Below are 54809 nucleotides of genomic sequence, written 5' to 3' on the forward strand. Positions count from 1 at the left end.
TGGCATCGCCGCCCTGCATGCAGCGGCGCAATACCTCGGCGGATTTGGGGCCGCGATTGACAAGGTCGCCGAGCACGTAAAGTGTGTCCCGACTTGCGGAAAAATCCACGGTTTGCAATAAGCGCTCGAAAGCGTCATCGCAGCCCTGGATGTCCCCGATACAGTAAAGTGCCATGGTCTTCTTTCTGGTGGACGAGTCAGGGATTTTCTGCTGTTTGCATTGCTGACACTGCTTAACGGGGTGTTTGTAATGTCGAAACTGGCATTGGCCTTCCGATTGCAGGGCAGGATTGCCAGCTTTGGCAAAGTTCGTGAGCAGGGACGCCCAAGCTGTGCTGGAGTTGCTTGAGAGTCCACGCAGTTTCTGTCTTTCGTGCAGCTTGGAATTACCTCCATCGGACGCTCAACGGTATTGGGGTGGGGTTGCGATCAGCGATGGATTGGCCGTTTGGCTGATATCTCCGGGAATATCGGAAAAGAGAGCAACCATTTCGGCAACGACTATCGTCGTAACTGCTATTACATTTATAACGATTATCTTTGGAGAGCTGGCTCAAAAGCGTATCGGGCAGCCCTATTCAGAGCTGGTTTCGGCATGGCAAGGCGCTCCATGGCCTGGGTTGCATCTATCGCAAAGTCCTTTGTGCGTTTGTTGTCATTTTCAACGCATGTCATATTGACTTTGCTGCGGATTAGTGAGTTCGCCTGTGCAGCAATGACCGAGGAAGAAATCGCAACTGGTTTGGAGCAGGGGCGTCAGCCAGGTTTGATGGAGGTGCATGAACATCAGGCGGCGTAAGCGTATTTCATTTAGACGATATTTATTTGACGTATTCAATGTTATTTACGCCGATATGTGTTGTCTTGGTGGCGAAATGGCGATGCGTCAGGTTCTGCAGGCCTGTGCCTGGCTGTTGCCCGGATGGAGAGCTGGGAAGACATCCTGGTTACTGCATGCCGAAGCCAGCTGGATGAGATGCAAGGCATCATCGGCGTGCCCAATAGGTCGGTAGTCGCTGAGAAATCACAAGACTTGCAAGGAGAGCAGGCGCTGGCTTTGAAATTTTTGCCTGAGACTTGATGTGAGATGAGGCTGCTGGATCAACTGCGTGCCAATGCAGGGAGCGGGGTGTTTGTCGTCGAGGAATATGGGGCGGAGCAGGGCATCACGACACCGCATGGTTGGCTCTAAGTCAGTGCCAGAGAGCTTTGCTCCTTGGAGGAGGCTGAGGTCTGGGCAACTCGCAGAGAAGACGGATTCTGACTGCTCAAGGTGCTGGTGCCTATTCAGAATTGAAGGCCAGGCTGACTATTTGAGTATTGCCAGGCGAAGGCTGGGGGCGCCATAAAACGCCGGCCGGGTTATTCCCTGCCACAGCAGCCATTTGCCCGGTCTGGAGTGGTTTGGATGAAAGCGTATCGACAAGATATTGGCAGCTCCGGAGGCTGAATAGCTATTTATTAACACGTAGTTGCATTTTATAAATATTCTGAATTGTGGTTTTTGCTTACTCGGAAAATTATGAATTTGAAATTCCGGCATTTATAATGAATCCACTTTAATCAACCAAGAAGCGCAAATCATGAGCACTTACAAGGAACTCCTGAAGCAGAGAGAAGAGCTGGAACAGCAAATCAACGAAGCCCGTTCGCGTGAACTGGCCGAAGCCGTGAGCAAGGTTCGCGGCCTGATTGCCGAGTACGGCTTGACTGCTGAAGATGTTTTCCCTCCCGCTCGCGCGCGCTCTTCCGCCAATGCTGGCGCCAAGGTGGCTCCCAAGTATCGTGATCCTGCAACGGGTCAGACCTGGACCGGCCGCGGCAAGCCACCAAAGTGGATTGCAGACCAGGATCGCGAAAAGTTCGCCATTTGATCTGCTTTTGCGCACGTTGAAAGAGCCCGCCTTGGCGGGCTTTTTTCATGGCTGCAAGGTTTGCGGCAGCGCAAACAAGAGTTCTCTTCGATGCTGGTGACTAAGCGGCACAATAAGAGTCCATGAACAAGCAGGTGTTGATTGCGGGGGGCGGTATTGGCGGTCTGGCAGCAGCCATTGCGGCGGTGCGGGCTGACTGGGATGTGCGCCTGTTCGAGCGCGCAGCGCAGTTTTCCGAAGTCGGAGCCGGTATTCAGCTGGGACCCAATGTGGTGCGCTGTCTTCAGGCATGGGGGCTGCAGCGATCGTTGCAGCAGGTCGTGGCCTGTCCTTTGTCCTTGCGAGCCTGCAGTGCCGTGACGGGGCAAGAGCTGGGGCGATTGCCCCTGGGCGCAGATATGGTGCAGCGCTATGGAGCCAGCTACCTCACCATTCATCGCGCCGACCTGCACCAGATTCTGCTGGAGGCCTTGCAGGCTCTGCCAGAGGCTCACCTCAACCTCGACCAGTTCGTCAGCAGCTATAGCCAGCAGGACGGCGTGGTCACCATTCGCACCAGTACCGGCAAGCTCATCGAGGGCGATGCCCTGATCGGCGCTGATGGCGTGCGCAGTGCAGTGCGTGCACAGATGCTGGGTGATGGCCCGCCGCGTGTGACCGGGCACCTGGCTTACCGTGCCCTGGTGCATCAGGCCAATCTGCCCAAGCGCTTGCGCACCAGCGAGGTCACGGCCTGGCTGGGGCCGCAATTGCACGCCATTCAGTATCCCGTGCGCCGGGGCGAGCTGCAGAATCTGGTGGTCATTGTGCAGGGGCCGGCCCCCGAGGATCTGGACAGCTGGGATCACTCGGCCAATCTGCCCGATCTGCTCCAGCATCTTCAGGGCGCATGCGCTTACCTGCAGGATCTGGTTCAACATGTTCCCGATGTGGGCGGCGAATGGCGTTTGTGGCCGGTGGCCGACCGGCAGCCGGTGTCCTCAGAGACCCAGATGGCGCAAGGCCTTGTGGCCCTGCTGGGCGATGCGGCCCATCCCATGCGCCCCTATCTGGCTCAGGGTGCGGGCATGGCCATCGAAGATGCGGCCGAGCTGCAAAGTGCTTTGTCCATGCATGATCTGGATGTCAGTCTGCGGCTGCGCCGCTATGCGCTGAATCGCTGGCAGCGCAATGCCAGGGTGCAGGAGCGCTCGCTGCGAAATGGCCGGATCTTCCATGCGACAGGGCCTATGCGCTGGGGGCGCGATCTGTCGTTGCGCGCCCTGGGCGGGCGCATCATGGATGTGCCCTGGCTCTATGAGGGCGCGCTCTAGCAACAGGTTGTCATAACCAGAATGGTTTTCGCGCCGCTGCCTGCCTGGCAGATAGACAGCTTCAATTGCTGGCCTTGTGCAGCAGCGGCGAAGGTTTGATGAGCTGGTAAGCCAGCACACCGCTGCCCAGCATGGCGGCAATCATCAGCATCACAGCCTGATAGATGTCGGCATTCTGGCGTTCCGCAATGCCTGCGACCAGCCCGGACAGCCACTGCATGAGCGCGGCTCCGAGAAACATGGCCATGGTGAAGATGGACAGTGCGCGTCCAGTCGTGGCCGGTGGGTAGGAGGAGCGCACATCTGCATAGATCAGCGTGCCGTAGCCCGACAGCACGCTCATGACCAGCAGCAGCAGCACGCTGCCGACAGATTGGTGGAGCAGGGCCAGTGCTACAAAAACGGTTGCCATGAGCAGCGCAAAGCGTGCAATGCGCTGGCGACGCCTGGCCGGACCGGGGTCCAGCCGTCCGAACATGGAAGGCACAAACAGCGAAATGACGGAGCAGGCCAGGGCCACATTGCCGGTCGTGACCAATGAAAACTGGTAGCGATCCATCAGCATGGGACTGAGCCAGAGGCCGCGCACGGTGAGAAACGAGGCATAGCTGACCATGCCCAGCAGCACAATGCCCCAGGTATGGGGCAGCAGCAGCAGGCTGCCAAAACCCTGCAGCGCCTGCATGAAGCCGGGCTTGGGCTGGGAGTCCCCAGGAAGCGCGGGCTCGTGCACCTTGAAGAAAATCAGCAGCCAGGACAGCGCACTCAGCATCGCCAGCAGCGCAAAGCCGGCGCGCCAACCCATGTGCTGCACCAGCCAGGCCATGGGCGTGCCGGTAAACAGCAGGCCCAGCCCGCCCAGGCCAAGGCCTATGCCCGAGAGGTAGGCAAATTTATCGGCCGGAAAGTGGCGCGCGATGAACATGGTGCTGGCCAGAAAGGCGGGCGAGCAGCCCACGCCGATCAGCAGCTGACCCAGCATCAGCCAGGAATAGCTGGGTGCGAGTGCGGACAGCGCGGCGCCTGCAATCGACAGCGGAAAGGCCAGCAGCACGGTGCGGCGCAGCCCATAGATATCCATGCCTATGCCCATGAGCAGCTGGGCCACGCCGAAGGACAGCGCAAACAGCCCGGCAAACGATCCCAGCGACTGCGCGGACAGGCCGAAGTCCGTGCGCAGACCGTCGGCGATGATGGAGGTGACGGTTCTGAAGGCCTGGCTCAGAGCAAAGCCAGTGAGCAGGCAGACCAGCATGGCCCAGGCGGAAGAGTCGGGCTTGGGGCTGGCGTTCGGCGCAGCCTCGGCGGCGCTGTGATCGGAGGGCATGGGCAGTTTGTTGCGATGTTAGGTTTTGCACGGAGCCTAAAGAATTCAGGCTGCCCGCGCTGTCACGAAAGAGCAGCAGGGGCAGCCTGAATGGCGATGGCCTTGATGACCGGCCTACAGCTCGGTGCGCAGGCTCCAGATCTCGGGGAACAGCACCACGTCCAGCATCTTCTTGAGGTAGCTCACGCCGCCGGTGCCGCCCGTGCCGCGCTTGAAGCCGATGACGCGCTCCACCGTGGTCAGGTGGCGGAAGCGCCATAGGCGGAAGGCATCCTCGATATCGGCCAGCTTTTCTCCCAGCTGGTAAAGATCCCAATACTTGTGCGGATCGCGGTAGACGGTGATCCAGGCCTGTTTCACGCCCTCGCTGGCTTCATAGGGCTGGGTCCAGTCGCGCTGCAGGCGGTCGGCAGGCACGGCGATGCCTTCGCGGGCCAGCAGCTGCAGGGCCACGTCGTACAACGATGGCGATTCGTAGGCGGCCTGCACCTGGGCCAGCAGATCGCTGCGGTGGGCGTGGGGCTGGAGCATGGCCGCGTTCTTGTTGCCCAGTGCGAACTCGATGCAGCGGTACTGGTAGCTCTGGAAGCCGCTGGAGTTGGCCAGATAGGGGCGCATGGCCGAGTACTCAGGCGGTGTCATGGTGGACAGCACGGTCCAGGCGCTGACCAGCTGCTCCATGATGCGCGAGACGCGCGCCAGCATCTTGAAGGCATCGGGCTTGGTCTCGCCCGATGCATTGGCAATGGCTGCCGTAGCCGCGCGCACCTCGTGCAGCATCAGCTTCATCCACAGCTCGCTGGTCTGGTGCTGCACGATGAACAGCATCTCGTCATGGGCGGGCGACAGCGGATGCTGGGCCGTGAGAATCTGGTCCAGATGCAGATAGTCGCCATAGCTCATGTCACGGCTGAAGTCGAGCTGTGCTTTCTCGTCGCGGACGATGGCTGCGCCGCCATGCAGGGGGCAACCGGAGGATTCATTCGTCATGGTCAAATCATCTTTGATAGGTCAGTGCGCGCAGCGTAACCGAATCCGGGCACACAAAGCCTGCAAGAACGTGGATGCATGCTGCCATGGCTTTGCGTAAAGTCGGGACAGTCACAGACCGATGACAGAAAACGCACTCAGCCGAGATCAAGCCATGCCCAGTCCTCTGCCTTTCGCCGCCACTGCAAATTCGCAAACAGATGAGCGCATGATCCAGTGCTGCCGCTGGCTGGAGAGCGAAGAGCCCATGCCCGCGCTGGATGAGCTGGCTCAGCGCCTCGGGCTCAGTCCCTGGCAGTTGCACCGCAACTTCAAGCGCGCCACGGGGCTCACGCCCAAGGCCTATGCCAAGGCCCATCGCGGCAGGCATGTGCGTGCCGCGCTGGCGCAGGAGGCCAGCGAGTCGGTCACCGATGCGGCCTATCTGAGCGGCTATGAAGCCAGCAGCAGCTTCTACAAGGACGCACCGGCCATGCTGGGCATGGCGCCGCAGTCCTATCGCAGGCGCGGCCAGGACCAGCGTATCCGCTTTGCCCTGGCCGAATGCTCGCTGGGCAGCCTGCTGGTGGCCAGCACCGACAAGGGCGTGTGCTGCGTGCTGCTGGGCGATGACCCGCATGCGCTGGTGGACGATCTGCAGCAGCGTTTTGCGGCGGCGCAACTGATCGGGGCCGACGCCCAGTATGAACAGACCGTGGCCCAGGTGGTGGCCCTGATGGAGCAGCCCCGTCTGGGGCTGGCCCTGCCGCTGGATATTCAGGGCACGGCGTTTCAGCAGCGCGTCTGGCAGGCGCTGCAGAGCATTCCGGCCGGCCAGACCGTCAGCTACAGCGAACTGGCCCGGCAACTGGGCCAGCCCAGCGCCACGCGGGCCGTGGCCAGCGCGGTGGCGGCCAACCCGATTGCAGTGGCAGTGCCCTGTCACCGTGTGCTGCGCAACGATGGCAGCATCTCGGGCTATCGCTGGGGTGTGGAGCGCAAGCGTGCGCTGCTGTTGCGCGAGGCCCAGCAGGCCCAACTCAAGCTCTCTTAAAGAGAGCTGCTATCGCATGCTAATCAGCGTTTTTGGATGGGTATTTATCTGAAATCTTTGATTTATGGGCGATAGCAGCTATGAATTTAATGAATGAAGTGCAGGTGCGCTCCGGCGCTGCCCCTGTGATAGAAAACCGCATGCTGCTTGAAATCTCCATTGCCCTGCCCGCGCGTTACCGCTTCGATGAATTCGTGCATTTCCATGATCGCGACGAGCAGCAACTGGCTGAGCGGGTCGATGCCGGTGCGCACAGCCTGCACAAGGCCATCATGTGGAAGCGCAGTCCCGCCTTGCTGCAGCTGCAATGGCAGACCGGACAGGTGCAGGCCAGCCTGCATGCGCCGCAGGCAGAGCCGGCAGAGGCAGACCGGGCCGCGCTGCAGGCCATGGTGAAACGCATGCTGGGGCTGATCTACGCGCCCGACCAGCTGGAGTTGGCGCATGGCGACCACTCCGAGCTGGGCGCGCTGCTGTCGCGCCAGGCCGGCCTGCATGTGCCGGGCTCGCCCACGCCCTTCGAGGCACTGACCTGGGCCATCACCGGCCAGCAGATCACGGTGGCCGTGGCCGTTTCGCTACGGCGCAAGCTGATCGCGCTGGCGGGCGAGCTGCTGGCGCAAGGCGGTGACATGCCGGCCCTGCACGCTTATCCCGATGCACAGCGCGTGGCGGCCTTGGGGCTGGACGCGCTGCGCGGCGCGGGCTTTTCCCAGGCCAAGGCCCAGACCCTGCTGGCCGTGGCCCAGGCCGTTGCCGAAGGCCGGCTGCCGCTGGACGACTGGGCCGCCCGCAGCGCCGCCGGGCGCTGGAGCGAGGAGGATGTGGCCGCTGCCTCGGCGCAATTGCTGGCGGTCAAGGGTATAGGGCCGTGGACGGTGAACTACACCTTGCTGCGCGGCTATGGCTGGCCTGACGGCAGCCTGCACGGAGATGTGGCGGTGCGCCGGGCCATAGGCCTGCTCACGGGTGGCGACAAACCCGATGCGCGTGCCGCCAGCGACTGGCTGGAACAGTTCAAGCCCTGGCGCGCGCTGGTGGCCGCGCACCTCTGGGCCTCGCTGGCCGACAGCGCCTATTGAGAGGCGACAGGCGGCAGCGCTTCAGAGCGGCGGCGACAGCACCAGCAGCAGCAGGCGTGCGGGCTGGCCCGAGGCGTTGGCCAGCCGGTGCTCGCTGTCCACCACCAGCGTGGCCGTGTCGCCCGCATGCAGCAGCACCTGCTCCTGGGCGGTGAAGACTTCGATGCTGCCTTCGAGCACGTGAAAGACCTCGCGTGTGCCTGCGCGATGGGCCGCGAAATGGCTGGAGACCGCATGTGGCGGAAAGCGGTAATGCACGAGGTTCACACCCGCGCTGGGGCTGGCCAGGGCCAGGCGCTCCACGCCGCTGGCCTCGTCGACAAAGCGCAGATTCTCGCCGGCGCGCGTGATTTGAGCGCTGGGCGCGCTTTGCACCAGCTCGCCCAGCTCGCAGCCCAGGCCCTGCGCAATCGCCATGGCATTGCGCAGGCTGGTGGCCAGCAGGCCGCGCTCCACGCGCGACAGCGCACCCGGCGAAACACCGCTGGCCTGGGCCAGCTGATCCAGTGTGATGCCCAGCTGGGCGCGGCGCGCGCGGACGGCGGCGCCGAAAAGCGCATCCTGCTCCGATGCCTGCGATGCGGTGGTGGAGTTCAAGTCTGGCTCCTTGTCATGGCGTCTGTTCTTGTGTTGAAAATTTTCCTATGAGAAAATAATTTTGCGTATAGGAAATTATTTTTCGAGGATAAATGCAATGTACATGTTTATCAGTGCCTTGCCCGTGGCCACCGTCATCGCCGTCCTGCTGGCGGGCTGGCGCTCGCTGCATGCCGCAGCGCTGGGCGTGGCGGTGGCGCTGCTGGTGATTGCCCTGGCGTTTGCGCAGCCCGCTTCAACATGGCTGGCCGCCGGCATGCACTGGGCGCCGGTGCTGCTGGAAGTGCTGCTGATCGTGGCAGGCGGGCTGCTGCTGTCCGAGGTGCTGCGCGCGTCGGGAGCGCAGAAGGCCCTGGCCGACTGGCTGCTGGCCAGGGCCGGCAGCGGCACGGGCGCCGTGCTGCTGGTGGTGCATGGCATCACGCCGTTTGCCGAGTCGGTCACCGGTTTCGGCGTGGGCGTGACCATCGGCATACCGCTGCTCGCGCACTTCGGCTTGCCGCCGCGCAAGGTGGTGCTCATCGGCCTGCTGGGCCTTTGCGCCGTGCCCTGGGGCTCCATGGGGCCGGGGACGCTGGTGGCGGCCACCATGGCGGGTCTGCCGTTCAAGGAGCTGGGTCAGGCTTCAGCCCTGGTCAGCGTGATTCCGTTTGTCATCACCGGCATGGCGGCGGCGGCTCTGGCGAGTGTGCCGGGCCGTCGCTGGCCGGCTCTGCTGCAGGGCCTGCTGTCGGGTCTGTTGCTGACGGCGGCCGTGGCTCTGATGAATACCCTGGCCGGCACGGCACCCGCGGGGGCGCTGGGGGCGTTGCTGGTGGTGGGCTGGCATCTGCTGCGCCTGCGCGTGTCGCAAGCGGACGCGGACAAGCCGCAGTTGAGCGCGCCAGGGCGGCGTGCGCTAGCGGCCTATGCGCTGCTGCTGGGTGGCGTGCTGGTGGCGGCAGCGCTGCTGCACACCCTGGATCTGCCCGCTGCCTGGCATGGGCTGGCTTCGCCGGGACTGTGGCTGCTGGTGGCTGCGGTTTTTTTCACGCGAGGCCGGCCGGCGCGCCCATCGTTGGCAAAGGTCTGGCGCTCCTGGCTGCAGGTGGCGCCGGTCACGGCGCTGTTCATTGTGCTGGGCGTGCTGATGGCGGTTTCGGGCATGGCCGCGCAACTGGCCCAGGCGCTGGCCCGCAGCGGGCCGCTGTATCTGCTGGCCGCACCATTTGTGGGCGCGCTGGGCGGCTTCGTGACCGGCTCCAATACCGGCGCCAATGCCATGTTCGCGGCCACGCAGGCCGAGATCGCCCATGCGCTGGGCGCGCCGCTGCTGCCATTCATGGCGGTGCACAACGTCAGTGCCTCGCTGCTGCTCATGGCTTCGCCCGGCAAGGTGGAGATGGCCGTGCAGTTGCTGGCGCAGGGCGCTGACCAGCGGCGCTGGGTGCAGCAAAGCGTGTTGATGCTGGACCTGGCCGCCGTGGCGCTGATGGGCGTGCTCAATTGGAGCTGGGCGCGGGCCTGATCGGAGGTCGCCCGGCCCGCCCCCGGTGCCTGCTTCAGGTCACGGCATGCACGGTATTGAACTCGGGTCGTTGCCACTCGCCCGATTCCAGCACCTGGCGCAGATGCTCGACGGCATTCCAGACATCGGCAAAGCCCACATACAGCGGCGTGAAGCCGAAGCGCAGAATGTCCTTGTGCCTGCCCGTGCCGCCGTCGCCCTTGCGGAAATCACCGATCACGCCGCGTGCAATCAGCGCCTGGACAATGGCGTAGGCGCCGCTGCCCTGGCCATTCACGCCCAGGCCTTCTTCCCGGGTCAGGCAGACCTGGGAGCCGCGTGCCGCATGTTCGCGCGGTGTCGCCAGACCCAGGCCGTGGCCCTGGCAGCGCTCTTCCACGAGCTGGATGAACAGATCGGTCAGCGCCAGCGATTTCTTGCGCAGCGCGGCCATGCCGCCGAAAGCCTCGGCTTCGGTGTAGATGTCGATACCGCACTGCAGCACGCTCATGCTGATCATGGGCTGGGTGCCGCAGAGATAGCGCTGTATGCCCTGGGCCGGGTGGTAGTCGGGCACGAACTTGAAGGGCTCGGCGTGGCCGAACCAGCCCGACAGCGGTTGCCAGAAACGGTTGATCAGGCGCGGATGCGCCCAGACAAAGGCTGGCGCGCCGGGGCCGCCGTTGAGGTATTTGTAGCTGCAGCCCACGGCAAAGTCGGCATCGGCGCCCTTGAGGTCCACGGGCACGGCACCTGCGCTGTGGCACAGATCCCAGACGCAGAGAATGCCTTTGGCATGGGCGGCGGCCGTGACGGCTGCCATATCGTGCATGGCGCCCGTGCGGTAGTTGACATGGGTGAGCATGGAGATCGCCACATCGGTCTGCAGCGCGCCGGCGATTTCCTCGGGCTCGAGCAGCACCAGCTCCAGGCCGTATTCCTGGCAGACGGACTGGGCGATATAGAGATCGGTCGGGAAGTTGCTGCGCTCGCTGATCAGCTTTTTGCGGCCGGGCGCATCTTCGCGGGCGATGCGCGCGGCAGCGCTCAGCACCTTGTAGAGATTGATGGAGGTGGTGTCGGTGAACACCAGCTCGCCCTGGCCCACGCCCAGCCAGGGGGCGAACTGGTTGCCCAGGCGCTCGGGCAGCGTGATCCAGCCGGCCTTGTTCCAGGAGGTGATGAGGTCCTGGCCCCATTCCTGCGTCACCACTTCGGCCGCGCGTGCGGCGGCGGCCTTGGGCTGGGCGCCCAGGGAATTGCCGTCCAGGTAGATCACGCCCTGGGGCAGGGCAAAGCGCTCGCGCAGCGCGCGCAGCGGGTCCTGGGTGTCCAGAGCCTGGCAGTCTTGCAAAGTGGTCATTGTCTTCCTTCTCTCATTTTGATAGCTACTGACGATGATTGTGTCTACGCCAGAGCCGGTTCTGATTCAAATATGGCTGGACTCGAATTCGCCCATTGTGTCCGAGACCGGGTCGGCCCGGCCGCCTTGCAGCGAGGACATCGGTTTCTTTGCGCCAAGCGCTTCAGAGCAGGCTGCGCAGCACGGCGCGCACTGGCGAGGCATCGGCTTCCGTGAGCTTGAGCGGCAAGGCGATCAGCTCATAGTCGCCTTCGCTCACTTCATCGAGCACCAGGTTCTCGAGCACGCGCAGGCCGCGCTGGCGGATCACCATATGGCTGTCCAGGCTCTTGCTGCTGGCAGGGTCTATGCTGGCAGTGTCTATGCCGATCAGCTTGACACCCAGGTCGGCCAGCTTTTGCACGGTCTCGGGGGCATAGGCGGCCAACTCGGCATCCCAGCCGGTGGGTGCTTTCTCGTAGGTGCGCACCAGCACGCGCGCGGGCAGGCCGGCATCGATGGCGTGCGCTATGTGACGCCATTCGATCAGCGGCCCGCAGCCCATGGCGTGGATCACGCGGCAGGGGCCCAGAAAGGCATCCAGATCGACGGCGCCGATGGCCGCGCCCTGCGCATCGTAGTGCAGCGGCGCATCGGCATGCGCGCCCACATGGGGCGAGAGATGAATGGCGCTGACATTGACCGGGCAGCCCGGGCCAATGCTGGCCACCCATTCCTGGCTATAGGGCGTGTCGCCCGGAAACACCGGTGCGGCAGGATGAATGGCAGGAGAAATATCCCAGATCTGGCGTGTCATGGTGTGTATGAATGGGTTCGGTCGCTCTTGATCGATAACAGGCCCGAGTGCGGGACAGCCAGCAAGGGCCGGGGCCGGCCGCGCCGCCCCGCAGCAAAGGCTGTCGTCCCCCTTGGGGGAAGGCGCGCTAGCGCCTCAGGGGGCCGCCTTCTTCTTTCTATACCAAAGAGCATAGACCAGCACCAGCACGATCAGAAACGGCACACCCACCAGCACGGTGGTGTGGAACTCCTTGGTAAACAGCGTGGTGACGATCACGCCCGCCATCAGCAAGGCGCCTACCAGGGTCAGCACGGGAAAGCCCCACATGCGGAACTCCAGCTTCTGGCCAGGATGCTCGCGCTGCCAGCGCGGGCGGAAGAACAGATGGGTCACGAACACCATGAACCAGGCAAACATGGCGCCGAACATGGCGATCGACATCATCAGCTCCAGCGACTGCTCGGGCTTGAGCACGTTGAGCACCATGGCCACGGCCATGCCCAGGCAGGAGACGGCAATCGCGCCCAGCGGCACACCGCTTTTGCTGAGCTTGCTCAGTCCCTTGGGGGCATAGCCGCCGCGCGAGAGGCTGAACATCATGCGCGAGGTGACGTAGAGCTGGCTGTTCATGGCCGACAGCGAGGCCAGCAACACCACGAAGTTGAGGGCCGCGGCCGCGCCGGGGATCTGCAAAATTTCCATCACCTTGACGAACGGGCTCTTGTCCGTGCCCGCATGACTCCAGGGCACGACGGCCAGCATCAGTGCCAGCGATAGCAGATAGAACAGCACCAGGCGCAGCACCGTGTTGCGGAAGGCGCGGGTCACGGCCTGCTTGGGGTTCTGGGCTTCGCCGGCCGCAATGGCAATGGATTCCAGGCTCAGATAGCTGAAGATGGCCACGATCACCCCCACCCAGGTGCCCCACCAGCCGTTGGGAAAGAAGCCGCCATCGACAAAGTAGTTGTCGAAGCCCACGCCCTCGGGTCGGGTGCCGAAGATCACATAGGCAGCAATCAGGATGAAGGCCACGATGGCAATCACCTTGACCATGGAGAACCAGTACTCGACCTGGCCGAAGGCCTTGACGCTGGTGGCATTGACGGCGGCCAGCAGGGCCGAGAACAGCGCCACCCAGATCCATGGCTCCACGGCCGGGAACCAGTAGGCCATGTACTTGCCCACGGCCGTGACCTCCATGCCCACGGCCAGCACCACGGCACCCCAGTAGGCATAGCGCACCACAAAGCCGGCCAGAGGGCTGATGTAGTGCTCGGCGTAGGCGCCGAAGGAGCCCGAGGTGGGGTGGGCTACGGTCATCTCGGCCAGGCATCCCATGAGCAGCAGGCCGATGAAGGCGCCGATGGCGTAGCTGATGAGCACGCTGGGACCGGCAAAGCCGATGGCAAAGGCGCTGCCCATGAAGAGACCGGTACCGATGGCGCCACCGATGGCGATCATGGTCATCTGGGCCGAGTTCAGGTGCTGCTGCAGGCCTGTCTCGCGTTGCTGAATACTGTCAAAGTTGGCCATTGCTGACTTGCGCGTGCGAAAAATCGAAGCGGCAAGTATCCCGCGAATGACCGGCTGCGGCGGCGTGGCGGCGAATGTCCCTGACCCGGCCGGCTTAGCGCTGCGTGCCGGCGTAGTTGCCGGGCGTCAGCGCATGATGGGCCTTGAAGGCGCGCTGCATGTGGGCCTGGTCGGCAAAGCCCATCTGATGAGCGACCGAGGCCAGGGGCTCGCCCTGGGCCAGCAGGTGGCGCACGCCATTGAGGCGCAGGTTGAGGCGGTAGGCCCCGGGCGTGACGCCGGTGACGGCCCTGAAGCGGCGGATGAAACGGCTGGGGCTCATGCCGCAGCGCAGGGCCAGGGCCTGGACGCTGGTTTCGTCTTCGGGGCTGCGGTGCATGTGCTGCAGCGCGGGTAGCACGGCATCGGCGGGCTGGGGCTCTGGGGCAGGGGAGTCTGCGGCACGGCCCAGCAGCTGCAGAAAATCCGTCAGCGATTGCTCGTGCTGCCGCAGCTGCGCATCCGTGGCGCTGCCGGCAAGCGGCTGGCAGAGACGGTCTGCCCAGCGCGAGATTTCCGGCTTGTGCAGCGCGCGCCGTGCAAAGCGCAGGCCGCCGACGCCGAGCCGCTTATGCACCCAGTCGGCCTGCACGAACAGCATGCGGTAGGACCAGGGCTGCAATGTCTCGGGGTTGCAGGCATGCCAGTGGCCGGGCTCGATCAGCACCACGCTGCCAGCACTCAATGTTTCGGGGCCATCGTCGTGAAGAAACAGGGTCTCGCCCTCATCCACGATGCCTATGGAGTACTGCGCGTGCGCATGCAGCCGGTAGCTGTAGCAGGACTGGCGGCTGATGCGCAGCTCGGCCCAGGGCAGGGCCGGGTGGCGGTGGAAATGGTGACTGGGGGCTGGCATGACGGCCTCATCATGCCAGCATGCTGACCACGCTTGCCACCAGCACCATGGCCAGGGCCTGGTTCAGCCGCCGTTGGCGCAGGGGCGTGCTCAGCCACTGGGTCAGTGCATGGCCCAGCGCGGCCCAGCAGCCAACGCCGAGCAGGCAGGCCAGCAAGGAGACGCTGCAAAACAGCAGCAAGGCGGTTGGCAGCGAGACCTGCTGCGCGGCCAGCGGGGCGACAAACATGCCGATGCCCGAAAGCGCCACCAGCCAGGCCTTGGGGTTGAGGCTCTGAATGGCAATGCCTTGCACGAACGCTCCGCCTGGACCGGCCGGCAGTGATGCGGGGGCGCTCTCCCTGGCCGCCCGGCCATGGGTCCCGGGGGCATTGGCCAGCTGCCAGGCCAGCCAGAGCAGATAGAGAGCACAGACGCGCGGCGCCCAGCGCAGCAGCTCTGGCTGCTTGAGCAGCCATTGCCCGCTCTGGCCCATCAGCCAGACGATGACGGCGTAGCTGAGGCTGGCTCCCAGTACATAGCAGAAGGCGGCGCCAGCGCGGCCGTTGCCATGGCGCAGGGCCAGCACGTTCACCGGCCCTGGCGTGATGGCGCCGGCCAGTGCAAATCCGGCCATGGCCAGAACAGAAGAAAGCATGGACAAACCTGAAACAAGAGGTCGCCAGTCTGAGTCCTTGGCTTTTCCAGGTATTGAACAAAATTGCGCCTTTGCTTGGTTAACAAGTGCAAAACGGCTCTTTTCGACCGACACAAGAAGGTGACTTGCGTTACGCTTGAATGCTTTCGCGAACCTGACCCCCATCCCATCTTCCATGCCATCCGCAGCAGCTTCTAGCCCATCCCGAGTCTGGCCGGCCGTACGCATGGTGGGGCGTGCCGACATGGGGCGCCAGCGCAGCAATAACGAAGACTCGGTAGGTCTGGAGCCGCAGGCCAGGCCCTGGCCGGTTGCCGTGCTGGCCGACGGCATGGGTGGCTATAACGCGGGCGAGGTGGCCAGCGTCATGGCCGTGGAGCTGATCACGACCAGCGTGCAGCACGGTCCGGCAGCCGATGAATCCATGCTGGCAGCACAGTGCGAGCTGACGGACGCCCTGCACATGGCCAATACGGCCATCTATGCAGCCGCGCAGTCCACGCCCGGCTGCAGCGGCATGGGCACCACGGTGGTGGCCGCCCTGGTGCTGGCGAGCGAGGTGCTGATTGCCCATCTGGGCGACTCCAGGGCCTATGCCTGGCGCGCCGGCCGGCTGCAGCGCCTGACGCGCGACCATTCGCTGGTGCAGCAGGATATCGATGCCGGCCTGATCAGCGAGGCCGATGCCAGGACCTCGCGCTACGGCCATCTGGTGACCAGAGCGCTGGGCGTGATGCCCCAGGTGGAGCCGGAGCTGAACCACTGGCCGCTGCAGCGGGGTGACCGCATTCTGCTGTGCTCGGACGGCCTGACCGATATGCTGAGCGACGCCAGCCTTGCCTCCCTGTTCGATGAAAACCTGCCGCTGGCGCGGTTGCAGGAGGCCTTGATCGAGGCGGCGAATGCCGCAGGCGGCAAGGACAATATAGGCGTGGTGCTGATCGAGCTGGACGCCTGATCCCGGTATCTTGCGGGACTCTTAGATCAGACCGCTTTCCAGCTGAGGCAGATTGTGGCGCTGGCGCACGCGGTTGCAGGCGTCCGAACCTGCGGCGAACTCGCGGCAAGGGGAGGGGCGCCATTCATAAATGCCGCAGTACGCCTTCTCTCCCACCTTGCCCACCAGAGCTGCACAGCGTGGCCTGGCCCAGTCCGTGCCGCGCATGCGGCAGGTGTAGTCGGTAACTTCCTCAACCAGTCCTGCGGGGACACTGCCCCCATGCTCCTGGGACTCGTGCACGGAAAAATCGACACGAAAGGACGCGCAACAGGCGCCGCAGCTAAGGCAGGGATGGGTCATTGGAGAGGCGGAATTTATCCGGTGGGGCGGCGATTTTCGCAGCTGTGCAAACCCTTTGGTTGTGTCGGGCCGCAGATTTGTCAACCGCGCCGCTCAATACCCGCCCAAAAGTCCATGCTGCTGGTGCCAATTCGCCACCGTTGTGCACCAATCGCCTACAGTAAATGGAAAATGAGAATCAAAATCAATTAATAATGCGCTATGAGTTCTTTGCAGTCCCCCTCGGCGAGGTCTGAGGCAGTGTCAGTTACTTCGTCCATGAATGCTTTTCCTGTTCAAGCGTCTGAATCCGGCGTGCCATCTTCCAGCGCTGCAGCCACAGCCACCGGGCCCATCATGGGCCTGGATCAGCTGGTGGTGAATCAGCCAGCCCGGGTGGTGGATCTGGCTTCCTCCGAAGGCGAGGATGAAAGCCTGCTGCTCAGACTCATGGAAATCGGCTTTCTGCCCGGCGAGTCCGTGCGCGTCGTCGCCACCGGCTTTCCCGGCCCCGACCCGCTGGCCGTGCGCATAGGCCAGGCGACGTTTGCGCTGCGCCGCCACGAGGCGTCGCAGGTGCTGGTGCAGCTGGAGGCCGCAGCATGAACGCGCGCGAATCCCAGATCACCATGATGAGCCCTCAAGCCGCGGAGCAGGCGCCCCTGCGTGCCGCGCTGCTGGGCAACCCGAATTGCGGCAAGACGGCGCTGTTCAATCTGCTGACCGGCGCCCGCCAGAAGGTGGCCAACTACGCGGGCGTGACCGTGGAGCGCAAGGAAGGCTGGCTGAGTACGCCTGGCAAGCGCCGCGTGCGCGTGCTGGACCTGCCCGGCACCTACAGCCTCGATGCGCACAGCGAGGACGAGCGCATCACGCGCGACATAGTCAAGGGCCAGCATCCGCGCGAAGCGCCGCCCGAGTTGCTGGTCTGCGTGACCGATGCCACCCATCTGCGTCTGAACCTGCGTCTGGTGCTGGAGGCACGCGCCCTGGGCCTGCCCATGGTGGTGGTGCTCAATATGAGCGATATGGCGCGTCGCCAGGGACTGGTCATCGACAAGGCCAAGCTCAGCGAGCTGCTGGGCGTGCCCGTGGTGGAGAGCGTGGGCGTGCATCTGTCCGGCGCCAAGGATTTGCTGGCCTGGCTGGACAGCGATCAGGCCAGGCAACTCAAGGCGCCGACGCTCGAAGGCCAGTTCAAGCCCGTGACGGGCAGCAATTCGCGTGCCCAGCTGCTGGCCCTGCACCAGCAGGTGGCCGAGATCATGCGCCTGGCCGTGCAGGAGCCTGCGGCTCCCACGCAGCGTGATGATCGCATCGACTCCGTGGTGCTGCACCCGCTGTGGGGCACGCTGCTGCTGGTGGTGACGCTGTTCCTGATGTTCCAGGCAGTGTTCAGCTGGGCCGAGCCCCTGATGGACGGTATCGAAGGCCTGGTCAGCGACTTCGGCCAGTGGGTGCATGGCGTGATGCCTGATGGCGTGCTGCGCAGCCTGCTGGTGGACGGCGTGATTGCCGGCACCGGCTCGGTGGTGGTCTTTCTGCCGCAGATTCTGATTCTGTTCTTCTTCATCCTGGTGCTGGAAGACTCGGGCTATCTGCCGCGCGCCGCCTTTTTGCTGGACCGCATCATGGGCAGCGTGGGCCTGTCCGGACGCTCCTTCATCCCGCTGCTGTCCAGCTTTGCCTGTGCCGTGCCCGGCATCATGGCCACGCGTTCGATTTCGAGCTGGCGCGACCGTCTGCTGACCATCATGATCGCGCCGCTGATGACCTGCTCGGCACGCCTGCCCGTGTACACGCTGCTGATCGGCGCCTTCATTCCCGAGCAGACCGTGGCCGGCTTCTTCAATCTGCAGGGCCTGGTGCTGTTTGCCCTCTATGTGGGCGGCATCGTCAGTGCCATGGCCGTGGCCTGGGTGGGCAAGCTGGCCACCAAGGTCAAGACCCGCACGCCGCTGCTGATGGAGCTGCCTTCCTACCGCATCCCCAGCCTGCGCAGCCTGGTGCTGGGCCTGTATGAGCGGGCCATGATCTTCCTGCGCCGCGTCGGCGGCATCATCCTGACCGTCAGCATCGTACTGTGGTTCCTCTCCAGCTACCCCGGTGCTCCCGAGGGCGTGACCGAAGGCGCGATTCGCTACAGCTTCGCGGGCCAGATCGGTCGTGCGCTGGAGGTGGTGCTGGCGCCCATCGGCTTCAACTGGCAGATCGCCATTGCGCTGGTGCCCGGCATGGCCGCACGCGAGGTGGCCGTGGGTGCGCTCGGTACGGTGTATGCGCTGTCGGCCGTGGGCGATGACGCCATGGCCCAGCAGCTGAGCCCGCTGATCGCCAGCAGCTGGTCGATGGCGACCGCGCTGTCGCTGCTGGTCTGGTTTGTGTTTGCCCCCCAGTGCATCTCCACGCTGGCCATGGTCAAGCGCGAGACCAATGGCTGGCGCTATCCGCTGCTGATGGCCGGCTATCTGTTTGCTCTGGCCTATCTGGCCAGCTTTGTGACCTATCGCGTCGCCGTGGCCCTGGGCTGGGGCTGAGAAAGGATTGTCTATGTGGCAGGAACTGATAGTGGGCGCCATCGTGCTGGTGGCCGCCGTATCGCTGGCCTGGCGTTTCATGCCGGCCGGTCTGCGCAGCAAGCTGACGCGGGTTCATCCTTCGCTGGCGCCTGCGGGCAAGAGCGGCAGCTGCGGTGGTTGCAGTGCCTGTGGCGGCGATAGTTGCTCGGATACGCGCAAGGCTTGAGGCGGATACCGACCTTACATAAAAATATAGCTGCCTGCGCTTGCCATTTCTGAATTTCAGATGCTTTTGTATCTGAAATGATTAAGTGGCAAGCGCAGGCAGCTTTTTATTTGATAGCAACAGTGCTTTCCGGTTTGTCGAAAGCTCAGGCGGCTTCCAGCCAGGGCTGGACTTCCTCGTCGCTCAGTGCCGACAGGCCGAACTTCTCGCGCGTGTCCTGGCAGCCGTAGGAGGCAAACGGAAAGTCGCGGCAGGGGCGCGAGCGCTGCTCGTAAATGCCGCAGCCTATGCAGCCCGCGCCGACCTCGGGCAGTTCGCGCAGCGCCACGCAGCGCACCGGGTGGCGCTCCGTGCCGTTCATGCGCGCGCGGTTGCCCTTGCCGGGCACTTCATGGGCCAGCTCATCGGGGACGGTGCCGCCCATGGATTGCAGCTCGTAAATGGAAAACTCAACGCGGTAGTTCTGGCAGCAGGCGCCACAGTTCAGGCAGGGGTGGACGGATTCGGACATCGTGTTTCTTCAAGGATTCAGGCATCGGGGTCGCGCCGTCCTCCTCTGGGAAGGACGGCTTTCTAGGGAACAGAGGGAAGCCGGCGCACAGGGCTGTCTGCGGCTTCCGGTGCCGAGCCACTAGGTATGGCCTTGAAGAAACTTCAGATAGAAGGTGTGGATGCGTACATAAAGTGCACGCACGCGCGCGGCAAAGGATTTGCGCGGGCCGAAGAAGGAGGGCACGCGCGTGTGGCGTGCCATATGGGGCTGGCGCAGCGCCAGCAGGCCGCCGCGCTGGCCGTAGCGGGCGTCGCCCTGGGTGGGGCGCAGCGGAAACAGAAACACCGCCAGCTGGCGCAGGGCCCGCTGGCGGTGTGGGGATGTGATGTGGCTCAGGTGCATGGGTGTGGTGGTATGCAGATGAGCCCGGACGTGCCGAATCAGCCTGGCTGGCGGCCCAGCAGCAGGTACTCCATGAGCGCCTTTTGCACATGCATGCGATTTTGGCTTTGGCACGCGGCATGCTGCCGCTTCACACCCGCGAAGCGGGTATGAGCCTGCGCCCGAATCGCATGCTGGCTCTGGCGAGCCGTCGCGTGCACCGATGTCTTCGCCATCAGTCCACGCGACCCAGCAAAAGGTACTCCATGAGCGCCTTTTGCACATGCATGCGATTCTCAGCCTCGTCCCAGACCACGGATTGCGGTCCGTCTATGACTTCGGCTTCCACTTCCTCGCCGCGGTGGGCGGGCAGGCAGTGCATGAACAGGGCATCGGCCTTGGCCGAGGCCATCATCTCGGCATCCACGCACCAGTCGGCAAAAGCCTTCTTGCGCGCCTCGTTCTCGGCCTCGTAGCCCATGCTGGTCCAGACATCGGTGGTGACCAGATCGGCACCCTTGCAGGCTTCGAGAGGGTCCTTGAACACCTTGTAGCAGCCGGGGTTGACGGGCTTGCCGTTGAAGGCCAACTGCTCGTCCACCTCGTAGCCGCCGGGCGTGCTGACATGGACCGTGAAGCCCAGCAGATCGGCGGCCTGCAGCCAGGTGTTGGCCATGTTGTTGCCGTCGCCCACCCAGGCCACCACCTTGCCCTTGATCGAGCCGCGGTGCTCGATGAAGGTGAAGATGTCGGCCAGGATCTGGCAGGGGTGGAACTCGTTGGTCAGGCCGTTGATGACGGGCACGCGCGAGTACTGGGCAAAGCGCTCTATCTTGTCCTGACCGAAGGTGCGGATCATGACCAGGTCGGTCATGCGGCTGATGACGCGTGCGCTATCTTCAATCGGCTCGGAGCGGCCCAGCTGGCTGTCGCCCGTGGTCAGGTGGACCACGGAGCCACCGAGCTGGTACATACCGGCTTCGAAGCTGACGCGGGTGCGCGTGCTGGCCTTCTCGAAGATCATGGCCATGGTGCGGTCGATCAGCGTGTGGTGCTTTTCGTAGCCCTTGAACTTTTTCTTGATCAGGGCGGCACGTTCCAGCAGGTAGTCGTATTCATCTGCCGTGAAGTCGCTAAATTGCAGGTAATGCTTCATGCGGAATTCCTTGGAGGATCAGGCAGCCAGAATAGCTTGAACCAGGGGCTTGAGCCTGGCGACGATTTCGTCGGCTTCGGCCTTGCTCAGGATCAGCGGCGGCACCAGGCGAATCACGGTGTCGGCGGTCACGCTCAGCAGCAGGCCGGCTTCTGCGGCCTGTCCAATCAGCTCGCCACAGGGCTTGGTCAGCTCCACGCCAATCATCAGGCCCTGGCCGCGCACTTCGACGAAGCCTTCGAGGCTGCCCAGTTCAGCCTGCAGTTTAGCTTTCAGATATTCGCCCACTTCAGTGGTATGGGCCAGCAGGCCGTCTTCCTCCATGATGCGGATGGTTTCCACCCCGGCGCGCATGGACAGAGGGTTGCCGCCAAAGGTGGAGCCATGGTTGCCAGCCTTGAGCACTTCGGCAGCCGCCTTGTGCGCCACTACGGCGCCCACGGGAACGCCAGAGCCCAGTCCCTTGGCCAGGGTCATCACATCGGGCGTAATGCCGGCCCACTGGTGGGCAAACCATTTGCCGGTGCGGCCCATGCCGGCCTGCACCTCGTCCATGATCAGCAGCCAGCCCTTGGCATCGCACAGCTCGCGCACCTTCTTCAGATAGTCGGCGCGCATGGGGTGCAGACCGCCTTCGCCCTGGATGGGCTCCATCATGATGGCGACGATGTTGGGATTGCCTTCGGTCGCGTCGATCAGGGCTTCGTAATCATTGGGTGCGATGCGGGTGAAGCCAGCGAGCAGATCGCCAAAGCCGTTGCGTACCTTGGGGTTGGCCGTGGCGCTCATGGTGGCGATGGAGCGGCCGTGGAAAGCATGGTCATAGACCACGATTTCGGGCTTGGCAATGCCTTTGTCCACGCCGTATTTGCGGGCGATTTTGATGGCGGCTTCGTTGGCTTCCAGGCCGGTGTTGCAGAAGAACACATTGGTCATGCCCGAGCGCTCGGTCAGCAGCTTGGCCAGGGTTTCCTGGCCGGGCACATGATAGTAGTTGCTGGTGTGGATCAGCTTGGCCACCTGCTCTTGCAGGGCCGGCACCAGCTTGGGGTGGTTGTGCCCCAGGGTGTTGACGGCAATGCCGCCCAGTGCGTCCAGGTATTCCTTGCCGTTCACGTCCCAAACGCGGCAGCCCTGGCCGCGCTCCAGCGCGATGGGGACGCGGCCGTAAGTGGGCATAACGTGGGGCGAAGCTGCCTCGATGAAAGCGGTCATTGCAAGAATCTCCTGAGAAGGAAGGTCAACGGCGCACTGCGGCGCCTGAAAAATGAGAGCTTTGATTCTAGAGTGCCCGGATAACCCCAACATTGCGGATTGCGCATCGCTGCCATGCAATCAACCTACGCCATTGTGGGGTTGACAGCATGGCTCTTATACAAGAGTTAGAATGCTTGTTTAGGCATGTTGGCGGGGATCCCGCCTGGTTGCCGGATCTTTTTGGCGAATATTTGATGGTTACCCCTTCCAGCAAAGAACTGTTCATCATGGGTATGACCCATGCCGGAAAAACCTTTCGACCCAGCGACTGGGCCGAGCGCTTGGCCGGGGTCATGAGTCAGTTTCGCCCTGGTGGTGCCTGCGCCGGAAGCCATCTGAGCTACTCTCCCTGGTGCGTGCCTACGGTGATGAACGGCACCAAATGCGTGGTCATCAACCGGGATCTGCGCGACTACGAGCCCATGGCCTGGGACTTCTGCCTGAACTTCGCCAAGGACAACGATCTGCAAGTGGCCGAGGCCTGTCTGCTGCCAGACAAGCTGCCAGCCGGCAAGAAGTGATTTTTAGGTGCCAAGAGGCGCCGCGCAAACGACAAAGGCTTCCACGGGAAGCTTTTTTTGTATCTGTGCGCTGCGGGTCTAGCTCTGCGCTGTCGTGCTGTCCAGCAGCCGTGAGCGGCGCCATGGGCCCCAGCGGTAGTGGGCGATGGACAGCAGCATGGATGCCAGCGCGCTGAGCGGAAAACTCCACCACAGCGCATCCTGCCCCCACAGCGGCTGCAGCCCCCAGGCCAGGGGCAGGCGCAGGCCCCAGAGCGTCAGGGCCAGGATGGCCAGGGGCGCCAGCACCGCACCCGTGGAGCGCACCACGCCGGCCAGCACGCTGCTCACGCCCAGCAGCATGAACGAGCCCAGCACGATGCGGTTGAGGTGGCGTGCAGGCTCCAGGGCCGTACTGTCATCGGGCAGGAACAAGGCCAGTACGGAGCGGTCGCAGGCCAGAATCAGGGTCACACAGGCGCCGGTCAGCAACAGGTGGCAGGCCACGCCGGCACGCGCCGTGCGCGCCACTCGCGACCAGTGGCCGGCGCCCACGTTCTGGGCGGCGATGGTGGTGCAGGCCGAGGCCACGGCAATGGCCGGCATCTGAACATAGGCCCACAGCTGCAGGGCCGCGCCGTAGGCGGCCGAAACCTGGGCGCCATGGGCGTTGATCAGGGTCAGCATCAGCACCAGGGAGAGTGAGACCAGCAGCATCTGCAGGCCCATGGGCAGGCCCTTGATGACCAGGCAGTGCAGCAGCTCAGGCACAGGCCGCCAATGGCGGCGCTGGCGCCAGCCTATCCACAGCGGCAGGCGCTGCCAGCGCAGCCAGGCCAGCAGGCCCGCGAGGCCCAGGCTGTTGGCCACCAGGGTGGCCAGGGCCGAGCCCGCCATGCCAAGGCCTGGCAGGGGGCCGGCGCCGAAGATGAACAAGGGGTTGAGCAAGGCATCGCCCAGGGCCACGCCCAGCAGGGCCACGAAAGGCGTGCGACTGTCGCCTGTGCCGCGCAGCACGGCGGCCACGAAGATCAGCAGCAGCATGGGCGGCAGCGCGAGAAAGAGCACGCGCAGATAGTCCACGGCCAGTGCGGCGGTGGCAGGCTCGGCCCCCATTGCACCCAGCATGGGGACGGCCAGCGGCCAGCCCAGGGCGGCCATCAGCAGGGACATGCCCAGAAACAGGCTGGCACTGGTGCCTGTGATGCGGCGGGCCAGGGCCCAGCGGCCCGCACCCACGGCCTGAGCCACCAGCAGATTGGCGGCCTGGCTGATGCCGAAGACCAGAGCAATCAGCGCAAACAGCAGATTGTTGGTATGCACGGCTGCAGACAGCGCACTCTCGCCCAGATGGCGTCCGATCCAGAAGGCATTGACCGAGGTATTGAGCGACTGCAGCACATAGCCGCCCCACAGAGGCAGGGAAAACCGCAGCAGGGCGCGGCCTATCGGTGCATGGGTCAGTGGCTGGTGCATGGAAAAAAAGGCTGCGCAACCTCAAGCGCTGGGGCTTGGCAAGAAAAAACCCCGCGCGGCACAGGCCGGCGGGGCGGGCACCGGCGGGGCCGGTGCGGGGAGTGCCGGGCTTAGAGCGCCTGCATTTCCTTGTTCAGCTGGGTGGGGTTCTGGGGAGCTGCGGCAGGCGCGGGAGCCGCTTCGGCCTTCTTGCCCAGGTCGACAGGGACGTCCACATAGGGCAGCTTCAGGGCCGAGCTGGTCATGCGGCGGATCTCGTTGGTATAGGCGGCATCCTCGTTGATCTTGCGGCCGTAGGAGGGCACGATCTGCTGGATCTGGGCCTTCCACCCGGCGCTGGCCATCTGCTCGGGGAAGGACTTCTTGAGCAGGTTCAGCATGATGTGGGGAGCGGTCGAGGCGCCAGGCGAGGCACCCAGCAGGGCAGCGATGCTGCCGTCTTCCGAGCCAACGATTTCGGTGCCGAACTGCAGCACGGCGCCTTTTTCAGGGTCGCGCTTGATGATCTGCACACGCTGGCCGGCGGTGACCAGCTTCCAGTCCTCGCGCTTGGCTTCGGGGAAGTACTGGGCCAGCACGGCCTGACGGTCGGCATCGGTCAGCTCGGCCTGTTGCATCAGGTACTGGACCAGGTCCAGGTTGTGGATGCCTACGCGCAGCATGCCCATCAGATTGTCATGGGTGACCGAGGAGAACAGGTCCCACCAGGAGCCGTTCTTGAGGAACTTGGTGGTGGCCAGTGCAAAGGGGCCAAACAGCACCACGGGCTTGCCGTCGAGCTGGCGGGCGTCCAGATGGGGTACGGACATGGGAGGCGAGCCGGTGGAGGCAATGCCGTAGGCCTTGACGTCGTGGCGCTTGGCCAGCTCGGGGTTCTCGATGGCCAGGAACTGGCCGCCCACGGGGAAGCCGGCGTAGTTCTTGGATTCGGGGATGCCCGAGGCCTGCAGCAGCTTGAGTGCGGCACCGCCGGCACCGACGAAGACGAACTTGGCCTTGACGGTCTTTTCCTGGCCGCCCTTGGCCAGATCGGCCACGGTCACGTTCCAGGTCTTGTCGGTGTTCTGGCGCAGGGCCGTGACTTCGCTTTGCAGGTGCAGCTGGAAGTTGGGGCTCTTCTGGAGCGAGGCCATCAGCTGCTCGGTCCAGACGCCATGGTTCACGTCGGTGCCCAGGGGCATATAGGTGGCGGCGATCTTCTGGGCCGGGTCACGGCCTTCGATCATCAGCGGGGCCCACTTCTTGATCTGTGCCTGGTCTTCGGAGTACTCCATGCCGTAGAACAGCGGGTTCTGGACCAGGGCCTGCTGGCGCTTCTTGAGGAAGGCGATGTTGTCATCACCCCAGACGAAGCTCATATGGGGGGTGGCGTTCACGAAAGTCTCGGGCGACTGCAGGTGGCCGCGGCCGACCTGGTGGGCCCAGAACTGGCGCGTCACCTCGAACTGCTCGGCAATGCTCACGGCACGCTTGGTTTCCACGCTGCCGTCGGGCAGCTGGGGCGTGTAGTTGAGCTCGGCAAAGCCGGAGTGGCCGGTGCCGGCGTTGTTCCAGCCGTTGGAGCTTTCCAGGGCCACGCCGTCCAGGCGTTCGAAGACCTCGATCTTCCAGTCGGGCTGCAGTTCCTGCAGGTAGGTGGCCAGCGTCGTGCTCATCACGCCGGCGCCTACCATCACCACATCGACGGGCTGCTCGTTCTCGGCCTTGGGCACGGAGCGAGGGAATATTGGCCAAAACAAAAATAACAGCGCGGCCAGGACCAGGGCCGCGACGGCTCCCAGTCCTGCTTTGATCGACTTTTTCATGACTTTTTCTAGACTTGACTATCAAAAAAGCCTGCAGGCAGGCGGCAGGCTTTTTGCGAAGATACGGGGCAAGTCCTATAAAAGACATGAGACTCCCCGACCTGGGGATTGTCCTAGGGAAGTCAAAATCTGACGCTAATCAATTCGTATTAGGGCGCTTTGTGCTAGGCGTGAGGCGCGTCTGTGGATGCCTTGATGAGGCAGTCTGTCGGGCACAGGCAACAAAAAAACCGCCCTGAGGCGGTTTTGATGTTTTTGCTGACAGCGCACCCGTTACAAACGGCAGATGACCGAAGTCATCCGTGCTTGAGTGAGGCTGGTATTAAGCAGCCAGAGCCAGGGTCTTGACCTTGGCGGACAGGCGGCTCTTGTCGCGAGCTGCCTTGTTCTTGTGGAAGATGCCCTTGTCAGCGATCGCGTCGATCACGGACTGAGCCTTGGCAAACAGTTCAGCTGCCTTGGTCTTGTCGCCGGCCACAACAGCCTTCTCGACATTCTTGACAGCAGTACGGTACTTGGAACGCAGCGAAGTGTTCGCAGCGTTCAGCTTGACGTTCTGGCGGGCGCGCTTGCGGCCAGAAGCCAGGCGGGGGTTCTTTTTGGCTTTAGTTGCCATGATTTATTTCCTTGTGTGTCTGAGGATGATGTCAGCAAAACAGTGGATTGTATCACCCCCTGTGCGGCTTTGCCGCTTCCCCCTTTAAGGGGGACGACATCCTCGCGGCGGGGCGGCCCTTGCTCGATGTCTCTGTGTTGGGCCGTGTCTGGTTTGAGATCGCTGGATTGCTACAGAGTGAAAAGCGCCGCAAATCAGCCTGCAGCGCTTGGCATGAACGCATACACTTCGCTGCGTGTCACTGTTCAAAGCCGCCTCCACCGTATCCCTGATGACGCTGGCCTCCCGTGTTTCGGGGCTGGTTCGCGATCTGCTCATGGCCTCCATGTTTGGAGCCAATGCCCTCACAGACGCGTTCAATGTCGCCTTCAGAATTCCCAACCTGTTCCGGCGCCTGTTCGCCGAAGGGGCTTTCAGCCAGGCCTTTGTGCCGGTGCTGGCCGCGAGCAAGACCCGGGATGGGGAGGAGGCCACGCGCCACCTGATCAGCCATGTCGCGACCATGCTGTTCTGGGCTCTGCTGGTGGTCTGCGTCTTGGGCGTGATCGGCGCACCGCTGCTGGTCTGGCTGCTGGCCAGCGGCATGCGCCAGTCACCCGACGGCTATCACGCAGCCGTGGTGATGACGCGCTGGATGTTTCCCTATATCGGCTTTATGTCGCTGGTGGCTCTGTCGGCAGGCATTCTCAATACCTGGAAGAAGTTCGCGGTGTCGGCAGCCACGCCCGTGCTGCTCAATATCAGCATGATCGTGGCGGCTCTGCTGGGAGCCCCCTGGTTCGAGAAGCAGGGCATAGAACCCATCTATGCCATGGCTGGCGGCGTGATGCTGGGCGGCGTGCTGCAACTGGCGGTGCAGATTCCTGCGTTGCGCTCCATGAGGCTGATGCCACGCATCGGCTTCTCGTACGCAGCCATTCGCGCAGCCTGGGACGAGGCGGGTGTGCGTCGCATCCTGGCACTGATGGGGCCGGCGCTGCTGGGGGTAGGGGTGGCCCAGGTCTCATTGATGATCAACACCCAGATAGCTTCCTATATGGCGCCCGGAAGCGTGACCTGGTTGTTCTATGCCGACCGTCTGATGGAGTTTCCCACGGCCTTGCTGGGCGTGGCTCTGGGAGTGGTGCTGACGCCGCAGCTGGCTTCAGCCAAGGCGGCAGGTGATGGCGAGCGCTATTCCAATATGCTGGACTGGGGTCTGCGCCTGGTCGTGCTGCTGGCCGTGCCCTGCGCCGTGGGCCTGCTGACCTTTGCCACGCCGCTGGTGGCCACGCTATTCCATCGTGGTGCCTTGCATGACAGCGATGTGGGGCAGATTGCCCTGGCGCTGATGGGCTACGGCGCCGGCCTGCTGGGCCTGGTGGCCATCAAGGTGCTGGCCCCCGGCTACTACGCCAGCCAGGACATCCGCACACCCGTGAAGATCGCAATCGTGGTGCTGGTGATTACGCAGTTGCTCAATCTGGTGCTGGTGCCCTGGCTCAAGCACACCGGGCTGGCCCTGTCCATCGGTCTGGCTGCACTGGTCAACGCGAGCTGGCTGCTCACGGGCTTGTTGCGTCGCGGTACCTACAAGCCCAGGCCGGGCTGGTTGAAGTTCATCATGCAGGTGATTGCGGCCAGTGCCTTGCTGGCGGTGCTGCTGCTCTGGGGCAGTCAGCACTTCGACTGGGTGGGCTTGCGCAGCAATGGCTTGCTGCGCGCAGGTCTGCTGGCAGCCATGATGGTTGGTGCCGCCGTGCTTTACTTTGGCGTGCTGATGCTGTCGGGCCTGAATCTGCGTCAATTGCTGCGTCGTTAAAGCTTGAGCTGCTCATGGAAAAGTGAGCGGTCAGTGCAGGTTTTACAGGCGTATCAAGGGGATTTCGCTTGCATGACCTGCCAAGGCGGCTTACAAATCAGCCTATGAGCTGGACGATAGACGAGTACCCCACGGCCCTGCAGTATTTTGCGTCTTTGGTGCAGAGTGATGAAAACTTTGCCTTGATGGAAGCCGCCATCAGCATTGCTCAGGATGCCGAACCTGATCTTGACCTGCAGGCCGTGCTGGCCGAGCTGGACAGGCTGCAAGTGCGTTTGGTGCAGCGTCTGGCCGGCGAGGAGGACGGTTTGCGCAAGCTCGGTGCGCTCAACAAGTTCTTCTATGGCGAGCTGGGCTTTGCCGGCAACCTCAACAACTATTACGACCCTGCCAACAGCTATATCCACCATGTGCTGCAGACAAGGCGCGGCATTCCCATCAGCGTGGCACTGGTCTGGCTGGAGCTGGCTGCCGGCATCGGTCTGACGGTGGAGGGCATAGGCTTTCCAGGGCATTTTCTGGTCAAGGTCATGCTGCCGCAGGGGCAGGTGGTGCAGGATCCGTTGACAGGCGACTCCTATTCCGCAAGCGCCTTGGCAGAGCGCCTGCAGCCGTTTCTCGATCAGGCCGGCATTTCACCCGATGATGCGCCGCCGCTGGGGCTGTATCTGCAGGCCGCTCATCCGCGAGATGTCGTGGCGCGCATGCTGCGCAATCTGCAGGAGATTCATCAGGTCCAGAAAGACTGGCCCATGCTGGTGGCCGTGCTCAATCGCCTGATCCTGCTGCAGCCTGGCCGCGAGGAGCTGTTCCGGGACCGCGGCATGGCGTATGCCCAATGGGGAGTGATTGAAAGAGCGCTATCGGATCTGGAGCGCTATGCGCCTGCCGCACAAGGGCAGGAGGCCGATTACATCGCCAAAACCATTGCCCGGCTGCGCCGCGCGGGTTGAGTGCCTTGGTGGCAAGCAGCTTGCTTACACCAGTTGCGCGGCTTCCAGCTCTTTCTTGAGATAGGCATAGAACAGCGGCGCTGCCACCAGGCCTGCTGGGCCGAAGACGGACTCGGCCACAAACATCACGGCCAGCAGCTCCCATACGCCCATATGCGTGCGTGTTCCCACCACTTTGGCGTTGATCACGTATTCAGCCTTGTGAATCAGGATCAGGAAGCCCAGGCAGGCTGCAGCAGCTATGGGCGATACGGACAGGCCGACCAGCGTCAGCACGGCATTGCATAGCAAGTTGCCGACGATGGGGATCAGCCCGGCGATAAAAGTCAGCGTGATCAGCGCGGGGGTGTAAGGCAGTTGCAGCTTCCAGATCGGCAATATGGCCAACAGGAAGATGGACGTCAGCAGCGTGTTGAAGGCCGCAATCCAGAACTGGGCGGCCACGATCTGCTTGAAGGCCAGGGCAAAGTGACCGATGCGCTGCTGCAGGGCCTGCACCAGCGGCGGGTGACGCGTGGCGATGGGGCGAACGGCTGCCAGCGCGCCGATGATCAGACCCACATAGGCATAGAGCAAGCCAGTGAGCCAGGCTCGGCCTGCAGTGGCCAGCACACCGGCCTTGGCGGCCAGATAGCCGGCCAGCTTGCTTTGAATTTCCTGGGCACCGTCAGGCAGCTGATCGGCAATGTCCGAGGGCAGTTTCTCTCGCAGCTCCAGCACCGTGGCCGCCAGATAGTCCAGCAGTTCCTTGTACTGGGCGGGGGCTTCGGTGATATAGGTCCGGGTCTGGGAGAGGGCGCCGCTGAGCAGGGCCAGTGGCGCCAGAATCACGATGGTGGTGGCAACCACCTGAGCCCAGCGTGGCAGCTGGTTGCTGGCAAAGGCGCGAGGGTTGGCGCGTGACAGCAGGCGCGAAAGCGAGCGGGTAAGCATGAAACCTACGCACACACACAGCAGGCCGGGGAGTATTCCCTGATGCATGACGAGCAGCAATGCTGCTCCCATCAATATGTAACTGGCCAGTATGACCTTGGGCGAAGGGCCCGGTTGCGTAGTGATGGGGGCGGGCAAATGCTGCGTCATTCAGGCTCGGGGTAGAGGGGCTGTGATGAAGACCTGCTTAGCGAACTTCAACGGGCTTGCCGGAGCCGATTTCCGTGATGGCGCCGATGCTGTAGACCTTCTCGCCCAGCTCGGCCAGTGTGGCTGCCGTGGCTTCTGCGTCTTCAGCGGCCACCACGACCACCATGCCGATACCGTTGTTGAACGTGCGGTTCATCTCGATATCGTCAATGCCGGCAGTCTTTTGCAGCCAAGCGAACAGCTCGGTCTGGGGCCAGCTACCGGCCTTCAGATGGGCCGCGGTGCCTTCGGGCAGCACGCGGGGAATGTTCTCCAGCAGGCCGCCGCCGGTGATGTGGGCTAGGGCCTTGATGGGGTGCTTGTCCAGTGCGGCCAGCACATTCTTCACATACAGACGGGTGGGCTCCATGATGGCGGCCTTGAAGGGCTTGCCGTCCAGGGTCTCGGGCACGCTGCCCTGGGCTTCGGCGCGCTCGATGCACTTGCGTACCAGCGAGAAACCGTTGGAGTGCACGCCGTGCGAAGCCAGGCCCAGCACCACATCGCCGGGCTTGACGTTCTGACCGCTGAGAATCTTGGACTTTTCGACCGCGCCGACGGCAAAGCCGGCCAGATCGTATTCGCCATCGGGGTACATGCCGGGCATCTCGGCGGTTTCACCGCCGATCAGCGCGCAGCCGGACAGCTCGCAACCCTTGGCAATACCGCCCACCACGGCAGCTGCCGTGTCCACATGCAGCTTGCCGCAGGCGAAGTAGTCGAGGAAGAACAGGGGCTCGGCGCCCTGCACCAGCACATCGTTCACGCTCATGGCCACCAGGTCGATGCCCACGGTGTCGTGCATATTCCACTCGAAGGCCAGCTTGAGCTTGGTGCCCACGCCGTCGGTGCCGGACACCAGAACGGGTTCCTTGTAGCGCTTGGGCACTTCGAACAGGGCGCCGAAGCCGCCGATGCCGGCCATCACGCCTTCGCGCATGGTTTTCTTGGCCAGGGGCTTGATGCGTTCGACCAGGGCGTCGCCTGCGTCGATGTCAACACCAGCGTCTTTGTAGGAAATGGGGGTAGAGGAGGATGCGGAAGAGCTCATCGATGGATCCGGTGCGGGGGCGCCCTGCTGGGCGGAAACCCCGGGATTCTACGGCGCTTGCCCGTGCAGCGGGGGCGCCCGGACATGCGTCAAAGGGTTTTGCTGGAGCATTCATGGCCTGACTACAACAACGGCAGTAGGCAAAATCAGCCCGAAGCCGCTCGGGGGCTGCGAGTGCAGACTAAAATTGGTGCTTTTGTTACCGAGTGATCACGCTAGGGCATATTGCAGGGCCTGATCTAAGTGCGCGTCCGGGCCTTTGTATCTTCCACCATTGATGCTGATGAATCTCCTGCCAGATTTCGCCGCATGGGCTGTTGAGTGCCCAGGAAAGGGGGCGCTGCGCGTATGTCGCAGATGAAGCAGCTGGCTCTGGATATCAGCATGGCGCCAGGCCCGACGCTCGCGCGTTTCTTTGTCGGCCCCAATGCTGCGTTGATCGATCACCTGCGTCACTGGGTGGGCGATGGCCAGCTGCAGCAGTCGCGCACGCCGGTGCCCACCTATCTCTGGGGAGAGGCCGGGTCCGGCAAGAGTCATTTGCTCAAGGCGGTGCGTGAAGCCCTGCGCGAGCAAGGAGCCATGGTGGGCTGGATGGATGCATCCACGCCGTTCCCGCCCGAGTTCGACGAACGCTGGGCCGCCGTGCTCATGGACGATGTGGACATCTACACCCCGTTCCAGCAGGCGCGTGCCTTCAACTGGTTTGTGAATGCCACCAGCCCTGCCACCGGCCTGCCGCGCTGGGTGCTGGCTGCAGGCCAGCTGCCGGTGGCCGATCTCAAGATGCGTGAGGACTTGCGCACCCGCCTGGGCTGGGGTCATGTCTATCAGCTGCATCTGCTCGACGAGTCGGCACGGCGTGCCGTGCTGCGTCAGGAAGCCGATGCCCGTGGCGTGTTTCTGAGCGACGAAGTGATGGATTACATGCTCAGGCGCTTTTCGCGCGATCTGGGCTCGCTGATGCAGCTGCTGGACATGCTGGACGGTTTTGCCCTGCGCAACAAGCGCGCCATCACCATCCCGCTGCTCAAGACCATGCTGGAAACCGAGTGAGGCCTCTGCTCACGCTTTCTGCTTTGGCCATGCCACAGCACTTTTTGTTGGATTTGCATGTCGACTTCTGAATTGGCTATCAAGCCCAGGCTGGCCCTGTTTGACCTGGACCATACGCTGCTGCCGCTGGACTCCGACCATGGCTGGGGCGAGTTCTCCATTGCCATCGGCTGGTGCGACCGCGAGGAGTTCGGGCGCCAGAACGACGCCTTTTTTGACGACTATCTGGCCGGCCGTCTCAACATCCCCGACTATGTGCGCTTTGCCACGGCTGCCGTGGTCCAGCGCGGCGAGGCTGCAGCCACGGCTGCGCACCAGCGCTTCATGGACGAGGTGATTCGCCCGGCGATCAAGCCTGCCGCCCTGGCCCTGGTGCAGCAGCACCTGGATGCGGGCGACACCGTGGTCATCACCTCGGCCACCAACGAGTTTGTGACGCGCCCCATTGCCCAGGCCTTCGGCGTGCAGCATCTGCTGGCGACCGAGCTGGTGCGTGATGGCAGCGGCTGGTTCACGGGCGAGATTGACGGTATTCCCAATATGCGCGAGGGCAAGGTCGTGCGCATGACCGAATGGCTGACCCAGCGCGGCCTGCGCTGGGAGGATGTGGAAGCGACCTTCTACAGCGACTCCATGAACGATGTGCCCCTGCTTGAAAAAGTGGATCACCCGGTGGCCACCAACCCCGATGCGCGCTTGCGTGCCCTGGCCGAGGAACGCGGCTGGCGCATCGTGGACCTATTTAGCGAAGCACCATGATCAAGACCATTATTGACAAGCTGCTGGGCAAGGCGCCCGCAGCCCCCCGCTCGCGCAAGCCCAAGTTCGGCAAGCGTGAGGAAGTGCCGGTTCAGGTGCATGGCATAGACCCGAATCTGGTGGACCGTCGCGCCATCGATGTGGTGCAGACCCTCAAGCGCTCGGGCTACGAAGCCTATATCGTCGGCGGCGCCGTGCGCGACCTGCTGCTGGGCCTGCGCCCCAAGGACTTCGACGTGGCCACCGATGCCACGCCCGAGCAGGTCAAGAACCTGTTTCGCCGCGCCTTCATCATCGGCAAGCGTTTTCGCATCGTGCATGTGGTCTATGGCCGCGGCCGGGAAAACGAAGTTATCGAGGTTTCCACCTTTCGGGCCTTTCTGGACAACAGTGCGGCCGAGCAGGTCAGCGGCAATGAACGTACCAGCAAGAATCAGCTCGCAGGGCTGAAGCATGCAGTGGATGCCAGCGGCCGCGTGCTGCGTGACAACGTCTGGGGCCCGCAGGACCAGGATGCCACGCGCCGCGACTTCACCATCAACGCCATGTACTACGACCCCGAGACACAGATTGTGGTCGACTATCACGGCGGTATTGCGGACGCCAAGAAGAAGGTGCTGCGCATGATCGGCGATCCGGCCACGCGCTACCGCGAAGACCCGGTGCGTATCATTCGGGCCGTGCGCTTTGCCGCCAAGCTCAGCGGCAAGGGCTTCAAGCTCGAAGCCAAGACCGCCAAGCCCCTGGTCGAGTGCGAGCCGCTGCTGCAGGAAGTGCCGCAAAGCCGCTTGTTCGACGAAATGCTCAAGCTGCTGCAGACTGGTCACGCGCTGGCCTCGGTGGCTCAGCTCAAGGAGCTGGGCCTCTCGCGCGGCATCTATCCGCTGCTGGACGTGGTCATGGAGCGTGCCGACCATCCCTTCGTGCAGGCCGCACTGATGGATACCGACCGCCGTGTGGCCGAAGGCAAGCCCGTGGCACCCAGCTTTTTGCTGGCCTGCGTGCTGTGGCAGGATGTCAAGCAGGGCTGGGAAAAGCGTCTGGCCAAGAGCTATCACCCTTTCCCTGCGCTGCAGGAGTCGATCGACGAGGTGTTCGATCAGCGTATCGGCGATGTCTCGGGTCGGGGCAAGCTGGCTGCCGATATGCGCGAGATCTGGGTCATGCAGCCGCGCTTTGACAAGCGCACCGGAGCCACTCCGCACTCCATGGTGGCGCAGCCGCGCTTCCGCGCCGGTTTTGACTTCATGCGCCTGCGTGCCGATATCGGCGAGGTCGAGGAAAGTCTGGCCAGCTGGTGGCAGGAATTCCAGCAGGCCGACGATGCCCAGCGAGATGACCTGATTGCCCAGGCTCGCGACGAGCAGCGCGCCCGCCAGCGTGCCCAGCAGCAGACGGCGCCCAAGGTGCACCGAGTGGCCAAGAAGAAAGCCGAAGGCGATCAGGAGAGCCCGCTGGATCAGGTGGTCGCAGAAGGCGATGCAGCCGCTCCCAAAAAGCGCCGCCGCCGTCGCCGCAAACCATCCGCTGGCGCTGCTCCTGTAGCCGGTGGTAATGAATAAACCGGCCGCGTTGGCGGCCGACACGGTTGCGGTCGGTCTTGGGGCAAACCTCGGCGATGCACGCCGGACCCTGTCCTGGGCCGTGGCGGCGATGGCCGGGCTGGCCCGGACCGAGCTGCTGGCCGTGTCCTCGCTCTACAGCAGCAAACCCATTGATTCGTCCGGGCCGGACTATCTGAATGCGGTGGCGTTGCTGCGCACCGGGCAGGAGCCGCTGGATCTGCTGCATGCGCTACAGGCGATCGAGCTGCAGGCCGGACGCGAGCGTCCCTACCGCAATGCACCGCGCACGCTGGATCTGGATATCGAGCTATGGGGTGACCGGCACTCGGATGTTCCCGAGCTGATTCTTCCCCACCCGCGCATGTGGCAGCGCGCCTTTGTGCTGCTGCCGCTGGCCGAAATTGCGCCCGGCTGTGTGAGTGCCGAACAGCTGCAGGCAGTGGCAGATCAGGGCATAGAGCGCAGCCTGGCCCAGGGCTGGTGGATAGAGCAGTCAGCGTAGTTCAGATTTGATAGCTTCTCACGCCTGCCTGGCAAGCGATTGAGGCTGAAACTACCTAAAAAAGCCCCGGAGCCGTCAGGCTGCCGGGGCTTTTTTATCAGTGCCAGGACTCGTCAGTCGACCTTGGCGCCGGAGGCCTTGACGATGGGCTGGTATTTGGCGCGCTCGGAGGCCATGAACTTGTCGAATTCGGCGGGCGTGGAGCCCACGGGTTCGGCCATCAGGGCGTTGAAGCGGGTCTTGGTTTCCGGTGCTTGCAGAGCATCATTGAAGGCCTTGCTCAGCTTGTCCAGCACGGGCTTGGGGGTGCCGGCCGGGGCAACCAGTCCCCACCAGGTGTCGATGGCAAAACCGGGGTAGGTCTTGGACAGCGCAGGCACGCCGGGCAGCAGCGGCGAGGCGTTGAGCGAAGTCACTGCCAGGGCCACCAGCTTGCCGCTCTTGATATTGGGCGCGGCTGCAGCCAGGTTGTCGATATTGAAGTCCACCTCGCCAGACAGCAGGGCCAGCTGGGCGGGGTTGGCGCCACGGTAGGGTACGTGCAGAGCGAAGATGCCGGCCTTTTGCTTGAGCATCTCGCCGGCCAGATGGCCTGCGGAGCCATTGCCGCCGCTGCCGTAGTTGAGCTTGCCGGGATGGCCCTTGGCGTAGGTGATCAGATCGGCCACGCTATGGATCTTGAGCTGCTCGGCCTTGGCGGCATTCATCACCAGCACATTGGGCACGCGCACCATCTGGGTGATGCCGGCAAAGTCCTTGCCCGCGTCATAGGGCATCTTGGTATAGAGCCAGGGGTTGACTGCATGGGTGGCCGTGGCGGCCAGGCCTATGGTCAGGCCGTCGGGCTGGGCCTTGGCAATGGCATCGGCGCCGATATTGCCGCCAGCACCAGCCTTGTTGTCGATGATGACGACGCCCAGGGAATCGCGCACTCGCTCTGCCAGTGCGCGAGAGGTGATGTCCAGCGGACCACCGGGCGCATAGGGCACGATCAGACGGATGGGTTCTTGGGCCTGGGAGAGGGGGGAGGCCAAGGCAGCAACGGCCGCCATGACCGAGAGAAGGCTGTTTCTACGGTTCATAGAGCTCTATTGTGCAAAAAATTGCAGCTGCTCCGGGGCTGGCGGTTACTTGTGCAAGAAAATTGCGTGTAAACCCTGATGCACCATGGAATGCATCGGGGTTTGTGCAAAACAGCGTTCTTACTTGTCCGCTTCGGAGGTGAAGGCGTCGGCGTAGAACTCTTCGGCCGGCAGCGCGCGTTCGCTGGTATAAGCGGCGCGGGCCGAATCCACGACGATGGGAGCACCGCAGGCATAGACCTGGTAGCCGGACAGGTCGGCAAAGTCGTCCAGCACGGCCTGATGGACAAAGCCGGTGCGGCCCGTCCAGGCATCCTCGGCCAGGGCGTCGGAGATCACGGGCACATACCTGAACTGGGGCATGGCGGCCGTGTGTTCGGCAATCCAGCTGGCGTCATACAGGTCGGTGGGGCGGCGGCCACCCCAGTACAGCGTGACGGGGCGGTTGATGCCCTTGTGGCGCATATGCTCGATCAGTGCCTTGATAGGGGCAAAGCCCGTGCCCGAGGCGAGCAGGATGATGGGCTTGTCCGAGTCCTCGCGCAGGAAGAAGCTGCCGAACGGGCCCTCCACACGCAGGATTTCCTTTTCCTTCATGCCGCCGAAGACATGGTCGGTGAACTTGCCGCCTTCCATGTGACGGATATGCAGCTCGATGCCGGGTGCCGTCTCCTGCACGTGGGGCGCGGTGGCCATGGAGTAGGCTCGGCGGGCACCGTCGCGCAGGATGAACTCCACATACTGACCTGCGTGATAGCGGAACTTCTCGCTGGCCGGCAGCTGCAGGCGCACCTGCATCACGTCATGCGATTTCTTCTCGAGAGCGGCCACGCGCACGGGCATCTTCTTGATGGGGAAGGAGCTGGCGTCCGTGACCTGGCGCGACTCCAGCACCACATCGCTGTGGGGCGTGGCGCAGCAGGTCAGCACATAGCCGCCGGCTTCCTCTTCGGCTGTCAGAGCCTTGTCCGAGTGCGTGCCGTGGCTGACTTCGCCGCTGAGCTTCTTGCACTTGCAGGAGCCGCAAGCACCGTCCTTGCAGCCATAGGGCAGGCCGACGCCGGTGCGAATGGCCGCGGCCAGAATGGTTTCAGCGCCCTGAGTGGCAAAAGCACGTCCGCTGGGCTGGACGGTAATTTCAAACGAAGCGTGGGCAATCTCGGTCATGACGTTTTGGTTATCCTTGAAGGCGTATCCGGCAGCCTTTTTGTCGGCGCTGCTGCTGTCGCAGCAACGCCAGTGGCTCCTTAGATCTTGTACGCAGCAGGTCCCGATTTTGCCTTCAAACCAAAGCCCATTGGGCGCGCTGCCAGCGCGCTTTCGTCGTGAACGCTTATTGATCGTCGGCCACGGCGATGTGGGTCAGCGCGTGGCCCGATTGCTGGTCGCTTCAGGCCGTGGCAGGCACGGAATTCAGGTACTGGCCGTGAGCCGCAGCCCAGGTCGGGCCGAGCAACTGCATGCCCAGGCTGTGAGGCCCTTGTGGGGGAATCTGGATGATCCGGCCAGCCTGCGCAGACTGGCAGGCATTGCGACGCGGGTGCTGCACCTGGCGCCGCCTCAGGCACCGGCTGCCGGGGATGAATGCCCGTGGCTGGACTCCCGCACCACGGCTCTCATGCGGGCACTGCGCCTGCGCAGTCTGCCGCGCAGCCTGGTCTATGCATCGACCTCGGGCGTTTATGGCGACTGCGAGGGGCAGTGGGTGGCCGAAACCCGGTCCGTCGCGCCGACGACTGCCAGAGCGCAGCGCCGTGTGAATGCCGAACTCGCGGTGCGCTTTGCCGGTCGCTCGGGCCTGCGGGCCAGCATCTTGCGCATTCCCGGCATCTACGCACCTGATCGTGAGGGCGGCACGCCCCGCGCCCGGCTGCAGCGAGGCACGGCCGTGCTGAAGCCCGAGGACGATGTCTATACCAACCATATTCATGCCGACGATCTGGCGCGTGCCTGCCTGCTTGCGCTGTGGCGCGGCAAGCCGCAGCGCATCTATCACGCCAGCGACGACACGCAGCTGAAGATGGGGGATTACTTCGATCTGGCGGCCGATCTCTACGGCCTGGCCCGCCCGCCGCGCATTTCGCGCGAGCAGGCACAGACAGAATTGCCGGCGAGTCTGCTGAGTTTCATGAGCGAGTCGCGGCGGCTGTCGAATCAGCGGCTCAAGCGCGAATTGCGGCTCAGGCTGCGCTATCCCACGGTGACCGAGGGCCTGCAAAGCTAGGCAGAGCAAAGAGCACGACCCTCAAAAATTGGCGCGCTCAGGCATTGGGCAGCAAGCAAACGCCGCCGCGTAGCGAAACTGTCGCCCTTTGGGGGAAGGCGCACAGCGCCTCAGGGGGATTACGGTATCGGATGTACGCCGCCTCGGTTGTCATAGCAGCGGAAGACATTGCAGTTGACAATCTTGGCGGGTGGTTGCGATGGCGTGGGACGTGCCGGCGGGTAGCGGTTGGGATAGCCATAGCCCCACTGCGGGCGGTTGATGGCATTGGGCTGCAGCGCCCGGCTTTGCTGCAGTTGCTGGTAGGCGGCTGCGCCCAGGCAGCTCATCTCCATCTGGGCCTGGGCCGCCTGGCTGCGCTCTCCCCAGGTGGCCGGGTCGGGGCTGGCTTCGGCCAGTATGGCGTTGTAGCGCTCGCGGGCCTGACGGCAGGCGGCCGTGTTTTCCAGATTGGCACCGGTCCGGGCCTGGGCTCTCTCGGCGGCCTCGCGTTCCTTGCGCTCCTGCTCTTCACGCTGGCGGCGCTGGGCTTCGTCGCGCGCCATCTGGGCCTTGCTGCGTTCCCGCGCCTGGCTGGCATTGGCACGCTCGGACGCAATTTCCTCGGCGCTTTGCGCCGCCTGAATCTGCGTGCTCATTTCGCCCGAGATGCAGCGGCCGTTGGTATAGGTCACCTCGCCGGTCTTGGCATCGACACAGCGCATGACCTGAGCCTGGGCCGTGCCTGCGATCAGCGCCCAGCCCAGCAGCAAGCCCAGCGGCAGCTTGCGCATGATGACAGTGGGAGATAGGGGCTCTGGCATGACCGCTCCTTCAAAGGCGTTTGAGTGCCTGCAAATTATGAAGTGGCGGCAGGAAAAGCAGAAGCGGTGCCGTGCCACAGCGCCCGGTCAGCGCCAGTCACCGCGAGGAGGAAAGCCTTGCTGCTGGCCTTCGCGCTGGCGTTGCTGCTGGCGCTGATCGCGCTCACGTTCGCGGTCTTGCTGTTGGCGGTCGCGGGCCTGTTGCTGGCGATCGCGTTCGGCCTGCATGCGGTCACGCTCGCGCTGTTGCGATTGCTGTTGCTGCTCGCGCTCCTGCTGGCGGCGCATCTGGTCCTGATCGCGGCGATTCTGGGATTGCTGACGCTCCCATTCGCGGCGCTGCTGGTCCCGGTCGCGCTGCTGCTGAGCGCGGTCGCGCTCCATCTGGCGTTGCCATTGTTCGCGATCGCGCATGTTCTGGGCGCGATCACGTTCCAGCTCGCGCTGGCGCTCCCATTGACGACGCTCACGCTCGCGCCAGGCCCAGTCATTGCGGTCCTGACCCTGGTACACAGGGTAGGCGGGATAGGCCGGATAAGCGGGCTGCGGACTGTAGATGGTGGTGGAGCCATAGCTGCCACCGTAGCCGCCGCCATAGCCGGAGTCGTACTCGCCGGGAACCGCGCAGGCAGTGCACAGCACGGCCAAAGCCCCCATGCTGGCCCAGCGCGTGGAGGTGGACATCAATGCCTGCAGGGATGGTTTCATGGCGTGTCTGGTGAGGTGTGGGTGGGCGCAATGCCCTGTGCTCTTAACGTCCGGCATCTGTTCCGGGTTGACTTCGCTACGCTGTATGCTCATCAAATGAGAGCTCGTTTCGCTTTGTGGACGAGCGTTAAGGGTGGTTTTTTCTTGATTTTTCAGATTGACGCCATAGTGACCCTTTTATCAAAAGCGCAGCCAAAGCGTCGCTAGAATGACTTCGTCTTGTGGTGAATCCAGGTTCGCCGCAAAGCAGCGTTCTCAGGGCGGGGTGCAATTCCCCACCGGCGGTATCTGTGGCAATGCCTTGCATTGACTGCAGCAGCCCGCGAGCGCCTGCAGTCTCGCCAGAGCCAGCAGGGTCAGCAGATCTGGTGAGATGCCAGAGCCGACGGTCATAGTCCGGATGAAAGAGATCGCGCAGCATCGGTCCGTGATGCAGCTATCGCTGCCGCATGGGCGGGTGTATCAGCGCACGCCCTGATTCATTGGAATTTTCTGGAAATACCACCATGAATCAGACCCCCATCTCCATGAACTTTGCCACTCACGCGACTTCCGAAGGTACGCCCTGGAAGGCCGTCGCCAGCCGCAGCCGCATTGCCATCGTCAGCGCCAGCTGGCACACCGAAGTGGTCTATCAGGCCCGCGATGCCGCCCAGGCCGAACTTCTGGCACAGGGCGTGCAGGCCGGCAATATCACGCATTTCAGCGTGCCCGGCGCCTTTGAAATCCCGCTGCTGGCCAAGAAGCTGGCGCAAAGCGGTCGTTTCGATGCAGTAATCGCCACGGCACTGATCGTCAACGGCGGCATCTATCGCCATGAATTCGTGACCACGGCCGTGATCGACGGCCTGATGCGCGTGCAGATGGACTCCGAAGTGCCCGTGTTCTCCGCCGTGCTGACGCCGCGCGATTTTCACGAGCATGGTGATCATGTGGAGTTCTTCCGCCAGCACTTCGTGAAGAAGGGCGTGGAAGTGGCCCATGCCTGCCTGAGCACGCTGGACCAGCATGCCAAGGTGGATGCTCTGCTGCAGGCCAAGGCTGCCTGAGCAGCGGGCCTTGATGAAAAACGCCCCAGTCTGGGGCGTTTTTCTTTGGCGCTGCTGCCATTTCGCGAGCAAGGGCTTGCGGCGGTTTTTTCCAGCACAGCCCGGGGCGCTTGCCGATCCCTGAAAACACTGATTGTTGTGCCGGTGTAGCACTCGCTGCACCTATGTGATTGCCTCATTGCCAATTGCCTGTCGCGGGGCATAAGGTTGCGTCTTGTCTCAACCGAGTGGAGTGCGCAATGAAGAATTTTGGCAAGTTGTGTATCGCGACAGTCGTAGCAGGTATGGCAGGGGGCGTGATGGCCCAGGAGCAGATCATCAAGATCGGCCATATCGGCCCGACCTCCGGCCCTCAGGCTCACTTCGGCAAGGACGATGAAAACGGCGTGCGCATGGCCATCGAGGACCTGAACGCCAAGGGCATGGAAATCGGAGGCAAGAAGGTCAAGTTCGTGCTGGTGGCCGAGGACGATGTGGCCGATCCCAAGCAGGGCACGGCGGCTTCGCAAAAACTGTGCGATGACAAGGTGGCCGGTGCGGTGGCCTTTGTGAACTCCGGCGTGGCGATTCCTTCTTCCAAGGTGTTCCAGGACTGCGGCATTCCCATGATCACGGGCGCTGCGACCAATCCCGATCTGACTAAACCCGGCTGGAACACCACCTACCGCGTGATTGCCAACGACAACGCCCTGGGCGCGGCGCTGGCTAGCTATGCGGCCAAGAATCTCAAGCTCAAGAATGTGGCCGTGATCGACGACCGCACGGCCTATGGTCAGGGCCTGGCCAATGTGTTCAAGAAGGATGCCGCAAAGCATGGCATCAAGATCGTGGCCAACGAGTTCACCAACGACAAGGCCACGGACTTCATGGCCATTCTGACCTCCATCAAGGCCAAGAAGCCCGATGCCATCTTCTACGGCGGCATGTATGGTCAGGCCGGCCCCATGTTGCGTCAGATGGCCCAGCTGGGCATGAACGACGTCAAGATGTTTGGCGGTGACGGCATTTGCGTGACCGAGCTGGCCAAGGTGGCTGCCGGAGCCAAGCCGCTGGAGAACGTGGTCTGCGCGGATGGCGGAGCCTCCATTGCCAAGATGCCTGGCGGCACGGAGTGGAAGAAGCGCTATGACGCCAAGTATCCGGGCCAGTTCCAGGTCTACAGCCCCTACTTCTATGACGGCACCATGCTGCTGGCCGACGCCATGAAGCGTGCCAATTCATGGGACCCCAAGGTCTATATCCCCTTCCTGCAGAAGTCCGACTATTCGGGTGTGACCTCCAAGATCCAGTTCGAGAAGAATGGCGAGATGAAGAACCCCAGCTATACGCTGAGCCGCTATGTGAACGGCAACAAGACGCCTATCGACCTGAACTGATTGCCTTGAGTGCACCAGGTCATGTGGTGTGGCCTGTTTTGCAAAGCCTGCGGATGCCTCGCATTTGCAGGCTTTTTTGCTTTCGGCCTTTGGGGGCAGGCATGGATGGCTGCTGGCTGGGGCGTTGCATGCGAAAGGATTGCGCTAGTTCTGCATGCCCTCTAGCTGCGCAAAATACTGGCGCAGCACCTCGATGGCCTCGCGTACCTTGGCGGGCAGGCTGTCGCGGCTGGCGGTGACGGCCCAGATATCCAGCATGCCCATATCCCAATCAGGCAGCAGGCGCACCAGGCTGCCCGTCTCCAGACTTGCCGCCACGTCATGGGCCGAGAGCAATGCAAGCCCCAGGCCTGCTTCACAGAACTGCTGCACCGCGCTGCGATGGTTGCTTACCATGAGCGGCCGCACCTGCAGCCGGTACTCCTGCGCCGTGCCCTGCTGGCGCCATAGAAAATCGGCCTGGGCGTCGTCGCTGCGGCTCATTTCCAGCCAGGGCAGCTGTGCCAGCTCGCTGGGGTGTCGAGGCGTGCTGCCGTGTGCCTTGATCCAATGCGGCGAGGCGCAGAGCACGGTGGCGCTGCGTCCCAGGTGGCGGGCCACCCAGCTGGAGTCCTGCAGATTGCCGAAGCGCAGCGCCAGATCCACGCGCGCCTGGATCAGGTCTATGGGGGCGTCATCCATGAGCAGACGCAACCGCAGCTCAGGATGCATGGCCAGCCACTGGCCCAGCGCCGGGGCCGCATGCTGGGTAAAGCCGGCCGGAGCAGCCAGACGCAGCTCGCCGCTGGGCCGCTGATGCTCGGCAGCCAGTTCGGCGCGTGCCCGGCTGGCGGCCTCGCACATGGCAGCGCACTGGGTGTAGAAGCGCTGGCCGGCATCGGTCAGCGTCAGCTGGCGCGTGGAGCGGTGCAGCAGCGTCAGGCCAGCATCGTGCTCCAGCTGACGGATATGCTGGCTGACGGCCGAGGGCGTCATGTCGAGCTGGCGGGCGGCTGCGCTCATGCTGCCGCGCTCCACCACGGCGGCAAAAATGGCCATGCGTCTGAAATCTTCCATGGGGCTATTTTGAAGTGCTGCTTCAAGGTCATGGTGGCTGAAAGGGGTTTTTCTCGCGATTAATGCCGATTAATCTTTAGCCCTGTTGAAGATATAAGGAGTTTTCCAATGAAAGTCGCATTGATTGGCGCCACGGGTTTTGTCGGTGCCGGGTTGCTGGATGAGTTGCTGCGTCGCGGTCACGAAGTCGTGGCCCTGGTACGCAAGCCCGAGGCCGCTGCCGCGCGCGAACATGTGCAGTTCGTCAAGGCCGATGTGCTCAACGCCGACGAGGTGCAGCGCGCCGTGACCGGCTGCGATGCGGTGGTCAGCGCCTATAACGCAGGCTGGAGCAATCCCAATATCTATGACGATTTCATGCAGGGCTCGCGTGCCATCGTGCAAGGAGTCAAGGCTGCGGGCATCAAGCGTTATCTGGTCGTGGGCGGAGCCGGCAGCCTGTATGTGAATGGCCAGCAACTGGTGGATTCGCCCGATTTTCCGGCCTTCATCAAGCCCGGCGCTTCGGCGGCACGCGACATGTTTGCCGAGCTGCAAAAGGAAGCCGCCCTGGACTGGACCATGCTGAGCCCGGCCGTGGGTTTCCATGGCGGCTCCGATGCGCAGTCCAGAGGCCGTACCGGTCACTATCGCACGGGCAAGGACGAACCTTTGGTGCAGGCCGACGGCCAGCCCGGCGATATTTCGGTTCAGGACCTGGCCGTGGCGTTGATCGATGCCCTGGACAGGAACGAACACGTCAAGGCTCGTTTCACCGTCGCGTATTGACCAAGCCCTGTCGTCGCCCGGTCCGACCCCATTGATTGATGGGGCAAGGCCGGGCCGCCGGTCTGCTGTCATGCTGCAAGCGCACAATTTCGGGTTTTGCGGCGCCAGACGCCAGCACGCCTTATTGCATGACAGAAACCTTGACTGCCCCTATCGAATCGACCCGATCTCCCACCCAGGCCTGGCTCAGCGTGATTGCGCTGGCGCTGGGTGCTTTTGTCTTCAACACCAGCGAGTTTGTGCCGGTCGGTCTGCTCAGCAGCATTGGCGCCAGCTTTGACATGCAGGTGGAGCAGGTCGGGCTGATGCTCACCATCTATGCCTGGGTGGTGGCGCTGGCTTCGCTGCCCTTTATGCTGCTCACGCGCAAGGTGGAGCGGCGCAAGCTGCTGATGGGTGTGTTTGCGGTGTTTGTGCTCAGCCATCTGGTATCGGGCGTGGCCTGGAGCTATGCATCCCTGGTCATCAGCCGTATCGGCATTGCGCTGTCGCATGCGGTGTTCTGGTCCATCACGGCCTCTCTGGCCGTGCGGGTGGCGCCTCCGGGCAAGAAGGCCATGGCACTGAGCCTGCTGGCCACGGGTACTTCCGTGGCCATGGTGCTGGGTATTCCGCTGGGCCGCATCGTGGGTGAATGGCTGGGCTGGCGCATGACGTTTCTGGCCATTGGCGCGGTGGCAGCGGCGGTGATGCTGGTGCTGGGCAAGCTGTTGCCTCTGCTGCCCAGCGAGAACGCAGGCTCCCTGTCCAGTGTGCCCATGCTGTTCAGGCGTCCGGCCCTGGTCGGCATCTATGTGCTGCTGGTGGTGGTGATTACCGGCCAGTTCACGGCCTATAGCTATATCGAGCCCTTTGTGCAGGACATTGCCGGCCACGCCGGCGATGTGACCACGGCCGTGCTGCTGCTGTATGGCGGCATGGGCATTGTGGGCAGCGTGCTGTTCGGCTGGTTCGGTCTGCGCTTTCCGCGCGGCTTTCTGCTGGCGTCCATCGGCGTGCTGGCGCTGAGCCTGTTGCTGCTGGTCATGAGCAGCACGCATGCCTGGAGTCTGTATCTGCAAAGCTCGGTCTGGGGCATCTCCATGATCTGCTTTGCGCTGTCCATGCAGTCCAAGGTGCTGAATCTTGCGCCCGATGCCACCGATGTGGCCATGTCCATGTTCTCGGGCATTTTCAATATCGGCATTGGCGGCGGCGCACTGCTGGGCAGCATCGTGAGCCAGCAATGGAGCATGACGCATATAGGCCTGGTGGGCGGCCTGCTGATTGCCATGGGCGGCGCGCTCTGGTTGTTCATGATGCTCAAGCTGGCCGACAGCTTCCGTTTGAAGTCCTAGTTTTGTATACAAAACTGGCCTGACTCTTGCATGGGTGGTTTGTCTCAAACTTTTTAGAGAGGAAACCATCCATGAAAGCGTTTGCCGCTACCTTCACCACCATCGCCCTGGCTGTGGCCAGCCTATCGGCTCAGGCCCAGAGTTCCGTGCAGCTCACCGGCACCATCGATAGCTATGCGGGCTCCATGAAGCTGGCAGGGCAAGAACGCGTGGCCTCGGTCGGCTCCGGCGGTCTGACCACTTCCTGGTGGGGTGTGAAAGGCGTGGAGGATCTGGGCGGCGGTCTCAAGGCCGACTTCAATATCACCAGCTTTTTTCGTGCCGACACCGGTACTCCTGGTCGCTTTGATGCCGACCCCTTTTTCTCGCGTGATGCCAATGTGGGTCTGGCCGGCAGCTTTGGTCGTGTGAGTCTGGGTCGTGGCTTGGCACCGAACTTCCTGCCCACGGTGCTGACCAACCCGTTTGGCGATTCCTTCACGGTCTCGCCGCTGGTGCTGCATGCCAATATGACGACTGCGGCCTGGGGCGCGGACAGCCTGACCACGGCCTCCAACACCGGCTGGAGCAACCAGATCCTGTATTCCACGCCCAGCTTCGGCGGCCTCAGGGCCAATGTGCATTACCAGTTCGGCGAGCAGACCAGCAGCGGCAACAAGGGCAAGAAGAATGTGGGCCTGAACCTGATGTACTCGGGCGGCCCGCTGAGCCTGACTGCGTTCTACGAGCGTGCGCAGATCAGCAATCCGGTGTCGCTGGCGGTGATGCCGACCAAGAGCAACTGGATGGTGGGCGGCAGCTATGACTTCAGCGTGGCCAAGCTCTATGCCACTTACGGCCAGGCCAAGATCAACGCCCAGGATCGTGAGAACACCACCTACTCGCTGGGTCTGGACATCCCCGTCAGCGGCACGCCTGGAACCTTCAAGGCAGCGGCTGCACGCACCAAGTCGGAAGTGGGCAATGTCAGCGGCACACGCACCACCGTCAGCCTGGGCTACGACCATTTCCTGTCCAAGCGCACCGATGTCTATGCCGTGGCCATGTATGACCGCGTGAGCATGGACATTCCCAACAAGTCCGGCACCAGCGCCCTGGTGGGCATCCGTCATCGTTTCTGAGAACAGGCCTTGTGCTGCACCAGTTTCATGCATGGGCACCTGGCTTGTGCATGAGACAAGGCAAAGAAAAAGCCCTCGCCGGTATGTGCCGGCGAGGGCTTTTTTCATGCGCAGCAGACGCTTATTCGTCCATCTTCAGATTCTGCTTTTGCACCACGTTCTTGTAGACGGCCAGCTCTTCGGCCATCTGCTTGGCAAAGGCTTCGGGGGTGTCGGCCATGATGATGGAGCCGCTTTCCTCGATGCGCTTTTTCACGTTGGGGTCCTGCACGGCCTTGCGCACGGCAGCATTGATCTTGGCCACCACCTCCTTGGGCAGGTTCTTGGGGCCGACGATGCCGTAGTACGCCATGCGGTTGACCTGGGGCAGGCCAATTTCCTTGAAGGTAGGCACATCAGGCAGGGCGGCAACGCGCTGGGGGGCTGCGACGACCAGCGCCGTGAGGCGCTTTTCCTTCACAAAGGGCAGGGTGGAGGGCAGGTTGTCGAAAATCAGCGGCACCTGGCCGGCCACGGTGTCGTTCAGCGCAGGGCCGGAGCCACGGTAGGGCACGTGGGTCATCTCGGTCTTGGTTTCCAGCTTGAACATTTCCATCATCAAATGGGTGATGGAGCCCAGACCGGGCGAAGCGTAGGAGTACTTGGCAGGATTGTTCTTGATCTCGGTCAGGAAGTTTTTGTAGTCCTTGCCAGCAAACTTGGGATTGGCCGCAATGATGTTGGGCGTGGCCGCAATGTTCACGATGGGCGTGAAGTCGGTGGCGACGTTGTAGGGAATCTTGGGGTTGATGGCCGGGTTGGTCGCCGTGGTGGACACGGTGGCAATGCCGAGGTTGTAGCCATCGGGCGCGGCGCGGGCGGTTTCGGAGGCACCGATGCTGCCGCCGCCGCCGCCCTTGTTTTCCACCACCACGGACTGCCCCAGCTCGCGGCTCAGCGGCTCGGCAATGATGCGGGCGATCAGGTCGGTCGTGCCGCCAGCAGCAAAGGGAACCAGCAGGCGAATGGGCTTGTTGGGATAGGCGCTTTGTGCCTGTGCAGCGCCGCAAAAAGCCATGGCAGCCAGAACGGTGGCTGTGAACTTGAACATCAATGTCTCCTTGGAAAGTGTGATTGGCAGTGCATCTCTGGTGAAATTGCCTGCGGTTTTCGGGGCTTGGGCCCTCTTTTGTTGTCAGGAGCTTGCTTTGGCCGTGAAGGCCTCAAACCACTCCTTGCTCATGCAACGCAGCAATGGCGTTGTCATCAAGTCCGAATTCGCGCAGCACCTCATCGGTGTGCTGGCCGAGGGCAGGCGGGGCGTTGCGGTAAGTCACCGGCGTGGCCGACAGACGTATGGGGTTGGCGACGGTGGCGATATGGCCGATGCCGTCACAGGCGTTTCTCGGCAAGCTTTTCTGAATGCCGCGTGCCTTGACCTGGGGGTCTTCAAAGGCCTGGGCAATGGTGTTGATGGGGCCGCATGGCACGGCTTTGTCTTCGAGCAGCGCAATCCAGTCTGCCGTGCTGCGCTGAAGCATCTGTGGCTTCATCAACTCCAGCAGTGCAGCACGGTTCTGTACACGGGCGGTATTGGTGGCAAAGCGTGCATCCAGGGCCCAGCCGTCCTGGCCGATGGCTGCGCAAAAGCGCGCGAACTGACCGTCATTGCCTATGGCCAGCAGCACATTGCCGTCCAATGTCGGAAAGTCCTGATACGGCGCCAGGCTGGGGTGGGTGTTGCCGGCGCGTCCCGGCGCCTGGCCGGTAGCCAGAAAACCTGCAGCCTGGTTGGCCAGCACGGCCATGCCCACATCCAGCAGCGCCATATCGATGTACTGGCCCTGGCCCGTGCCGTTTCTCGCATTGTCGCGGGCGTTGAGTGCAGCCAGGATGGCGTTGCTGGCATAGAGCCCCGTGAACACGTCGATCACGGCCACGCCGACCTTGAGAGGGCCGCCGCCAGGTTCGCCATCGGCATGGCCGGTGATGCTCATCAGGCCGCACATGGCCTGCACCATGAGGTCATAGCCGGCGCGCTCGGCATAAGGGCCGTCCTGACCGAAACCCGTGATGGAGCAGTACACCAGACGCGGGTTCAGCGCCTTGAGGCTCTCATAGTCCAGACCGTATTGAGCGAGCCCCCCGGTCTTGAAGTTCTCCACCACCACATCGGCCTCTTGCGCCATGCGCTGCAGCAGGGCCCGGCCCTCGGGGTGTGCCATGTCCACGGTGAGGCTGCGCTTGTTGCGGTTGCAGGCCGTGAAGTAGCTGGCTTCGCGCGTGTCGTTGCCTGCATCGTCCTTGAGGAACGGAGGACCCCAGTGGCGCGTATCGTCGCCGGCAACCGGGCGCTCCACCTTGACCACGTCGGCCCCCAGATCGGCCAGCATCTGAGTGGCCCAGGGGCCCGCCAGCACGCGCGACAGATCCAGCACCTTGATGCCTGCCAGTGCGCCCGTGGAAGTGCTTGTCGATGCGTTCATGTCGGATGACCCCGTAAAGCGAAACAATGAAATAAATAGCTGCTTACGCTTTATTTGTCTGGGTTTTGAGATGAAAACTATCCAAAACACAGACAAATCAAGCGGTACCAGCTAACAAATGAATAGCGGTGGTTGGCATTGCCCCGAGGTAAGGGCAGCCAGCAAGAGCCGCCTCGCGGCGAAGCTGCCGTCCCCCTCCCGAAGAGAGAGGGGGAAGCGGCGTAGCCGCTCAGGGGGAGCTATCAGTTCGCAAACGCCGCAATGCCGGTCTGGGCGCGACCCAGAATCAGTGCATGCACATCGTGCGTGCCTTCGTAGGTGTTCACCACTTCCAGGTTCACCAGGTGGCGGGCCACACCGAACTCGTCGCTGATGCCGTTGCCGCCCAGCATGTCGCGCGCCATGCGGGCGATGTCCAGCGACTTGCCGCAGTTGTTGCGCTTGACCAGAGAGGTGATCTCGATCACGTTCTGGTGTTCGTCCTTCATGCGGCCCACGCGCAGTGCGGCTTGCAGGCCCAGCGTGATTTCGGTCTGCATATCGGCCAGCTTCTTCTGGATCAGCTGGTTGGCAGCCAGGGGACGGCCGAACTGCTTGCGATCCAGCGTGTACTGGCGGGCGGTGTGCCAGCAGTCTTCTGCCGCACCCAGCGCACCCCAGGCAATGCCGAAGCGGGCGCTGTTCAGGCAGGTGAACGGGCCTTTGAGGCCGCGCACGTCGGGGAAGGCGTTTTCTTCGGGGCAGAACACATCGTCCATCACGATTTCACCGGTGATAGAGGCGCGCAGGCCCACCTTGCCGTGGATGGCGGGGGCGGACAGACCCTTCATGCCCTTTTCCAGCACAAAGCCGCGGATCTGGCCCACGGTGCCGTCCTCGGAGACTTCCTTGGCCCAGACCACGAACACGTCGGCCACGGGGCTGTTGGTGATCCACATCTTGTTGCCCTTGAGGCGATAGCCGCCGTCGACCTTGTAGGCGCGTGTGGCCATGGAGCCGGGGTCGGAGCCGTGGTCGGGCTCGGTCAGGCCGAAGCAGCCGATGAACTCGCCCGAAGCCAGCTTGGGCAGGTATTTCATCTTCTGCGCTTCGGTGCCGAATTCGTTGATGGGCACCATCACCAGCGAGGACTGCACGGAGGCCATGGAACGATAGCCCGAATCAACACGCTCGATCTCGCGCGCCACCAGGCCGTAGCTCACATAGTTCAGACCCGCGCCACCGTATTGCGTGGGGATGGTGGGGCCCAGCAGGCCCAGCTCGCCCATCTCGCGGAAGATGCTGACGTCCACGGACTCGTTGCGGAACATGGCTTGCACGCGAGGCTTGAGCTTGTCCTGGCAGTACTCGCGCGCTGCGTCGCGGATCATGCGCTCGTCTTCGGTCAGTTGCTGGTCGAGTTGGAAGCAGTCGTCCCACTGGTAGCCATTGGCCATGTTCATCTCCTGAATGCAAGGTGTCGGGTTGCAGGCGCATTTCCGCCTGAGTGCTTGCACACATATTAGGTTTGCAGAACAAGGGCTGGCAAACGATGAATAATCATCTATGGATGAGTAAAACGCATGTATAAACGAATTATTCAGGGTTTCCCCGTTGTTTTTAGATTGATTGATGCGTTCTAAGCACAAGAGATATGCGCAGAGTTCTCCCTTCCACCCAAGCCCTGGCCTGCTTTGAATCGGCTGCCCGCCATGTCAGCTACACCAAGGCTGCGCAGGAGCTGTCGCTGACGCAAAGTGCCGTCTCGCGCCAGATCATTGCGCTGGAGGAGTTTGTGGGCGTGGCGCTGTTCAAGCGCACACGCCACGGCGTGCTGCTCACCGATGCGGGACTGCATTACGCCAAGCAGGTAGGACGCTGGCTGCAGGGGCTGGAGCGCGACACGCTGGATCTGATGAGCCATCAGGGCGAGGGCGGCCCCATCAATCTGGCGGCCGTGCCCACCTTTGCCACGCGCTGGCTGCTGCCGCGCCTGCCGCAACTGGCACAGCAGCACCCCGACATCACTGTGCATATCGATGTGCAGACCCGGCCTTTCCTGTTTGCCGACACGGTGTTCGATGCCGCTCTCTACGCGGGCACGCCCGAGCAGGTGGCACGCTGGCCCGGCGTGCAGGCGCAGTGGCTGATGGACGAGGAAGTCGTGCCCGTGTGCAGCCCGCAACTGCTGGCCACGGCCCAGCAGCGTGATCCAGGCCGTGCCTGGCTACCGGTCGGCCCCGAGGTGATTGCGCGCCTGCCGCTGCTGCAGCAAAGCACGCGCCCCCAGGGCTGGCGCCAGTGGTTCGACGCAATGCATATCGATGCGCCGCGGGCGCTCGACGGCATGCGGCTCGAACTGTTTTCCATGCTGGCCGTGGCTGCCAGCCAGGGTCTGGGCGTAGCCCTGATCCCGCCCATGCTGATCGAGCAGGAGATTGCGCGCGGCGATCTCATCATCGCCTGCCCCCAGCCGCTGCGCGGCAACCGCGCCTACTATTTGGTCACGCCCGAGCTGGCGGCCGAGGCACAACCGTCGCCGGTGCTGCGCGTGTTCAGCCAGTGGTTGCAGGGCCGCGCGAAGGAGGCCCACGGCGGGCGGCTGTAGACGAGGTGGGCAAGAGCGCTCATTGCAGCAGGTGCTTGGCGATGTTGAGCTGGTGGATCTGGCTCGTGCCCTCGTACAGGCGGAATAGGCGCACGTCGCGATACAGGCGCGGCACGGCGCCGCCTATGTCCTCGCAGTAGCCGCCGCCGCCCAGGATCTGCACCGCGCGGTCGGCGACGCGGCCCGCCACCTCGGAGGCGTAGTACTTGCACATGGAGGCCTCCATGGTCACGTTCTGGCCCGCGTCTCGCTTGCGCGCGGTGTCCAGGATCAGCGAGCGGGCCGCTTCGATCTCGACCTTGCAGTCGGCCAGCATGGCCTGCACCAGCTGGAACTCGCCGATGGCCTTGCCGAACTGGCGGCGCCGGCGCGCATGCTGCAGCGCCTCGTCCAGCAGCCGGATGGCCGGGCCCAGGCACAGCGACGAGAGGTTGATGCGCTGCTTGTTCAGAGCCTTCATGACCGAAGCGAAGCCGCGGCCCGGCTCGCCGCCGAGGATGCTGTCGGCTGGCACCTCGCAGTGGTCGAGATAGACCTCGGAGACCGGTGAGCCTTCCTGGCCCATCTTGCGGTGCGGAGTGCCGGTGGACAGGCCTGGCGTGCCCTTCATGACCAGAAAGCTGGTGGTGCTGCGCGAGCCGTCCCGCGCATCGCTGGTGCGGGCCAGCACGGTGAACAGGTCGGCGATGGGGGCGTTGGTGATGAAGCGCTTGGTGCCGCTCAGCACATAGCCCGAGGCGGTGCGCTCGGCCGTGGTCGCCAGTTGGCCCAGCAGGTCCGAGCCCGCGTCCGGCTCGGTCACGGCAAGACAGGAGGTGAGCTCGCCCGAGGCCAGGCGCGGCAGCAACTGGCGGCGCTGCTCCTCGGTGCCGTCCTGAATCAACGCCTCCGCGCCAATGCCAGTGTTGGTGCCGCAGCGCGCGCGGAAGGCCACGGCGCATTGCGACAGCTCCATGTTGGCCAGGCACAGCTCTTCCGAGGTCAGGCCCAGGCCGCCATAGGCCTCGGGGATGGACCAGCCGAACATGCCGGCGGCGCGCATCTGGTCGACGACGGGCTCGGGGATGCAGTCCTCGCGCTCGACCTGCTCCTCGTGCGGAATGGCCACTTCGCGCACGAAGCTGCGCGTTTGCTGGAGCAGTTGCTCAAGTTTTTGGGAATCACGAATCATTTGGGGGCTCCGGGCTCAGTTGGTTCATTCGGATGACGACGCGTCCCCGCACCTGTCCGGCCAGCGTTTTTTCCAGCCAGGCGGGCAGGTCGGCGAGGGGGATTTCGTTGCGGATGGCATCGAGGTGGCTCGGGCGACCGTGGGAGGCGATGCGGCCCCAGATCTTTTCGCGCAGCTCCATGGGAGCTGTTGGCATTGATGCCGAGCAGCTTCACGCCGCGCAGGATGAAAGGCAGGACTGTCGTGTGGAGTTGTGCCCCAGCGGCGTTGCCGAACGCCGCGATGACGCCTTCGGCCAGCATGGTGCGCGTGATCCATGCCAGCGTGTCGCTGCCCACCGAATCGATGGCGCCGGCCCATTGGGCCTGGAGCAGCGGCTTCGCCTCGGTACCGGGGGCGATGCGGCCCAGGACCTCGCTCGCGCCCAGGCTGCGCAGATAGTCTGCCTCCTGCGCCTTGCCGCTCATGGCAGTGACTTGGTAGCCGCTGGCGTGCAGCATGGCTATGGCCAGGCTGCCGGCACCGCCGGTGGCGCCAGTCACCAGGACCGGTCCCATGCCGGGGTGCAGACCGTTGAGTTCCATGCTGTACAGCGATAGTGCTGCGGTGTAGCCTGCGACACTGATCGTGGCGGCATCCCGCAGGTCCAGTCCAGGGGGCAGGGCCATCACATGCCCGGCCGGCACGGTGGCGTATTCCGCATGGCCGCCATCGATCTGCACGCCAATACCAAAGCCATGCACGATCACCGGCTCACCCGCCTTCCAGCGCGCATCACTCGACGCATCGACCACACCCGTGCGGTCGATGCCGCCCACGCGCGGGAAGCTGCGGATGATGGCGTTCTGGCACCGGGAGGCCAGCGCATCCTTGTAGTTGATGCTGGAGTAGTGGACGCGGATGCGCACATGGCCCGGCGGCGGCTCCTGAAGGTCCAACTGCTCGAAGCTGCCCTGCACCTGCGAGGCCTGCTCATGCAGGCAATATGCGGTGTACTGTCGGGTGTTCATGGCGTTTACTCGGGCTGGATGCCTGCGGACTTCACGACCTCGGTCCACTTGCGCGTCTGCTCCTTGATGTGGGCGTCAAACTGCGCGGGCGTGCTGCCCACCCCCTCGATGCCGAGCTGCTCGAATCGCTGCTGGAGATCGGGCTCCAGAATGATGGCGCGCACTTCGCGGCTCAGTCGTTCGACGATGGTCTGCGGCGTGCCCGCGGGCGCGAGCAGCCCCCACCACGAATAGGCGTCGACGGGTATGCCAAGTTCCTGCAGCGTAGGCACATCGGGCGTGAGCGGCGAGCGCTGGGCCTGGGCCACGGCAATGGGCATGACCTTGCCCGCCCTGACCTGGGCGGCGAACGGCGGCAGGTTGTCGAAGGCGAAGGCCGTCTGCCCGCCCACCAACGAGATCACGGACTCCGAGCTGCCCTTGTAGGGGATATGGGTCATGCGGGCCTGGGTCTGCATTCTGAACATCTCCCCGGCCAGGTTGGGGATGCTGCCCACGCCAGCCGACGCCCAGGACAGCCCGTCGGGGTTGGCTTTCGACTTGGGGGCAATCTCCTTGGCGCTGCGCAGCGGCGAGGCCGTGTTGACGAACAGGTAGACCGGCACCTTGGTGACTAGAGAGATGGGC

At 63.4% G+C, this 54809-nt stretch carries 54 protein-coding genes and 1 riboswitch (2 of these 55 cut by a window edge); of the genes, 24 read left to right on the forward strand and 30 right to left on the reverse strand.

The annotated features are described in order from the left end of the window. Positions 1-175: the 5' end (the start) of a symmetrical bis(5'-nucleosyl)-tetraphosphatase gene (locus AAIL67_RS20295; RefSeq protein ID WP_343484694.1), read on the reverse strand. Its footprint begins 680 nt before the window's first position; 175 of the gene's 855 nt are visible here — the first part of the coding sequence; the start codon lies at positions 173-175; the stop codon falls past the left edge of the window. Positions 176-448: 273 nt separating this feature from the next. Between AAIL67_RS20295 and AAIL67_RS20300 the strand changes: the two genes are divergently transcribed. From AAIL67_RS20300 to AAIL67_RS20310, 3 genes are all read left to right on the forward strand, one after another. Next, positions 449-799, forward strand: a complete 351-nt coding sequence (locus AAIL67_RS20300) for a hypothetical protein (protein WP_224648649.1) — start codon at positions 449-451, stop codon at positions 797-799. Positions 800-1583: 784 nt separating this feature from the next. Then, positions 1584-1874 (forward strand): H-NS histone family protein, encoded by a 291-nt coding sequence (locus AAIL67_RS20305; RefSeq protein ID WP_003052529.1) that lies wholly within the window; start codon positions 1584-1586, stop codon positions 1872-1874. Between the two features lie 122 nt (positions 1875-1996). Next, positions 1997-3187 (forward strand): FAD-dependent monooxygenase, encoded by a 1191-nt coding sequence (locus AAIL67_RS20310; RefSeq protein ID WP_343484697.1) that lies wholly within the window; start codon positions 1997-1999, stop codon positions 3185-3187. A gap of 61 nt (positions 3188-3248) precedes the next feature. On the opposite strand, the gene AAIL67_RS20315 is transcribed toward AAIL67_RS20310, so the two are convergent. After that, positions 3249-4514, reverse strand: a complete 1266-nt coding sequence (locus AAIL67_RS20315) for an MFS transporter (protein WP_343484699.1) — start codon at positions 4512-4514, stop codon at positions 3249-3251. Positions 4515-4628: 114 nt separating this feature from the next. Next, positions 4629-5504 carry a tryptophan 2,3-dioxygenase gene (kynA, locus tag AAIL67_RS20320; RefSeq protein WP_003067178.1) on the reverse strand — a complete coding sequence of 292 codons (876 nt, stop codon included), beginning with the start codon at positions 5502-5504 and terminating at the stop codon, positions 4629-4631. Positions 5505-5658: 154 nt separating this feature from the next. Between kynA and AAIL67_RS20325 the strand changes: the two genes are divergently transcribed. Together AAIL67_RS20325 and AAIL67_RS20330 are read left to right on the forward strand one after the other, a co-directional pair. After that, positions 5659-6537 (forward strand): methylated-DNA--[protein]-cysteine S-methyltransferase, encoded by an 879-nt coding sequence (locus AAIL67_RS20325; protein WP_343484700.1) that lies wholly within the window; start codon positions 5659-5661, stop codon positions 6535-6537. An 80-nt stretch (positions 6538-6617) separates the two neighbouring features. Beyond that, positions 6618-7619, forward strand: a complete 1002-nt coding sequence (locus AAIL67_RS20330) for a DNA repair protein (protein ID WP_224648645.1) — start codon at positions 6618-6620, stop codon at positions 7617-7619. Positions 7620-7640: 21 nt separating this feature from the next. Here the strand turns inward: AAIL67_RS20330 and AAIL67_RS20335 are convergent, their stop codons facing one another. Continuing rightward, positions 7641-8216 carry a helix-turn-helix domain-containing protein gene (locus tag AAIL67_RS20335; RefSeq protein ID WP_003052541.1) on the reverse strand — a complete coding sequence of 192 codons (576 nt, stop codon included), beginning with the start codon at positions 8214-8216 and terminating at the stop codon, positions 7641-7643. A 97-nt stretch (positions 8217-8313) separates the two neighbouring features. Between AAIL67_RS20335 and AAIL67_RS20340 the strand changes: the two genes are divergently transcribed. After that, positions 8314-9723, forward strand: a complete 1410-nt coding sequence (locus AAIL67_RS20340) for an SLC13 family permease (protein WP_343484703.1) — start codon at positions 8314-8316, stop codon at positions 9721-9723. Positions 9724-9757: 34 nt separating this feature from the next. On the opposite strand, the gene kynU is transcribed toward AAIL67_RS20340, so the two are convergent. From kynU to AAIL67_RS20365, 5 genes are all read right to left on the reverse strand, one after another. Beyond that, positions 9758-11065 (reverse strand): kynureninase, encoded by a 1308-nt coding sequence (gene kynU, locus AAIL67_RS20345; RefSeq protein WP_063664095.1) that lies wholly within the window; start codon positions 11063-11065, stop codon positions 9758-9760. Between the two features lie 163 nt (positions 11066-11228). After that, positions 11229-11861 carry an arylformamidase gene (kynB, locus tag AAIL67_RS20350; RefSeq protein WP_343484704.1) on the reverse strand — a complete coding sequence of 211 codons (633 nt, stop codon included), beginning with the start codon at positions 11859-11861 and terminating at the stop codon, positions 11229-11231. 135 nt (positions 11862-11996) lie between these two features. After that, positions 11997-13376, reverse strand: a complete 1380-nt coding sequence (locus tag AAIL67_RS20355) for an amino acid permease (protein WP_343484705.1) — start codon at positions 13374-13376, stop codon at positions 11997-11999. A gap of 94 nt (positions 13377-13470) precedes the next feature. Continuing rightward, the gene (locus AAIL67_RS20360; protein WP_343484707.1) at positions 13471-14271 is read right to left on the reverse strand and encodes an AraC family transcriptional regulator; all 801 of its coding nucleotides are present in this window, start codon (positions 14269-14271) and stop codon (positions 13471-13473) included. Between the two features lie 10 nt (positions 14272-14281). After that, entirely contained in the window at positions 14282-14908 is a 627-nt protein-coding gene (locus tag AAIL67_RS20365) for a LysE family transporter (RefSeq protein ID WP_343484709.1), read from the reverse strand. A gap of 226 nt (positions 14909-15134) precedes the next feature. On the opposite strand from AAIL67_RS20365, the gene AAIL67_RS20370 reads away from it, so the two are divergent. Then, positions 15135-15866, forward strand: a complete 732-nt coding sequence (locus AAIL67_RS20370) for a Stp1/IreP family PP2C-type Ser/Thr phosphatase (RefSeq protein WP_343484727.1) — start codon at positions 15135-15137, stop codon at positions 15864-15866. Positions 15867-15887: 21 nt separating this feature from the next. Here AAIL67_RS20370 and AAIL67_RS20375 read toward each other — a convergent pair whose 3' ends face one another. Next, positions 15888-16208 (reverse strand): YkgJ family cysteine cluster protein, encoded by a 321-nt coding sequence (locus AAIL67_RS20375; RefSeq protein ID WP_045839946.1) that lies wholly within the window; start codon positions 16206-16208, stop codon positions 15888-15890. A 258-nt stretch (positions 16209-16466) separates the two neighbouring features. Here AAIL67_RS20375 and AAIL67_RS20380 point away from each other — a divergent pair, with 258 nt between their 5' ends. From AAIL67_RS20380 to AAIL67_RS20390, 3 genes are read left to right on the forward strand one after another with little or no spacing between them, the layout of a single operon-like run. Then, entirely contained in the window at positions 16467-16793 is a 327-nt protein-coding gene (locus AAIL67_RS20380; RefSeq protein ID WP_343484711.1) for a FeoA family protein, read from the forward strand. After that, positions 16790-18724: a ferrous iron transport protein B gene (gene feoB / locus AAIL67_RS20385; RefSeq protein WP_343484713.1), complete on the forward strand. Its 1935-nt coding sequence runs from the start codon at positions 16790-16792 to the stop codon at positions 18722-18724. Before AAIL67_RS20380 ends, feoB begins: the two co-directional genes overlap by 4 nt. A gap of 13 nt (positions 18725-18737) precedes the next feature. Next, a complete protein-coding gene (locus AAIL67_RS20390; RefSeq protein ID WP_003067100.1) occupies positions 18738-18932 on the forward strand; it encodes a hypothetical protein in 195 nt (64 codons plus the stop codon). A gap of 145 nt (positions 18933-19077) precedes the next feature. Here AAIL67_RS20390 and AAIL67_RS20395 read toward each other — a convergent pair whose 3' ends face one another. The 4 genes from AAIL67_RS20395 to AAIL67_RS20410 all read right to left on the reverse strand — a co-directional run bounded on the left by AAIL67_RS20395 (position 19078) and on the right by AAIL67_RS20410 (position 22177). Then, positions 19078-19443 (reverse strand): YkgJ family cysteine cluster protein, encoded by a 366-nt coding sequence (locus AAIL67_RS20395; RefSeq protein ID WP_063664074.1) that lies wholly within the window; start codon positions 19441-19443, stop codon positions 19078-19080. Between the two features lie 120 nt (positions 19444-19563). Beyond that, complete coding sequence (locus tag AAIL67_RS20400; RefSeq protein WP_003067103.1) at positions 19564-19827, reverse strand: hypothetical protein; 264 nt, start codon at positions 19825-19827, stop codon at positions 19564-19566. Between the two features lie 214 nt (positions 19828-20041). Beyond that, positions 20042-20962, reverse strand: coding sequence for an ornithine carbamoyltransferase (gene argF, locus AAIL67_RS20405; RefSeq protein ID WP_012839458.1), 921 nt, complete (start codon positions 20960-20962; stop codon positions 20042-20044). 18 nt (positions 20963-20980) lie between these two features. Then, positions 20981-22177 (reverse strand): aspartate aminotransferase family protein, encoded by a 1197-nt coding sequence (locus AAIL67_RS20410; protein ID WP_034380459.1) that lies wholly within the window; start codon positions 22175-22177, stop codon positions 20981-20983. Positions 22178-22413: 236 nt separating this feature from the next. Here AAIL67_RS20410 and AAIL67_RS20415 point away from each other — a divergent pair, with 236 nt between their 5' ends. Next, the gene (locus AAIL67_RS20415) at positions 22414-22740 is read left to right on the forward strand and encodes a DUF3579 domain-containing protein (RefSeq protein ID WP_003052588.1); all 327 of its coding nucleotides are present in this window, start codon (positions 22414-22416) and stop codon (positions 22738-22740) included. A 78-nt stretch (positions 22741-22818) separates the two neighbouring features. Here AAIL67_RS20415 and AAIL67_RS20420 read toward each other — a convergent pair whose 3' ends face one another. The 3 genes from AAIL67_RS20420 to rpsT all read right to left on the reverse strand — a co-directional run bounded on the left by AAIL67_RS20420 (position 22819) and on the right by rpsT (position 26616). Beyond that, positions 22819-24195, reverse strand: coding sequence for an MATE family efflux transporter (locus AAIL67_RS20420; protein ID WP_343484716.1), 1377 nt, complete (start codon positions 24193-24195; stop codon positions 22819-22821). 110 nt (positions 24196-24305) lie between these two features. After that, positions 24306-26000, reverse strand: a complete 1695-nt coding sequence (gene mqo, locus AAIL67_RS20425; protein ID WP_343484717.1) for a malate dehydrogenase (quinone) — start codon at positions 25998-26000, stop codon at positions 24306-24308. A 322-nt stretch (positions 26001-26322) separates the two neighbouring features. Continuing rightward, on the reverse strand, positions 26323-26616 hold the full coding sequence (rpsT, locus tag AAIL67_RS20430; RefSeq protein ID WP_003052598.1) for a 30S ribosomal protein S20: 294 nt from the start codon (positions 26614-26616) through the stop codon (positions 26323-26325). Between the two features lie 235 nt (positions 26617-26851). On the opposite strand from rpsT, the gene murJ reads away from it, so the two are divergent. After that, positions 26852-28417 carry a murein biosynthesis integral membrane protein MurJ gene (gene murJ / locus AAIL67_RS20435; RefSeq protein ID WP_034353558.1) on the forward strand — a complete coding sequence of 522 codons (1566 nt, stop codon included), beginning with the start codon at positions 26852-26854 and terminating at the stop codon, positions 28415-28417. A gap of 104 nt (positions 28418-28521) precedes the next feature. Further along, positions 28522-29370 (forward strand): transglutaminase-like domain-containing protein, encoded by an 849-nt coding sequence (locus AAIL67_RS20440; RefSeq protein WP_003070846.1) that lies wholly within the window; start codon positions 28522-28524, stop codon positions 29368-29370. A gap of 24 nt (positions 29371-29394) precedes the next feature. Here the strand turns inward: AAIL67_RS20440 and AAIL67_RS20445 are convergent, their stop codons facing one another. Further along, positions 29395-30453, reverse strand: coding sequence for an AI-2E family transporter (locus AAIL67_RS20445; protein WP_034353554.1), 1059 nt, complete (start codon positions 30451-30453; stop codon positions 29395-29397). 37 nt (positions 30454-30490) lie between these two features. Continuing rightward, entirely contained in the window at positions 30491-31543 is a 1053-nt protein-coding gene (gene purM / locus AAIL67_RS20450; RefSeq protein ID WP_034380447.1) for a phosphoribosylformylglycinamidine cyclo-ligase, read from the reverse strand. 357 nt (positions 31544-31900) lie between these two features. Between purM and hda the strand changes: the two genes are divergently transcribed. Genes hda through folK form a run of 4 tightly spaced genes read left to right on the forward strand, consistent with a single transcriptional unit; the run spans position 31901 to position 35425 of the window. Then, positions 31901-32599 (forward strand): DnaA regulatory inactivator Hda, encoded by a 699-nt coding sequence (gene hda, locus AAIL67_RS20455; protein WP_003070849.1) that lies wholly within the window; start codon positions 31901-31903, stop codon positions 32597-32599. 57 nt (positions 32600-32656) lie between these two features. Continuing rightward, complete coding sequence (locus AAIL67_RS20460; RefSeq protein WP_012839452.1) at positions 32657-33358, forward strand: HAD family hydrolase; 702 nt, start codon at positions 32657-32659, stop codon at positions 33356-33358. Next, on the forward strand, positions 33355-34920 hold the full coding sequence (pcnB, locus tag AAIL67_RS20465; protein ID WP_063664064.1) for a polynucleotide adenylyltransferase PcnB: 1566 nt from the start codon (positions 33355-33357) through the stop codon (positions 34918-34920). The genes AAIL67_RS20460 and pcnB overlap by 4 nt, the downstream gene beginning before the upstream one ends. Next, positions 34913-35425 (forward strand): 2-amino-4-hydroxy-6-hydroxymethyldihydropteridine diphosphokinase, encoded by a 513-nt coding sequence (gene folK, locus AAIL67_RS20470; RefSeq protein ID WP_063664063.1) that lies wholly within the window; start codon positions 34913-34915, stop codon positions 35423-35425. Before pcnB ends, folK begins: the two co-directional genes overlap by 8 nt. Positions 35426-35538: 113 nt before the next feature. Here the strand turns inward: folK and AAIL67_RS20475 are convergent, their stop codons facing one another. Further along, on the reverse strand, positions 35539-36507 hold the full coding sequence (locus AAIL67_RS20475; protein ID WP_063664061.1) for a tripartite tricarboxylate transporter substrate binding protein: 969 nt from the start codon (positions 36505-36507) through the stop codon (positions 35539-35541). A 120-nt stretch (positions 36508-36627) separates the two neighbouring features. Then, complete coding sequence (locus tag AAIL67_RS20480) at positions 36628-37674, reverse strand: CDP-6-deoxy-delta-3,4-glucoseen reductase (RefSeq protein ID WP_012839448.1); 1047 nt, start codon at positions 37672-37674, stop codon at positions 36628-36630. Between the two features lie 109 nt (positions 37675-37783). Here AAIL67_RS20480 and AAIL67_RS20485 point away from each other — a divergent pair, with 109 nt between their 5' ends. After that, positions 37784-38731, forward strand: coding sequence for an SDR family oxidoreductase (locus AAIL67_RS20485; protein WP_343484720.1), 948 nt, complete (start codon positions 37784-37786; stop codon positions 38729-38731). 119 nt (positions 38732-38850) lie between these two features. Here AAIL67_RS20485 and AAIL67_RS20490 read toward each other — a convergent pair whose 3' ends face one another. Further along, positions 38851-39534: a DUF4124 domain-containing protein gene (locus AAIL67_RS20490; RefSeq protein ID WP_343484721.1), complete on the reverse strand. Its 684-nt coding sequence runs from the start codon at positions 39532-39534 to the stop codon at positions 38851-38853. Between the two features lie 87 nt (positions 39535-39621). Further along, a complete protein-coding gene (locus AAIL67_RS20495; RefSeq protein ID WP_343484722.1) occupies positions 39622-40242 on the reverse strand; it encodes a hypothetical protein in 621 nt (206 codons plus the stop codon). Positions 40243-40489: 247 nt separating this feature from the next. Next, positions 40490-40658, forward strand: a riboswitch (FMN riboswitch). 90 nt (positions 40659-40748) lie between these two features. Between AAIL67_RS20495 and AAIL67_RS20500 the strand changes: the two genes are divergently transcribed. After that, positions 40749-41291 (forward strand): 6,7-dimethyl-8-ribityllumazine synthase, encoded by a 543-nt coding sequence (locus AAIL67_RS20500; RefSeq protein WP_343484723.1) that lies wholly within the window; start codon positions 40749-40751, stop codon positions 41289-41291. Between the two features lie 239 nt (positions 41292-41530). Next, positions 41531-42667: a branched-chain amino acid ABC transporter substrate-binding protein gene (locus AAIL67_RS20505; RefSeq protein WP_034353520.1), complete on the forward strand. Its 1137-nt coding sequence runs from the start codon at positions 41531-41533 to the stop codon at positions 42665-42667. 144 nt (positions 42668-42811) lie between these two features. Here AAIL67_RS20505 and AAIL67_RS20510 read toward each other — a convergent pair whose 3' ends face one another. Further along, on the reverse strand, positions 42812-43723 hold the full coding sequence (locus AAIL67_RS20510) for a LysR family transcriptional regulator (protein ID WP_034391389.1): 912 nt from the start codon (positions 43721-43723) through the stop codon (positions 42812-42814). 108 nt (positions 43724-43831) lie between these two features. Between AAIL67_RS20510 and AAIL67_RS20515 the strand changes: the two genes are divergently transcribed. The 3 genes from AAIL67_RS20515 to AAIL67_RS20525 all read left to right on the forward strand — a co-directional run bounded on the left by AAIL67_RS20515 (position 43832) and on the right by AAIL67_RS20525 (position 46949). After that, the gene (locus AAIL67_RS20515) at positions 43832-44491 is read left to right on the forward strand and encodes an NAD(P)H-binding protein (RefSeq protein WP_343484724.1); all 660 of its coding nucleotides are present in this window, start codon (positions 43832-43834) and stop codon (positions 44489-44491) included. A gap of 128 nt (positions 44492-44619) precedes the next feature. Beyond that, the gene (locus AAIL67_RS20520) at positions 44620-45828 is read left to right on the forward strand and encodes a sugar transporter (protein ID WP_063664184.1); all 1209 of its coding nucleotides are present in this window, start codon (positions 44620-44622) and stop codon (positions 45826-45828) included. Between the two features lie 71 nt (positions 45829-45899). Then, complete coding sequence (locus tag AAIL67_RS20525; RefSeq protein ID WP_063664054.1) at positions 45900-46949, forward strand: porin; 1050 nt, start codon at positions 45900-45902, stop codon at positions 46947-46949. Between the two features lie 121 nt (positions 46950-47070). On the opposite strand, the gene AAIL67_RS20530 is transcribed toward AAIL67_RS20525, so the two are convergent. From AAIL67_RS20530 to AAIL67_RS20540, 3 genes are all read right to left on the reverse strand, one after another. Beyond that, on the reverse strand, positions 47071-48039 hold the full coding sequence (locus AAIL67_RS20530) for a tripartite tricarboxylate transporter substrate binding protein BugE (RefSeq protein WP_034380426.1): 969 nt from the start codon (positions 48037-48039) through the stop codon (positions 47071-47073). Positions 48040-48151: 112 nt separating this feature from the next. Further along, the gene (locus AAIL67_RS20535) at positions 48152-49414 is read right to left on the reverse strand and encodes a CaiB/BaiF CoA-transferase family protein (protein ID WP_034409535.1); all 1263 of its coding nucleotides are present in this window, start codon (positions 49412-49414) and stop codon (positions 48152-48154) included. A gap of 242 nt (positions 49415-49656) precedes the next feature. Beyond that, on the reverse strand, positions 49657-50850 hold the full coding sequence (locus AAIL67_RS20540) for an acyl-CoA dehydrogenase (RefSeq protein ID WP_012839439.1): 1194 nt from the start codon (positions 50848-50850) through the stop codon (positions 49657-49659). A 197-nt stretch (positions 50851-51047) separates the two neighbouring features. On the opposite strand from AAIL67_RS20540, the gene AAIL67_RS20545 reads away from it, so the two are divergent. Further along, positions 51048-52001, forward strand: coding sequence for a LysR family transcriptional regulator (locus AAIL67_RS20545; RefSeq protein ID WP_063664052.1), 954 nt, complete (start codon positions 51048-51050; stop codon positions 51999-52001). Between the two features lie 19 nt (positions 52002-52020). Here AAIL67_RS20545 and AAIL67_RS20550 read toward each other — a convergent pair whose 3' ends face one another. The 3 genes in view from AAIL67_RS20550 to AAIL67_RS20560 are tightly spaced (at most 5 nt apart) and all read right to left on the reverse strand, a layout consistent with a single transcriptional unit that may run on beyond the window. Then, on the reverse strand, positions 52021-53172 hold the full coding sequence (locus AAIL67_RS20550) for an acyl-CoA dehydrogenase family protein (protein WP_063664050.1): 1152 nt from the start codon (positions 53170-53172) through the stop codon (positions 52021-52023). Then, positions 53169-54182 (reverse strand): acryloyl-CoA reductase, encoded by a 1014-nt coding sequence (locus AAIL67_RS20555; RefSeq protein ID WP_224648617.1) that lies wholly within the window; start codon positions 54180-54182, stop codon positions 53169-53171. The genes AAIL67_RS20550 and AAIL67_RS20555 overlap by 4 nt, the downstream gene beginning before the upstream one ends. A gap of 5 nt (positions 54183-54187) precedes the next feature. Further along, positions 54188-54809 carry the 3' portion of a tripartite tricarboxylate transporter substrate binding protein gene (locus tag AAIL67_RS20560; RefSeq protein ID WP_063664048.1) on the reverse strand. It continues 344 nt past the right edge of the window, so 622 of the gene's 966 nt are visible here — the last part of the coding sequence; the start codon falls outside the window, past its right edge; the stop codon is at positions 54188-54190.

The organism is Comamonas sp. A7-5, from assembly GCF_039581385.1.
GTDB lineage: Bacteria > Pseudomonadota > Gammaproteobacteria > Burkholderiales > Burkholderiaceae_C > Comamonas > Comamonas thiooxydans.

What these genes read in the sequence shown, in the direction of transcription:
- AAIL67_RS20305 (WP_003052529.1), top strand. Translation starts at nt 1,584, where the DNA reads ATGAGCACTTACAAGGAACTCCTGAAGCAGAGAGAAGAGCTGGAACAG.
- AAIL67_RS20310 (WP_343484697.1), top strand. Translation starts at nt 1,997, where the DNA reads ATGAACAAGCAGGTGTTGATTGCGGGGGGCGGTATTGGCGGTCTGGCA.
- AAIL67_RS20315 (WP_343484699.1), bottom strand. Translation starts at nt 4,514, where the DNA reads ATGCCCTCCGATCACAGCGCCGCCGAGGCTGCGCCGAACGCCAGCCCC.
- kynA (WP_003067178.1), bottom strand. Translation starts at nt 5,504, where the DNA reads ATGACGAATGAATCCTCCGGTTGCCCCCTGCATGGCGGCGCAGCCATC.
- AAIL67_RS20325 (WP_343484700.1), top strand. Translation starts at nt 5,659, where the DNA reads ATGCCCAGTCCTCTGCCTTTCGCCGCCACTGCAAATTCGCAAACAGAT.
- AAIL67_RS20330 (WP_224648645.1), top strand. Translation starts at nt 6,618, where the DNA reads ATGAATTTAATGAATGAAGTGCAGGTGCGCTCCGGCGCTGCCCCTGTG.
- AAIL67_RS20340 (WP_343484703.1), top strand. Translation starts at nt 8,314, where the DNA reads ATGTACATGTTTATCAGTGCCTTGCCCGTGGCCACCGTCATCGCCGTC.
- kynU (WP_063664095.1), bottom strand. Translation starts at nt 11,065, where the DNA reads ATGACCACTTTGCAAGACTGCCAGGCTCTGGACACCCAGGACCCGCTG.
- kynB (WP_343484704.1), bottom strand. Translation starts at nt 11,861, where the DNA reads ATGACACGCCAGATCTGGGATATTTCTCCTGCCATTCATCCTGCCGCA.
- AAIL67_RS20355 (WP_343484705.1), bottom strand. Translation starts at nt 13,376, where the DNA reads ATGGCCAACTTTGACAGTATTCAGCAACGCGAGACAGGCCTGCAGCAG.
- AAIL67_RS20360 (WP_343484707.1), bottom strand. Translation starts at nt 14,271, where the DNA reads ATGCCAGCCCCCAGTCACCATTTCCACCGCCACCCGGCCCTGCCCTGG.
- AAIL67_RS20365 (WP_343484709.1), bottom strand. Translation starts at nt 14,908, where the DNA reads ATGCTTTCTTCTGTTCTGGCCATGGCCGGATTTGCACTGGCCGGCGCC.
- AAIL67_RS20370 (WP_343484727.1), top strand. Translation starts at nt 15,135, where the DNA reads ATGGTGGGGCGTGCCGACATGGGGCGCCAGCGCAGCAATAACGAAGAC.
- AAIL67_RS20375 (WP_045839946.1), bottom strand. Translation starts at nt 16,208, where the DNA reads ATGACCCATCCCTGCCTTAGCTGCGGCGCCTGTTGCGCGTCCTTTCGT.
- AAIL67_RS20380 (WP_343484711.1), top strand. Translation starts at nt 16,467, where the DNA reads ATGAATGCTTTTCCTGTTCAAGCGTCTGAATCCGGCGTGCCATCTTCC.
- feoB (WP_343484713.1), top strand. Translation starts at nt 16,790, where the DNA reads ATGAACGCGCGCGAATCCCAGATCACCATGATGAGCCCTCAAGCCGCG.
- AAIL67_RS20390 (WP_003067100.1), top strand. Translation starts at nt 18,738, where the DNA reads ATGTGGCAGGAACTGATAGTGGGCGCCATCGTGCTGGTGGCCGCCGTA.
- AAIL67_RS20395 (WP_063664074.1), bottom strand. Translation starts at nt 19,443, where the DNA reads ATGTCCGAATCCGTCCACCCCTGCCTGAACTGTGGCGCCTGCTGCCAG.
- AAIL67_RS20400 (WP_003067103.1), bottom strand. Translation starts at nt 19,827, where the DNA reads ATGCACCTGAGCCACATCACATCCCCACACCGCCAGCGGGCCCTGCGC.
- argF (WP_012839458.1), bottom strand. Translation starts at nt 20,962, where the DNA reads ATGAAGCATTACCTGCAATTTAGCGACTTCACGGCAGATGAATACGAC.
- AAIL67_RS20410 (WP_034380459.1), bottom strand. Translation starts at nt 22,177, where the DNA reads ATGACCGCTTTCATCGAGGCAGCTTCGCCCCACGTTATGCCCACTTAC.
- AAIL67_RS20415 (WP_003052588.1), top strand. Translation starts at nt 22,414, where the DNA reads ATGGTTACCCCTTCCAGCAAAGAACTGTTCATCATGGGTATGACCCAT.
- AAIL67_RS20420 (WP_343484716.1), bottom strand. Translation starts at nt 24,195, where the DNA reads ATGCACCAGCCACTGACCCATGCACCGATAGGCCGCGCCCTGCTGCGG.
- mqo (WP_343484717.1), bottom strand. Translation starts at nt 26,000, where the DNA reads ATGAAAAAGTCGATCAAAGCAGGACTGGGAGCCGTCGCGGCCCTGGTC.
- rpsT (WP_003052598.1), bottom strand. Translation starts at nt 26,616, where the DNA reads ATGGCAACTAAAGCCAAAAAGAACCCCCGCCTGGCTTCTGGCCGCAAG.
- AAIL67_RS20440 (WP_003070846.1), top strand. Translation starts at nt 28,522, where the DNA reads ATGAGCTGGACGATAGACGAGTACCCCACGGCCCTGCAGTATTTTGCG.
- AAIL67_RS20445 (WP_034353554.1), bottom strand. Translation starts at nt 30,453, where the DNA reads ATGACGCAGCATTTGCCCGCCCCCATCACTACGCAACCGGGCCCTTCG.
- purM (WP_034380447.1), bottom strand. Translation starts at nt 31,543, where the DNA reads ATGAGCTCTTCCGCATCCTCCTCTACCCCCATTTCCTACAAAGACGCT.
- hda (WP_003070849.1), top strand. Translation starts at nt 31,901, where the DNA reads ATGAAGCAGCTGGCTCTGGATATCAGCATGGCGCCAGGCCCGACGCTC.
- AAIL67_RS20460 (WP_012839452.1), top strand. Translation starts at nt 32,657, where the DNA reads ATGTCGACTTCTGAATTGGCTATCAAGCCCAGGCTGGCCCTGTTTGAC.
- pcnB (WP_063664064.1), top strand. Translation starts at nt 33,355, where the DNA reads ATGATCAAGACCATTATTGACAAGCTGCTGGGCAAGGCGCCCGCAGCC.
- folK (WP_063664063.1), top strand. Translation starts at nt 34,913, where the DNA reads ATGAATAAACCGGCCGCGTTGGCGGCCGACACGGTTGCGGTCGGTCTT.
- AAIL67_RS20475 (WP_063664061.1), bottom strand. Translation starts at nt 36,507, where the DNA reads ATGAACCGTAGAAACAGCCTTCTCTCGGTCATGGCGGCCGTTGCTGCC.
- AAIL67_RS20480 (WP_012839448.1), bottom strand. Translation starts at nt 37,674, where the DNA reads ATGACCGAGATTGCCCACGCTTCGTTTGAAATTACCGTCCAGCCCAGC.
- AAIL67_RS20490 (WP_343484721.1), bottom strand. Translation starts at nt 39,534, where the DNA reads ATGCCAGAGCCCCTATCTCCCACTGTCATCATGCGCAAGCTGCCGCTG.
- AAIL67_RS20495 (WP_343484722.1), bottom strand. Translation starts at nt 40,242, where the DNA reads ATGAAACCATCCCTGCAGGCATTGATGTCCACCTCCACGCGCTGGGCC.
- AAIL67_RS20500 (WP_343484723.1), top strand. Translation starts at nt 40,749, where the DNA reads ATGAATCAGACCCCCATCTCCATGAACTTTGCCACTCACGCGACTTCC.
- AAIL67_RS20505 (WP_034353520.1), top strand. Translation starts at nt 41,531, where the DNA reads ATGAAGAATTTTGGCAAGTTGTGTATCGCGACAGTCGTAGCAGGTATG.
- AAIL67_RS20510 (WP_034391389.1), bottom strand. Translation starts at nt 43,723, where the DNA reads ATGGAAGATTTCAGACGCATGGCCATTTTTGCCGCCGTGGTGGAGCGC.
- AAIL67_RS20515 (WP_343484724.1), top strand. Translation starts at nt 43,832, where the DNA reads ATGAAAGTCGCATTGATTGGCGCCACGGGTTTTGTCGGTGCCGGGTTG.
- AAIL67_RS20520 (WP_063664184.1), top strand. Translation starts at nt 44,620, where the DNA reads ATGACAGAAACCTTGACTGCCCCTATCGAATCGACCCGATCTCCCACC.
- AAIL67_RS20525 (WP_063664054.1), top strand. Translation starts at nt 45,900, where the DNA reads ATGAAAGCGTTTGCCGCTACCTTCACCACCATCGCCCTGGCTGTGGCC.
- AAIL67_RS20530 (WP_034380426.1), bottom strand. Translation starts at nt 48,039, where the DNA reads ATGTTCAAGTTCACAGCCACCGTTCTGGCTGCCATGGCTTTTTGCGGC.
- AAIL67_RS20535 (WP_034409535.1), bottom strand. Translation starts at nt 49,414, where the DNA reads ATGAACGCATCGACAAGCACTTCCACGGGCGCACTGGCAGGCATCAAG.
- AAIL67_RS20540 (WP_012839439.1), bottom strand. Translation starts at nt 50,850, where the DNA reads ATGGCCAATGGCTACCAGTGGGACGACTGCTTCCAACTCGACCAGCAA.
- AAIL67_RS20545 (WP_063664052.1), top strand. Translation starts at nt 51,048, where the DNA reads ATGCGCAGAGTTCTCCCTTCCACCCAAGCCCTGGCCTGCTTTGAATCG.
- AAIL67_RS20550 (WP_063664050.1), bottom strand. Translation starts at nt 53,172, where the DNA reads ATGATTCGTGATTCCCAAAAACTTGAGCAACTGCTCCAGCAAACGCGC.
- AAIL67_RS20555 (WP_224648617.1), bottom strand. Translation starts at nt 54,182, where the DNA reads ATGAACACCCGACAGTACACCGCATATTGCCTGCATGAGCAGGCCTCG.